The sequence below is a fragment of the Lysinibacillus sp. KCTC 33748 genome (assembly GCF_002237755.1).
Lineage (GTDB): Bacteria > Bacillota > Bacilli > Bacillales_A > Planococcaceae > Lysinibacillus.
The window spans coordinates 1-57,671 of record NZ_MWSJ01000029.1 but is presented as its reverse complement, the minus strand read 5'-3'; the positions used below and the strand labels follow the sequence as shown (position 1 = coordinate 57,671).

Annotated in this window: 54 protein-coding genes, 1 tRNA gene, 1 rRNA gene and 2 riboswitches (1 of these 58 running past the window's edge); of the genes, 13 read left to right on the top strand and 43 right to left on the bottom strand. The window is 37.4% G+C overall.

What is annotated here, in order from left to right:
• Positions 1 to 223, top strand: partial view of a P-II family nitrogen regulator gene (locus B1B04_RS22870; protein ID WP_079563650.1) — the 3' portion only. The gene continues 119 nt to the left of window position 1, outside the view; the window shows 223 of its 342 coding nt (coding positions 120-342); its start codon lies off the left edge, out of view; the stop codon is at positions 221 to 223.
• A gap of 13 nt (positions 224 to 236) precedes the next feature.
• Positions 237 to 1,532, top strand: coding sequence for an ammonium transporter (locus B1B04_RS22865; protein ID WP_079563649.1), 1,296 nt, complete (start codon positions 237 to 239; stop codon positions 1,530 to 1,532).
• 93 nt (positions 1,533 to 1,625) lie between these two features.
• On the opposite strand, the gene B1B04_RS22860 is transcribed toward B1B04_RS22865, so the two are convergent.
• Complete coding sequence (locus B1B04_RS22860) at positions 1,626 to 2,126, bottom strand: methylated-DNA--[protein]-cysteine S-methyltransferase (protein WP_079563648.1); 501 nt, start codon at positions 2,124 to 2,126, stop codon at positions 1,626 to 1,628.
• A 104-nt stretch (positions 2,127 to 2,230) separates the two neighbouring features.
• Between B1B04_RS22860 and B1B04_RS22855 the strand changes: the two genes are divergently transcribed.
• The 3 genes from B1B04_RS22855 (at position 2,231) to B1B04_RS22845 (ending at position 4,764) form a co-directional block, all read left to right on the top strand.
• A complete protein-coding gene (locus B1B04_RS22855; RefSeq protein ID WP_079563647.1) occupies positions 2,231 to 2,962 on the top strand; it encodes an ABC transporter ATP-binding protein in 732 nt (243 codons plus the stop codon).
• Complete coding sequence (locus tag B1B04_RS22850; protein WP_079563646.1) at positions 2,959 to 3,711, top strand: ABC transporter permease; 753 nt, start codon at positions 2,959 to 2,961, stop codon at positions 3,709 to 3,711. The genes B1B04_RS22855 and B1B04_RS22850 overlap by 4 nt, the downstream gene beginning before the upstream one ends.
• A gap of 78 nt (positions 3,712 to 3,789) precedes the next feature.
• Positions 3,790 to 4,764, top strand: a complete 975-nt coding sequence (locus B1B04_RS22845) for a proline dehydrogenase family protein (RefSeq protein WP_079563645.1) — start codon at positions 3,790 to 3,792, stop codon at positions 4,762 to 4,764.
• 237 nt (positions 4,765 to 5,001) lie between these two features.
• On the opposite strand, the gene B1B04_RS22840 is transcribed toward B1B04_RS22845, so the two are convergent.
• The 11 genes from B1B04_RS22840 to B1B04_RS22790 form a co-directional block, all read right to left on the bottom strand.
• A complete protein-coding gene (locus B1B04_RS22840) occupies positions 5,002 to 5,544 on the bottom strand; it encodes a hypothetical protein (protein ID WP_079563660.1) in 543 nt (180 codons plus the stop codon).
• 172 nt (positions 5,545 to 5,716) lie between these two features.
• Positions 5,717 to 6,328, bottom strand: coding sequence for a response regulator transcription factor (locus B1B04_RS22835; RefSeq protein ID WP_079563644.1), 612 nt, complete (start codon positions 6,326 to 6,328; stop codon positions 5,717 to 5,719).
• A 16-nt stretch (positions 6,329 to 6,344) separates the two neighbouring features.
• The gene (locus tag B1B04_RS22830; RefSeq protein ID WP_481817196.1) at positions 6,345 to 7,493 is read right to left on the bottom strand and encodes a sensor histidine kinase; all 1,149 of its coding nucleotides are present in this window, start codon (positions 7,491 to 7,493) and stop codon (positions 6,345 to 6,347) included.
• 138 nt (positions 7,494 to 7,631) lie between these two features.
• Positions 7,632 to 8,663 (bottom strand): Delta(5) desaturase DesA, encoded by a 1,032-nt coding sequence (gene desA / locus B1B04_RS22825; RefSeq protein ID WP_079563643.1) that lies wholly within the window; start codon positions 8,661 to 8,663, stop codon positions 7,632 to 7,634.
• A 443-nt stretch (positions 8,664 to 9,106) separates the two neighbouring features.
• Positions 9,107 to 9,607 carry a GNAT family N-acetyltransferase gene (locus tag B1B04_RS22820; protein WP_079563658.1) on the bottom strand — a complete coding sequence of 167 codons (501 nt, stop codon included), beginning with the start codon at positions 9,605 to 9,607 and terminating at the stop codon, positions 9,107 to 9,109.
• A 73-nt stretch (positions 9,608 to 9,680) separates the two neighbouring features.
• Entirely contained in the window at positions 9,681 to 13,112 is a 3,432-nt protein-coding gene (gene metH / locus B1B04_RS22815; RefSeq protein WP_079563642.1) for a methionine synthase, read from the bottom strand.
• Positions 13,105 to 14,952 (bottom strand): bifunctional homocysteine S-methyltransferase/methylenetetrahydrofolate reductase, encoded by a 1,848-nt coding sequence (locus tag B1B04_RS22810; protein WP_079563641.1) that lies wholly within the window; start codon positions 14,950 to 14,952, stop codon positions 13,105 to 13,107. The genes metH and B1B04_RS22810 overlap by 8 nt, the downstream gene beginning before the upstream one ends.
• Positions 14,953 to 15,293: 341 nt before the next feature.
• Positions 15,294 to 15,393, bottom strand: a riboswitch (SAM riboswitch).
• Between the two features lie 125 nt (positions 15,394 to 15,518).
• Entirely contained in the window at positions 15,519 to 16,907 is a 1,389-nt protein-coding gene (locus B1B04_RS22805; RefSeq protein WP_079563640.1) for a protoporphyrinogen oxidase, read from the bottom strand.
• A gap of 243 nt (positions 16,908 to 17,150) precedes the next feature.
• Positions 17,151 to 18,440, bottom strand: coding sequence for a globin-coupled sensor protein (locus B1B04_RS22800; protein WP_079563657.1), 1,290 nt, complete (start codon positions 18,438 to 18,440; stop codon positions 17,151 to 17,153).
• A gap of 617 nt (positions 18,441 to 19,057) precedes the next feature.
• Positions 19,058 to 20,344 carry an SEL1-like repeat protein gene (locus B1B04_RS22795; protein ID WP_079563639.1) on the bottom strand — a complete coding sequence of 429 codons (1,287 nt, stop codon included), beginning with the start codon at positions 20,342 to 20,344 and terminating at the stop codon, positions 19,058 to 19,060.
• A 308-nt stretch (positions 20,345 to 20,652) separates the two neighbouring features.
• Positions 20,653 to 21,666, bottom strand: a complete 1,014-nt coding sequence (locus B1B04_RS22790) for a YdcF family protein (RefSeq protein ID WP_079563638.1) — start codon at positions 21,664 to 21,666, stop codon at positions 20,653 to 20,655.
• 281 nt (positions 21,667 to 21,947) lie between these two features.
• Here B1B04_RS22790 and B1B04_RS22785 point away from each other — a divergent pair, with 281 nt between their 5' ends.
• Positions 21,948 to 22,409, top strand: coding sequence for a hypothetical protein (locus B1B04_RS22785; RefSeq protein ID WP_079563637.1), 462 nt, complete (start codon positions 21,948 to 21,950; stop codon positions 22,407 to 22,409).
• Positions 22,397 to 22,684 carry a DUF2653 family protein gene (locus B1B04_RS22780; RefSeq protein ID WP_079563636.1) on the top strand — a complete coding sequence of 96 codons (288 nt, stop codon included), beginning with the start codon at positions 22,397 to 22,399 and terminating at the stop codon, positions 22,682 to 22,684. The genes B1B04_RS22785 and B1B04_RS22780 overlap by 13 nt, the downstream gene beginning before the upstream one ends.
• Before the next feature lie 53 nt (positions 22,685 to 22,737).
• On the opposite strand, the gene B1B04_RS22775 is transcribed toward B1B04_RS22780, so the two are convergent.
• The 4 genes from B1B04_RS22775 to B1B04_RS25835 all read right to left on the bottom strand — a co-directional run bounded on the left by B1B04_RS22775 (position 22,738) and on the right by B1B04_RS25835 (position 26,833).
• Positions 22,738 to 23,106, bottom strand: a complete 369-nt coding sequence (locus B1B04_RS22775; protein WP_079563635.1) for an ion channel — start codon at positions 23,104 to 23,106, stop codon at positions 22,738 to 22,740.
• A 494-nt stretch (positions 23,107 to 23,600) separates the two neighbouring features.
• Entirely contained in the window at positions 23,601 to 25,223 is a 1,623-nt protein-coding gene (locus tag B1B04_RS22770) for an S-layer homology domain-containing protein (RefSeq protein ID WP_079563634.1), read from the bottom strand.
• A gap of 195 nt (positions 25,224 to 25,418) precedes the next feature.
• Entirely contained in the window at positions 25,419 to 26,585 is a 1,167-nt protein-coding gene (locus B1B04_RS22765; RefSeq protein ID WP_079563656.1) for an endonuclease Q family protein, read from the bottom strand.
• A 77-nt stretch (positions 26,586 to 26,662) separates the two neighbouring features.
• Positions 26,663 to 26,833, bottom strand: coding sequence for a hypothetical protein (locus tag B1B04_RS25835; RefSeq protein WP_170939060.1), 171 nt, complete (start codon positions 26,831 to 26,833; stop codon positions 26,663 to 26,665).
• Positions 26,834 to 26,980: 147 nt separating this feature from the next.
• On the opposite strand from B1B04_RS25835, the gene B1B04_RS22760 reads away from it, so the two are divergent.
• From B1B04_RS22760 to B1B04_RS22750, 3 genes are all read left to right on the top strand, one after another.
• The gene (locus B1B04_RS22760; protein WP_079563633.1) at positions 26,981 to 27,559 is read left to right on the top strand and encodes a TetR/AcrR family transcriptional regulator; all 579 of its coding nucleotides are present in this window, start codon (positions 26,981 to 26,983) and stop codon (positions 27,557 to 27,559) included.
• A gap of 70 nt (positions 27,560 to 27,629) precedes the next feature.
• The gene (locus B1B04_RS22755; protein ID WP_079563632.1) at positions 27,630 to 27,983 is read left to right on the top strand and encodes a DMT family transporter; all 354 of its coding nucleotides are present in this window, start codon (positions 27,630 to 27,632) and stop codon (positions 27,981 to 27,983) included.
• On the top strand, positions 27,983 to 28,297 hold the full coding sequence (locus tag B1B04_RS22750; protein WP_079563631.1) for a DMT family transporter: 315 nt from the start codon (positions 27,983 to 27,985) through the stop codon (positions 28,295 to 28,297). The genes B1B04_RS22755 and B1B04_RS22750 overlap by 1 nt, the downstream gene beginning before the upstream one ends.
• A gap of 494 nt (positions 28,298 to 28,791) precedes the next feature.
• Here the strand turns inward: B1B04_RS22750 and B1B04_RS22745 are convergent, their stop codons facing one another.
• Both B1B04_RS22745 and B1B04_RS22740 read right to left on the bottom strand, forming a co-directional pair.
• Entirely contained in the window at positions 28,792 to 29,586 is a 795-nt protein-coding gene (locus B1B04_RS22745; protein ID WP_079563630.1) for a heme ABC transporter ATP-binding protein, read from the bottom strand.
• A 6-nt stretch (positions 29,587 to 29,592) separates the two neighbouring features.
• A complete protein-coding gene (locus B1B04_RS22740; RefSeq protein ID WP_079563629.1) occupies positions 29,593 to 30,639 on the bottom strand; it encodes a FecCD family ABC transporter permease in 1,047 nt (348 codons plus the stop codon).
• A 263-nt stretch (positions 30,640 to 30,902) separates the two neighbouring features.
• A riboswitch (cobalamin riboswitch) is annotated at positions 30,903 to 31,094 on the bottom strand.
• A gap of 166 nt (positions 31,095 to 31,260) precedes the next feature.
• Between B1B04_RS22740 and B1B04_RS22735 the strand changes: the two genes are divergently transcribed.
• Positions 31,261 to 31,857, top strand: a complete 597-nt coding sequence (locus tag B1B04_RS22735) for a biotin transporter BioY (RefSeq protein WP_079563628.1) — start codon at positions 31,261 to 31,263, stop codon at positions 31,855 to 31,857.
• Between the two features lie 350 nt (positions 31,858 to 32,207).
• On the opposite strand, the gene B1B04_RS22730 is transcribed toward B1B04_RS22735, so the two are convergent.
• The 15 genes from B1B04_RS22730 to groES all read right to left on the bottom strand — a co-directional run bounded on the left by B1B04_RS22730 (position 32,208) and on the right by groES (position 47,307).
• Positions 32,208 to 32,750, bottom strand: coding sequence for an NADPH-dependent FMN reductase (locus B1B04_RS22730; RefSeq protein WP_079563627.1), 543 nt, complete (start codon positions 32,748 to 32,750; stop codon positions 32,208 to 32,210).
• Positions 32,751 to 32,813: 63 nt separating this feature from the next.
• Positions 32,814 to 33,431 (bottom strand): nitroreductase family protein, encoded by a 618-nt coding sequence (locus tag B1B04_RS22725; RefSeq protein WP_079563626.1) that lies wholly within the window; start codon positions 33,429 to 33,431, stop codon positions 32,814 to 32,816.
• Positions 33,432 to 33,525: 94 nt separating this feature from the next.
• The gene (locus B1B04_RS22720; protein WP_079563625.1) at positions 33,526 to 34,503 is read right to left on the bottom strand and encodes a ring-cleaving dioxygenase; all 978 of its coding nucleotides are present in this window, start codon (positions 34,501 to 34,503) and stop codon (positions 33,526 to 33,528) included.
• 50 nt (positions 34,504 to 34,553) lie between these two features.
• Complete coding sequence (locus B1B04_RS22715) at positions 34,554 to 34,988, bottom strand: MarR family winged helix-turn-helix transcriptional regulator (protein WP_079563624.1); 435 nt, start codon at positions 34,986 to 34,988, stop codon at positions 34,554 to 34,556.
• Positions 34,989 to 35,214: 226 nt separating this feature from the next.
• Entirely contained in the window at positions 35,215 to 37,449 is a 2,235-nt protein-coding gene (locus tag B1B04_RS22710) for a YcdB/YcdC domain-containing protein (RefSeq protein WP_079563623.1), read from the bottom strand.
• Positions 37,450 to 37,588: 139 nt separating this feature from the next.
• Positions 37,589 to 38,878 (bottom strand): glycoside hydrolase family 18 protein, encoded by a 1,290-nt coding sequence (locus B1B04_RS22705; protein ID WP_079563655.1) that lies wholly within the window; start codon positions 38,876 to 38,878, stop codon positions 37,589 to 37,591.
• Between the two features lie 121 nt (positions 38,879 to 38,999).
• The gene (locus B1B04_RS22700; protein WP_079563622.1) at positions 39,000 to 39,554 is read right to left on the bottom strand and encodes a hypothetical protein; all 555 of its coding nucleotides are present in this window, start codon (positions 39,552 to 39,554) and stop codon (positions 39,000 to 39,002) included.
• Positions 39,554 to 40,099: a hypothetical protein gene (locus tag B1B04_RS22695; protein ID WP_079563621.1), complete on the bottom strand. Its 546-nt coding sequence runs from the start codon at positions 40,097 to 40,099 to the stop codon at positions 39,554 to 39,556. The genes B1B04_RS22700 and B1B04_RS22695 overlap by 1 nt, the downstream gene beginning before the upstream one ends.
• The gene (locus B1B04_RS22690; protein ID WP_170939059.1) at positions 40,099 to 40,608 is read right to left on the bottom strand and encodes an RNA polymerase sigma factor; all 510 of its coding nucleotides are present in this window, start codon (positions 40,606 to 40,608) and stop codon (positions 40,099 to 40,101) included. Before B1B04_RS22690 ends, B1B04_RS22695 begins: the two co-directional genes overlap by 1 nt.
• 394 nt (positions 40,609 to 41,002) lie before the next feature.
• Complete coding sequence (locus B1B04_RS22685; protein WP_079563619.1) at positions 41,003 to 41,734, bottom strand: hypothetical protein; 732 nt, start codon at positions 41,732 to 41,734, stop codon at positions 41,003 to 41,005.
• Entirely contained in the window at positions 41,727 to 43,064 is a 1,338-nt protein-coding gene (locus tag B1B04_RS22680; RefSeq protein WP_079563618.1) for an AAA family ATPase, read from the bottom strand. The genes B1B04_RS22685 and B1B04_RS22680 overlap by 8 nt, the downstream gene beginning before the upstream one ends.
• 535 nt (positions 43,065 to 43,599) lie before the next feature.
• A complete protein-coding gene (locus B1B04_RS22675; RefSeq protein ID WP_079563617.1) occupies positions 43,600 to 44,142 on the bottom strand; it encodes a DUF6241 domain-containing protein in 543 nt (180 codons plus the stop codon).
• A gap of 200 nt (positions 44,143 to 44,342) precedes the next feature.
• A complete protein-coding gene (locus B1B04_RS22670) occupies positions 44,343 to 44,666 on the bottom strand; it encodes a site-specific integrase (protein ID WP_240518376.1) in 324 nt (107 codons plus the stop codon).
• 377 nt (positions 44,667 to 45,043) lie between these two features.
• Positions 45,044 to 46,675, bottom strand: a complete 1,632-nt coding sequence (gene groL / locus B1B04_RS22665) for a chaperonin GroEL (protein ID WP_079563615.1) — start codon at positions 46,673 to 46,675, stop codon at positions 45,044 to 45,046.
• Between the two features lie 347 nt (positions 46,676 to 47,022).
• Positions 47,023 to 47,307 carry a co-chaperone GroES gene (gene groES, locus B1B04_RS22660; protein WP_079563614.1) on the bottom strand — a complete coding sequence of 95 codons (285 nt, stop codon included), beginning with the start codon at positions 47,305 to 47,307 and terminating at the stop codon, positions 47,023 to 47,025.
• A gap of 172 nt (positions 47,308 to 47,479) precedes the next feature.
• Between groES and B1B04_RS22655 the strand changes: the two genes are divergently transcribed.
• Entirely contained in the window at positions 47,480 to 48,244 is a 765-nt protein-coding gene (locus tag B1B04_RS22655) for a CPBP family intramembrane glutamic endopeptidase (RefSeq protein WP_079563613.1), read from the top strand.
• A 102-nt stretch (positions 48,245 to 48,346) separates the two neighbouring features.
• Here the strand turns inward: B1B04_RS22655 and tatC are convergent, their stop codons facing one another.
• From tatC to B1B04_RS22640, 3 genes are all read right to left on the bottom strand, one after another.
• Positions 48,347 to 49,168 (bottom strand): twin-arginine translocase subunit TatC, encoded by an 822-nt coding sequence (tatC, locus tag B1B04_RS22650; protein ID WP_079563612.1) that lies wholly within the window; start codon positions 49,166 to 49,168, stop codon positions 48,347 to 48,349.
• A 17-nt stretch (positions 49,169 to 49,185) separates the two neighbouring features.
• Positions 49,186 to 49,371: a twin-arginine translocase TatA/TatE family subunit gene (locus B1B04_RS22645; protein ID WP_010857065.1), complete on the bottom strand. Its 186-nt coding sequence runs from the start codon at positions 49,369 to 49,371 to the stop codon at positions 49,186 to 49,188.
• A gap of 231 nt (positions 49,372 to 49,602) precedes the next feature.
• Positions 49,603 to 50,238: a redox-sensing transcriptional repressor Rex gene (locus B1B04_RS22640; RefSeq protein ID WP_079563611.1), complete on the bottom strand. Its 636-nt coding sequence runs from the start codon at positions 50,236 to 50,238 to the stop codon at positions 49,603 to 49,605.
• A 225-nt stretch (positions 50,239 to 50,463) separates the two neighbouring features.
• Here B1B04_RS22640 and B1B04_RS22635 point away from each other — a divergent pair, with 225 nt between their 5' ends.
• Positions 50,464 to 52,407 carry an ABC-F family ATP-binding cassette domain-containing protein gene (locus B1B04_RS22635; RefSeq protein ID WP_079563610.1) on the top strand — a complete coding sequence of 648 codons (1,944 nt, stop codon included), beginning with the start codon at positions 50,464 to 50,466 and terminating at the stop codon, positions 52,405 to 52,407.
• 472 nt (positions 52,408 to 52,879) lie between these two features.
• Here the strand turns inward: B1B04_RS22635 and tsaD are convergent, their stop codons facing one another.
• The 7 genes from tsaD to rrf all read right to left on the bottom strand — a co-directional run bounded on the left by tsaD (position 52,880) and on the right by rrf (position 57,420).
• Positions 52,880 to 53,899, bottom strand: coding sequence for a tRNA (adenosine(37)-N6)-threonylcarbamoyltransferase complex transferase subunit TsaD (gene tsaD / locus B1B04_RS22630; protein WP_079563609.1), 1,020 nt, complete (start codon positions 53,897 to 53,899; stop codon positions 52,880 to 52,882).
• Entirely contained in the window at positions 53,896 to 54,348 is a 453-nt protein-coding gene (gene rimI, locus B1B04_RS22625; RefSeq protein ID WP_079563608.1) for a ribosomal protein S18-alanine N-acetyltransferase, read from the bottom strand. Before rimI ends, tsaD begins: the two co-directional genes overlap by 4 nt.
• A complete protein-coding gene (tsaB, locus tag B1B04_RS22620) occupies positions 54,341 to 55,048 on the bottom strand; it encodes a tRNA (adenosine(37)-N6)-threonylcarbamoyltransferase complex dimerization subunit type 1 TsaB (protein WP_079563607.1) in 708 nt (235 codons plus the stop codon). Before tsaB ends, rimI begins: the two co-directional genes overlap by 8 nt.
• Positions 55,045 to 55,494: a tRNA (adenosine(37)-N6)-threonylcarbamoyltransferase complex ATPase subunit type 1 TsaE gene (tsaE, locus tag B1B04_RS22615; protein ID WP_079563654.1), complete on the bottom strand. Its 450-nt coding sequence runs from the start codon at positions 55,492 to 55,494 to the stop codon at positions 55,045 to 55,047. Before tsaE ends, tsaB begins: the two co-directional genes overlap by 4 nt.
• Before the next feature lie 469 nt (positions 55,495 to 55,963).
• The gene (locus tag B1B04_RS22610) at positions 55,964 to 56,299 is read right to left on the bottom strand and encodes a hypothetical protein (RefSeq protein WP_079563606.1); all 336 of its coding nucleotides are present in this window, start codon (positions 56,297 to 56,299) and stop codon (positions 55,964 to 55,966) included.
• A 378-nt stretch (positions 56,300 to 56,677) separates the two neighbouring features.
• Positions 56,678 to 56,753: transfer RNA gene (locus B1B04_RS22605), tRNA-Asp, on the bottom strand.
• Between the two features lie 551 nt (positions 56,754 to 57,304).
• Positions 57,305 to 57,420: ribosomal RNA gene (gene rrf, locus B1B04_RS22600) — 5S ribosomal RNA — on the bottom strand.
• Between the last annotated feature and the right edge of the window lie 251 nt (positions 57,421 to 57,671).

The following is a 57,671-nucleotide window of genomic DNA, read 5'->3' as shown; positions in this document are numbered from 1 at the left end:
AGGGCGTACAGGGTTATTTCGTGGAAATACCTACGAAATTGAATTTTTGTCGAAGTTGAAATTAGAAATGATTGTTGATGATGAAAAAGTAGATTCCATTGTTGAAGTTTTATTACGTAAGGCAGCAACTGGCAAGGTTGGAGATGGCAAAATCTTCATTTTTCCAATAGAACAAGCAATTCGTATCCGTACAAAAGAAGTCGGATCAATTGCAGTAGAATAAGGGGGCGATATATATGGATGAGATAACAATATCTATAAATTTAGTTTGGATGATGCTCGGTACAATTTTAGTATTCTTTATGCATGCAGGATTTGCAATGGTTGAAGCAGGCTTTACACGCTCAAAAAACGCAGTCAATATTATTATGAAAAACTTCCTAACTATATCACTTGGCGGCATTGTCTATTTTCTCTGTGGTTACGCTATTATGTTTGGTGATTCAGTTGGCGGTATCTTCGGTACAAGTGGCTTTGCCTTAAATGGTGTAGATGATCTTTCCCTCTTTATTTTCCAAACGATGTTTGCAGCAACTGGAGCAACAATTTTATCTGGAGCAGTGGCAGAACGTACTAATATTTTTGCTTATATTTGCGTAATTATTCTCATGTCGTTACTTGTTTATCCTGTTGTTGGTCATTGGGTTTGGAGCGGTCATGGATGGTTAACAAATCTTGGTTTTATCGACTTTGCTGGATCAACCGTTGTACATTTAACAGGTGCAGTTGCGGCATTTGTAGCTGCGGTAATGGTCGGTCCTCGTCTCGGTAAATATGAAAATGGTCGTGTTAACGTTATTACAGGACATAGTATTCCATTAGGAGCTTTAGGCGTATTTTTACTTTGGTTTGGTTGGTTTGGCTTCAATGGTGCCTCAACATTAGCTGCTGATCCTAAACTTGTTCCTAGCGTAATTGCAAATACATTTTTCGCTGCCGCTACTGGTGTTGTGGTTACAGCCCTTTATACGAAATTTCGATATGGTCATATCGATGGGTCACTCACATTAAACGGTGCTTTAGCAGGGCTTGTAAGTATTACCGCTGGTGCAGCTAATGTTAGTATTGTCGGTTCACTCATTATCGGATTAATTGCTGCTCCATTATTGGTCGAGGGCGTCCGCTTCATTGAATGGAAATTAAAAGTCGATGATCCTGTTGGTGCCATCGCCGTCCATGGTATCTGTGGTATTTGGGGTACTCTAGCAGTTGGCTTGTTTGATATTGGTGGTCAAGGATTATTTTATGGAGGAGGTTTCGGCCAATTAGGAGTGCAAGCGATTGGGGTTATTGCTACCATTGCTTGGGTTAGCGTTTCAGTAGCTGCTGGTTTACTTATTATAAAAGCATTTGTCCCATTACGAGTTTCTGCTGAAGATGAAGTCACTGGCCTAGATGTCATCGAACACGGTGCTCCGGCTTATGAGTTTCAGGATATTTTCAAGGGCTCTGCAATGCGAGGAGAAACATTTGCTCATCGTTTAACTCATTTCGGTAAAGCAAATAACAATGTCCAAGAAGAACATGTATAGTATTTATTGAACTCCATCTTCTTTAATACAAAAAACAAGAATCTGCAATCTCTTCGGCCAACTGTTTCCCCAAAGGTTATGCAGATTCTTGTTTTATGCTCTCTCTAGCTCCAGTAAAAATTCTTTCATAGCAAGCCCACTACGGAAGCCGGTTAGTTTACCATCTTTGCCAATCACACGATGACAAGGAATAATCGCTAATATTGGATTGGCGCCGATTGCACTACCTACAGCTCTTACTGCTTTCGGATTGCCGATACGGTGTGCAATATCTGAGTATGTTGTAGTTGTACCATACGGTAGTTCCTTCAAAGCATCCCATACTGCTAGTTGAAATGGCGTCCCTTTAACATGTATTGGTAAATCAAACTCAGTAAGTTCCTTATTGAAATAAGCCGATAATTGCTTAACATATTGCTGTAACTTTTCTTTATTTTCTTCAAAACGAAAGCCTTTAAATGGCTTTTTCGCCCACACTTCCACCTCTTCGAATGGCGCATTTGGTGTTCCGATATATACTAGTCCATCATCTGAGGCAATGATATACATTGTGCCTTGTGCATATGTTAAAGTATCTACATATAATATATCCATTCTCTATCCCCCTTAACTTTATTACCCAATGTTAAATAACTTTAGCTTCCCTTTGTTTCATGCTACAGTTATTTTACCTATTAGTATAAAGGAGTTTTAACTTTATGAATACGTCATATGAGCCTGCCATTCACTTTCAACAGGTTAGCTTTTCAGCGAATGACAAGACAATCTTACGATCAATTACTGGGTCATTCCCTAAAGGAAAAATCACTACATTAGTCGGCCCTTCAGGTGCTGGTAAAACAACTCTACTTAAATTGTGCAATGGACTATTATCACCTACTGATGGTCAAATATTAATTGATAATCAAAACATTTCTACATATGAACCAACCGCTTTAAGAAGACATGTGAGTATGGCTCTTCAAGCGGCCCCTATGATAGAAGGTTCTGTATTTGATAATCTTGCACTTCCTCGCTCGTTACAAGGAGAAAAGCTTACAGAGCAGGAAGCGATCCAATATTTACATGATGTCGGACTTGATCAAAGCTTTTTACAACGCCCTACGAATAAATTATCAGGTGGACAACGACAAAAAGTTTCTATTGCTAGAACACTTATTAATCAATCCTCCATTTTATTGCTAGATGAAATTACATCTGCACTAGACCGTCAATCCGTGCAAGAAATTGAGACGCTTATTGCTACAATCAATAAAAAGTTTAATGTCACAATAATTTGGATTACTCATAATTTACAGCAAGCACTAACAATCGGCCACTTTACATGGGTCATGATGGATGGGGAACTAATTGAAACTGGACAAAGCTCCTTACTTCACGCACCTAAAAATCCACGTGTCGCTGAATTTGTACAGGGGGTGAATGAATGACGTATACTTCGCTTTCCTTAACGTTAATTTTTGTGTTAATTCCACTTCTACTGTCAAAAACCTTAAAGCTAGGACTTGAAAAAGATACTCTCATCGCTACTATTCGTTCTATTATTCAATTACTTGCCGTCGGTTACATTTTAAAATTTGTCTTCGATGCTCAAAGCTATATTTATATCTTCCTCATGATTGCATTAATGATTTTAGCAGCAACACTCAATGCTCGTAAAAAAGGGAAAGGCATTAAAGGCATTACATGGAAAATAGCAGTAACTCTCATTACCGTTGAATGTGTTACACAAGGGGTATTGCTTGGTTTTGATATTGTACCATCAACAGCGCAATATATTATTCCAATTAGCGGCATGATGATTGGTAATTCAATGGTATTATCAGTACTGTTTTTAAATCGTTTTACATCAGAAATTGCAAGTCATCAGAACGAAATTGAGTTAATATTATCGCTTGGCGGCACACCAAAACAGGCTATTCATCGACAGCTAATGCAGGCGATAAAAGCAAGTATGATTCCTACGATTGAAAGCCAAAAAACAATTGGTCTTGTTCAATTACCAGGTATGATGAGTGGCCAAATAATCGGTGGAGCAGACCCTATTCATGCGGTGCAATTCCAACTATTAATCATTTTCGCCCTGCTAACAGCAGCGACATTATCAAGCATAATGATTGGTTTTTTAAGTTATCCTGCACTTTTTAATGAACGCATGCAAGTTCTTGAAACGAAATAATCGTTATATTAAAAACAATATATATTTTCTAAATTATGTTATAATAAAAAGAAAAATGCAGCAGTGAGGAGAATGACCATGTTATTACGCGATTTTTTCATCCATTTATCTGAAAACCAACTATTAAATAGTACTGCAAAAAAATATGGCCTAAAATTAGGAGCACAAAGTGTAGTAGCTGGTACAAATATTGAAGAAACGATTGCTAGTATCAAAGAGCTAAACGCGCATAATATCTCTTGTACAGTAGATAATTTAGGGGAATTTGTTTCAACCGAAGAAGAAGCAACAAAAGCTAAAGAACAAATCCTTGCTGTTATCGAGGCTATTCACGAAAATAGCGTTGATGCGCATATTTCGTTAAAGCCATCTCAATTAGGTTTAGATATTGATGTTGATTTTTGCTACGACAACTTATATGAAATTGTAGAAAAAGCAGCAGCATATGATATATTCGTAAACTTTGACATGGAAGACTATGATCGTTTACAAACTTCTTTCGATATGGTTGAAGAGCTTTCCAAAACGTTTAATAATGTGGGTACTGTTATCCAATCTTATTTTTACCGTGCAAAAGACGATATTGAAAAATTCCAGGACTATCGCCTTCGTATCGTAAAAGGTGCTTATAAGGAGCCTGTAGAGGTTGCTTTCCAAGATAAATTAGATATTGATTTAAATTTCATTGAGTTAATTGAATATCATTTACTACATGGTAAATTTACGTCCATCGCAACACATGACCATAATGTTATTGCACACGTAAAACGCTTTGTAGAGGACAATAATATTCCACTAGATAAATTCGAATTCCAAATGCTTTACGGCTTCCGTACAGATTTGCAAAAAGAGCTTGCAAAAGAAGGCTATAACTTCTGTGTATATGTACCATTCGGCGAAGATTGGTACGGCTACTTTATGCGCCGTTTAGCGGAGCGTCCTCAAAATCTTAATCTTGTTACAAAACAAGTATTTACGAAAAAAACGAACACAGTCCTCGCTGTAGCAGCAGGTGCATTCGTTCTTGGACGTTTAACAAAACGTAAAAAATAAGGTCTAACATAATGAAGCCAGAAGCTTAATTGATTAAGCTTCTGGCTTTATTCTTTCAAGAACGTACTTTCCACAGGCAAACACTAAACCGCTTCCCTCACTTACTGATTTATTTCAGATTCTCAGTTTATCTGTTGTTCTCGCAAGTAAAATTCCATTTATCGGAAATATATTGAAAACGTGTAATAAAAATAATCAGTGAGGGTGATGAAAAGCCCCACTGATTAAAGTTTTATATTATTCAACATGTAAAGCAATGGTAGAAACAATGGCTTCTGCTGCATACTCCCATTTACCATCAATAAGACTACCTAATTTTTGCCCAAGCTCTTGGATCATTTCTAGCGTAATCGGGATATCATTTTTTTGCGCTAATGTAGCAATAAACGGAGCAGATAAACTTGTCCATCCGCCTCGATCAATTTTGATCTCCACTTGTTTTACTTCTCCGTTTTCTTTTTCAATGCGATAGTATAGCTGATCATCTGGACGCCAGCTTAAGTGATGGGATATTTGCCCATTTACAACTGTTAGATGATCCATTTTCGAAATAGAAACAGGTTTTACATTAAATTCATGACCTAGTACATTTAGTTTTTTGATTTCAGGTCCAACTAATGCTGCCTGAACAGCTTGATCCATACTACTTTCTAATGGGATAGATGAATCTGTCTCAACTATATCGTTGCTTGCAGCCAAAACGGCTGAAGGATTTGCGCTTGTCACGACAAATGTTGTTGCTAAAAAAGCTATTGAAGTAATTTTTGAAATTTTTTTCATAATCATTTCCATCCTTCCCATTAAAACGTTTTACTTTTACTAAATATTATCATTAGTAGTTAAAATATACAATATCAATTATTCTTTTATAATGACAAAAGGCACTGAATTTTAATTATTCAATGCCTTTTGTCTATTTTTTTCTTATTTTTTTCTTAGTATAAGTGTATTACTACTTATTCCACCCTTTTTCCTTAAAACGAGCGATGGCTTCAATACGATTTCCAACATTTAATTTTTCTAAAATAGTGGAGATATAGTTGCGGACAGTTCCTGCTGATAAAAACAATTCTGCAGCAATTTCTTTTGTCGTCTTGCCCTCTGCAACAAGTGTCAGTACCTGGCTCTCGCGGTCAGTTAAAGGATTTTCACTATCATCCTCATAGACAAAATCAACGAGTTCAGGCGCATATATTCTTCTGCCGTCCATAATTGTCCGAATGGCACTGGCCAATTCTTCTATCGGACTATCCTTTAGTAAATAGCCACGAACGCTGGCTTTTCTTGCACGCTCAAAATAACCTGGCCTTGCAAATGTCGTTAATATAATCACTTTACAATTAGAACCTGAGGCATGCAGTTCCTCGGCAGCATCCAATCCAGTTTTTACTGGCATTTCAATATCCATAATACAAATATCAGGCTGATGCTCTTCAACAAGCGCCAATGCTTCCTCACCATTTTTTGCTAAGCCGACGACCTCCATATCATCCTCCATACTAAGTAATGAACGGAGTGCGCCTAATAGCATACCCTGATCTTCAGCAATTACAATTCGTATCATGTCACAGTCCTCATTTCTATATGTTCTTCAGATTTTCTTTGACCTTCTGATGCGTAATCGCCACTGGAATCGACACTGTTAATGTAGTGCCCTCTTCACTTTCGATTTTAAAAGAACCGTTTATAAACTCTAACCGTTCTCGCATTCCCTTTAATCCGTTACCCGTTTTCCATGCTTGTTTTTTGGTGATTCCTTGCCCATTATCACGAACAACTAAATATACTTCCTTAAAATTTTGATGGAAGGCAATTTCGCATTTTGTAGCACCACTATGTTTAACGACATTATTGACTGCCTCTTTTAAGCACATGGATAATACATTTTCTACAAGCGGTGGAACTTGTAATGCATCTTTATCACCATCAAATACAAATTCCATTTCAGCAGCCTTTAATATTTGGGCAATACGCAAAAGTTCGTCCTCAAACCTAGCCGTTCGCATACCCGATACTAATTCACGTACTTCTTTTAATGCGATACTCGCCGTTTGACGAATATCCTTAATCTCTGTTAGAGCCTGCTGTGGATCACGTTCAATTAATCTTGAAGCTAAGTCGCTTTTTAAGCCTATCATCGACAACTTTTGACCGAGCGTATCATGTAAATCCCGAGCAATACGTTGGCGTTCTTCAAAAACAATTAACTCAGCTATTCGTTCATTAGCAGTCTCAAGCTGACCTTCTAAATTTTCGCGTTTATTTTTTGAATAAATCGTTAGTGGGAGAAGCACAACCGCTAAAATTGTTAAAACAACAAATGGTAGTTGTGATAAAAATAACTGTAGCTCAACAAAAAAGCCAACACCTGTAGAAATAACCGTAAAGCCAATATGTAGACCGTATATAATAAAGAAGCCAACCGGTTTACGAAGATTTCCAATAAAGAAAGCTGTGAAAATTGATAAATACACATAACCATACAATATCGTCATAACGATATTAATAACCATTTCAAAGCTAATCCACATATAAACAAGACCGTTTTTCGAATTCATGGAAAATCGGTAGAAAATAAAATATAGCATTAAAAATGTAATGCCAATTGATATTTCTAGATAAGATGATTTTCTAAAAATGAAGAAAAACGGTAGGAAACAGAAAATAATCCATAAATATATACTGAGCATTGGACTATTCGGAATAATACTTTGCCATTTCCTCAACATAATCTCACGCTCTTTCCTACTTTTCCCTCATTATAACAAGAAAATTTATTTTATGCCTCCACATGATGTTTACTGAGCCTGTTGTACAATGTTTACGTAAAACAGCCATCCCTTAGAAGAGATGGCTGAAAAATTTTACTAAGCAGCTAAACTGCCTCTTTCTTTTCGCTTAATTATTTCATTAACGTCTTTAAAGGTTACAAACTTGCCTTGCTCTTCATCATACAACTTGTAGCGTAATGATTCTAAGCTTGTACGTAACGTAATTGTCGTTGCAGTGTGTAATGGCGGTATGTCATTATGCGCCTTTTCAAGATTATAGTTCGGTACACGAGGAGCTAAATGGTGTACATGGTGGAAACCAATATTGCCTGTAACCCATTGTAATAGCTTTGGTAATTTATAATACGAGCTACCTTCAACAGCAGCCTTTACATAATCCCACTCTGAGTCATGCTCAAAATAAGAATCTTCATACGTATGTTGGATAAAAAATAACCAAATGCCAAGAGAAGCAGCCACAAACAATGTTACTACATGCACTAATAAAAATGCTTGCCATCCCATAAAGAAAATTAAGGCTGCACAGATTCCTACGATGGCTACATTTGTTAAATACGTATTAATACGTTCTTTCTGTTTAGCATCATTTCGATTACGACGGTTTAAAATTAACACCATAAACAGTGGACCTAAGCCAAACATTACGAATGGATTACGGTAAAAACGATACCATAAACGTTGCCCTTTAGATGCTTGTATAAATTCTTCCACTGTCATCATATCAATATCACCGATACCACGCTTATCTAAGTTCGAGCTAGTTGCGTGGTGAATTGTATGCTCACGTTTCCATTTTTCATATGGGAATGATGTTAACACCCCAGTTACAAAACCAACCCAGTCGTTTGCTTTTTTACTTTTGAAAAATGAGCCGTGTGTACAATCATGGAAAATAATAAAAGTTCGTACGACAAATCCAGCAGAAATTACACTTAACCCAACTGTTAACCATGGTGAAACATCCACTAACATATAGCCAGCTACCCAAAGGGCAATTAAAGGTATAATCGTATTAACCATTTGAAAGATACTTTTAGCCGTATCAGATTTCGCAAATGGTGCTACATCTTGGCGCAGTTTTTTTGTTTTTTCTTTATCTGTTGCCATTATATTTACTCCCTCGTTTCCTTTTTTTCTTATGACCTCATCATAAAACAAGAGTACAATCATGCAACAGAAGCAAACATCATAAAAAGGATATGACATTTGTCATATCCTTTTATAATGTGTACAAAGGAATAAATATAAATTAATATGGCTCATCACTATAAAGTGGAGTTGATTTCCGTTCCGGCTGGGCGCTTTGTTGCTGTCGCTACGCTTTCGCACAGTTAAAACATTTGTTGTTGCTGTCGCTACGCTTTCGCACAGTTAAAACATTTGTTGTTGCTGTCGCTACGCTTTCGCACAGAGCAAAGCTTCCTGGGCGCCCAGCCTACACTCAAATCAACCTATTATACAACGCGTATTTCATCTTCAACTTTTGGTGATAAGAATGTGGCATTGATATGAGTAGGCAAGCTGAAAAGATATGTCATGTCGAATACTTTCTACACTTTTGGTCCAGTTAACTGTAGCTGATAAAATACAAGATCTAGCCACTGTCCAAATTTGTAGCCTGCGTTTTTTATTGTCCCCGCATATTCGAAACCTAGTTTTTCATGTACTTTTATGCTCCCGATATTTTCACCATCAATGCCCGCTACGAGTGTTTTCACATCTTGCTCTTTAGCAATTCGAATAAGCTCATACATTAATTGGATAGCTATTCCCTTTTGATAATGATCTTTATGCACATATACAGAGTGCTCCATTGTGTGCTTATAGCCTGGATATGGACGGAACTGACTATATGTTGCAAAGCCGGCTACTGTGCCATTGACGTCAAAGACTAGCAGTGGATTACCGATTGCTTGCTGGTCCTTGAACCATCGTCTTTTTTCTTCTAACGATTGAGTTTCATATCGATAAACGGCTTTGCTCGTTAAAATAATGTCATTGTAAATATCTAAAACACCAGGTAAATCTTTCTCTTCCATTAATCGAATCATCATGCTCACGTCCTACTTCAATTATGCCGCGGCTTTAACCTCTTTACATAAAGTTATAACACTTTTCCTAGCATTACACATTAAAATACCGAGCATCTGGATGTGCAAAGACTATTGCTGAAACAGAAGCTTCAGGCTCCATCATAAAGCCTTCCGTTAAATGCACACCAATGTCTTCTGGTTTTAATAAGCCAAACAATTTCTCTTGATCCTCCAAGTTCGGACATGCAGGATAGCCAAATGAAAAACGCTGCCCTTGATATTTTGCGGCGAAACGATCACGCATTGTAAAATCTGTCTTATCCGAGAAGCCCCATTGATCACGAATTTCTTGGTGCATACGCTCCGCAAAGCCTTCCGCAAGCTCAAGTGCTGTAGATTGTAATGCATGACTTTCAAGGAATTTCCCTTCCTCTTTTAGCTGACGAGCTTTCGTCATAACCCCTTGTCCAGCTGTTACTACCATTAAGGAAATATAGTCCATTTCACCGCTTTCAACTGTTTTCAGGAAATCTGCAAGACATAAAAACGGTTCAACTTGCTGACGCGGGAAGGTAAATCGTTCAATTTCTGTTTTGCTATCTGCTGGATCATAAACAACTACATCATCCCCATCGGCTTGTGCAGGGAAAAACTGATACACACCCGAAGGCTTCAATAAATCACTTTGTAAATAATCGTCGACTAAATCTTTTAACTCTGTTGCCCTTGCATCGCCAGCATCAAGCAATTGCTGTACTTGACCTTTTAAGCCTAGGTGATGTCCAAGTAATGTCCGCATATTAACATATGGATATAAATGCGAAACCGCATAATCTCTCTTTACATGGCGTCGCAAATCAGCCGGAAGAAAGACAGAAGCTCCCTTTACCGTGCGTACAGGCTTAACAGTTACTTCTTTAGCCGGGCGAGCTGCTCTTTTTTCGTCTGCCTCTAAGCGTTTTTTGCGAGATTCCTCAATTTCAACTAAGAAATCCGCACGTGTACCTTTCCCCATTAACCGATTTACTTGCTCTAATCCTTGCATCGCATCCTTTGAATAAATGACAGGACCATTATATTCGCCGGCGATTTTTGTTTCAGTAAAGCGACGAGATAATGCCGCTCCCCCTACTAAAATAGGAACATCAATACCCGCTTCCTTGAAATCTTGAGCTGTAATAACCATTTGCTGTGCTGATTTTACAAGTAAGCCTGAAAGCCCGACGAAATCTGGCTTCTCCTTACGAATCGTTTCTATTAACTGAGCAGGTGTTACTTTAATGCCAAGATCAATTACCTTATAGCCATTATTACTTAAAATAATATCGACAAGGTTTTTCCCAATATCATGCACATCGCCTTTTACAGTAGCAAGTACCATTTTCCCCTTGCCAGCACTCTCTTCATTTTTCTCCATGAATTGCTCTAAATGTGCCACTGCTGCCTTCATAACCCCTGCTGATTGTAATACCTCCGCTACGATGAGCTGATTATCGTTAAATAAACGGCCAACCTCTGCCATTCCGTCCATTAATGGTCCATTAATAATATCAAGCGGTGTTTCAAAAATTTCACGAGCAGCATCTAGATCCTCAATAAGCCCTTCCTTTGTACCTTCTAAAATATAGTAAGCTAAACGACCTTCTACTGTTTTTGGAATATCTGCCTCTGTTTTTTCCTTCTTTTTATCACGATAGAAATCCGTGAAAACAGCTAATGTTTCATCATTTGTATGGAAGAGTAAATCATTGGCTAGCTTAATTTCCTCCTCAGGAATGGATGCATAACGTTCTAGCTTCTCCGTATTCACAATTGCATAATCTAATCCAGCCTGTGTACAGTGATATAAATATACGGCATTTAATACTTCACGACCTACTGGTGGCAATCCGAACGAAATATTACTAACACCAAGTACCGTTAATGTACGTGGCATTTTTTCTTTAATCAGGCGAATTCCTTCTACCGTTTCAAGTGCTGAACCAATATACTGCTCATCTCCCGTTCCTACTGGGAACATTAATGGGTCAAAGATAATATCTTCAGGAGCAATACCCCACTTTTCTGTTAACAATTTATAGGAACGTTCAGCAATCTCAAGCTTACGCTGTCGATCAACCGCCATGCCTTGCTCATCAATTGTCCCCACTACTAAAGAAGCACCATATTTTTTCACTAGCGGTAAAACTGCGTCAAAGCGCTCCTCGCCATCCTCTAGGTTTATAGAGTTAATAATCGCTTTCCCTTGAGAAAACTTAAGTGCTTCCTCAATTACTTTTTCATCTGTCGAGTCAATTACAAGAGGTACTTTTACTTTTTTTACAACCTCCTGCATAAAGCCACGCATATCTTCTAGTTCATCGCGGTCAGGGTTTGCTAAACAAATATCGATAACATGTGCTCCATTTTTCACCTGGGCACGCGCGATTTCTGCAGCTTCCTCAAACTTCCCGTCAATAATTAAATTTTTAAACTTACGAGAACCGATTACATTTGTCCGTTCACCAATAAATAACGGACGCATAGAATCGTCATACACCAATGGCTCGATACCAGAAACTACATGACCATGTGTGGCATCTGGTAATTGACGAGGCTTTTGGTCCTTTAGCACTTCTCGAATAGCAGCAATATGTGCTGGGGTTGTACCACAGCAGCCTCCGATAATATTTAGCCACCCCTTTTCTGCAAAGCCTTTTAGCTTTTGTGACAGCGATTCAGGTGACTCATGGTAGCAACCTTCCTCGTCAGGTAAGCCTGCATTCGGGTAACAGCTAATATAGCCTGTTGAAAGCTCTGCTAGTGAACGGATATGATCCGTCATAAACTCTGGTCCAGTTGCACAGTTTAAGCCAACTGATAATGGCTTAATATGCTCGATGGAAATATAAAAAGCATCAATTGTTTGACCGGCCAATGTTGTTCCCATCGGTTCAATTGTTCCCGATATCATCACAGGCAGCTCTTTTTCAGTTGCCTTAAAAGCACGAGATACCCCCAATGTTCCTGCCTTAACATTCAACATATCCTGACTAGTTTCTAGCAACAGAACGTCGGCTCCGGCTTCGATTAATGCCTTGGCCTGAACATAGAAGTTTTCCTCTAACTCATCAAATGTAATACCACCTGTAACTGACAAGGTTTTTGTAGTTGGTCCCATAGCCCCCGCTACAAAACGTGGCCAATCGGATGTAGAAAACTCATCTACTACTTTGCGTGCAATTTCCACAGCACGTGTATTGATTTCTTCTGCCTTCGCACCAAGATCATATTCATTTAATACAAGTGGTGTACTTCCAAATGTATTTGTACAAATAATATCTGCTCCAGCTTCTAAATATTTTCTATGAATTTTTTCAAGCACATCTGGTCTAGTTAGCACGAGATTTTCATTACAGCCATCATATTCCTCGCCGCCAAAATCCTCTGCTGATAAATTTTCATTTTGTAGCATTGTACCCATTGCGCCATCAAGAATTAAAATTCGTTTCTCTAGTTGTTCTTCAATCAAGTGCTTAGCCATTTATACTTACCCCTTTTTTCTGTTCATCCAATTGCTCAATAAATTTCATCAATTCTAGTGTCATGTCATAGCGTAAAAATGGTGTGATGAGGTAAATACCATTGAAATATTCCGCTGCTACTTCTACTAATTCCTTAGCAATTGCAATTCCTTCTAGTGTTGCGCGTTCTTTATCATCGCCACATTCCTTCATACGGGTTAACACATCATCGGATAGTTTGATACCTGGCACTTCATGATGTAAAAACTCCGCACTTTTATAGCTCGTTACTGGCATAATGCCTATATAAATTGGTGTTTCTAAATGCTTTGTCGCGTCGTAAATTTCCACGATTTTTTCCTTTGTATAAACAGGCTGCGAAATAAAATAATCTGCGCCATATTCAATTTTCTTCTCTAATCGAGATACCGCGCGATCTAGTACACGTACATTAGGATTAAAGGCTGCCGCTACAGAGAAATTCGCCTTTTTACGAAGTGGTTTCCCCGAGAAAGATACACCTTCATTTAACTGTTTTATTAATTGGATTAGCTCCATTGAAGATACGTCATAAACGCTTGTGGCCCCTGGAAAATCGCCCACCTTCGTCGGATCTCCAGTCACTGCTAAAATATCGTGAATGCCTAGTGCATTTAATCCCATTAAATGTGATTGAAGTCCAATTAAATTACGATCCCGGCATGTTATATGAGTTAACGGTCGTACCCCGTGTGTTTCTTTCAGTAAGGCACCCATTGCGACATTACTAATCCTTGGGGAAGCAAGTGAATTATCTGCCATCATGACTACATCTGCGCCCGCCTCATATATTTTTCTTGCTCCTGCAATAAAGCCTTCAATTTCTAAATGTCTTGGTGTATCTAACTCCACTATAACGGAGCGTTCACGTTTTACTTTTACATGTAATGGTTCGTAATTTGCTGGCTCAGCCTCACGGACAATCTCTACTTTTTCTGGCTTTGCATACTTTTCTTCGACTGGGGATAACTCCTCTAAGTACTTTTTCGCTGCAGCAATATGCTTTGGTGTCGTACCACAACAACCACCAATTAAACGTACCCCCTGATCACGAAGCTCTACAGCTGCTCGACCAAAATAATCTGCCTCCGACTCATAAACGACACGGCCATCCTCTACATCAAGAAGAGACGCATTCGGATACGCTGACATAAATGCTTTCTTAGGAAGCTCTACAACTTCAAATGCTTGTATTGTATGGTGGGGACCTAAGCGACAGTTAACACCTACGAGATCAGCACCTAGCGCTTCAAGTTCATGTAAAGCGTTATTTAAGCTCATTCCATTTTGTAAAATCCCTGGTTCGTGCATAGAAATTTGAGCAATAATCGGTAATTTCGTTTTAGCTCGTAGCATTCCTAAAGTCGCTGTTAACTCTTCAAAATCATAATATGTCTCCAGTAAAAGACCATCTGGATTTCCTGCAAGTAAAACGGTTGCCTGCTCATCAACTGTTGCTAAGATTTCCTCTAACGTTGCATCGCTTTTTCGAATACCACGGATTCCCCCAATAGTACCTAAGACAAATTGTCCACCATCTGCCGCTGCTCGTTTTGCAATCGTTATAGCAGCTTCGTTAAACTGCTGCACACGAGATTCTAATCCATAGCGGGCTAATTTTATGGCATTAGCTCCGTAAGTGTTCGTTTGAATAATATCGGCACCTGCCGCTATATACTCTCTATGAATCTTTTCAATTAATTCAGGTCTTTGTATATTCATTTCCTCGTGGCAATACTCCAAGCCATAGCCGTATAAAACTGTACCAATTGCACCATCTGCTGTAAGAACATGCGTTTTTAACCTTTCAAGCAATCCCATAAAACTAGCCTCTCTTCCTTTATTTATCAATTATGCCTCGGCATAATTGCATCCGGAATCGGCTTTGTGCTTAGGCCTGCACGAGGGCCGACACGATGTCGGTCATTTCGGTAATGCCACAGGAGGTGGCGTTTTTACCGATGCAGGTCAGTTAGCCATTATCGCATGGGTGCGATGGTTTTAGGCTAACATCCCCAAAGCACTCCTTTCCGATTCCGTGACAACCGCCGGAGGCTTTAACTTCTTTCAGTGGATATTTGGTACCCGCTGAAAGAAGTTAAAATAAAAAAGCCTTCTTTTACAAAAAAAGAAGGCTTTAACGTTTCGTCATTGTTTTTTCCTTCTCATCTTCGACACTATGGTCCTCTGGATTTAGCACCTGACAATAAGTTGGTTGCTGAAGCTTCATAGGGCCAGTCCCTCAGCTTCTCTTGATAAGAATGTTGTATGAATTTTTTAAATAATTAAAAGAATCATATCGTTTACGAACGATTGAGTCAAGACTATTTCACAGAACAGAGGTAAAACTTCACGAAAAATACCAGATTTTGATTTAAATCAAACAATTACGATAGTTTTTCAGCAAGCTCCTCACCAATTTTTTTACCATTTTGAATACACGCACCTATGCCTACTCCGAAATAAGAGCACCCCGCTATTGATAAATTCGGATAGTTTTTCTCAAGCTCTTGTACGAGACCTTGCAACGCTTCACGATGTGCCAAATCATATTTTGGCATTTGGTCGATCCATTTTGTCACATCCACAATTGTTGGTGTTTCCTCAATACCCAAGCTTTTTCTTACATCCTCTAGAGCAACCGCTGCTAACTCTTCATCTGACATCAAACGCAATCTCTCATACTCAGGGTTAATGCTCTTATAAAAAAGTCGAACTAGTAATTTTCCTTCTGCTGACGTGTGTTTCCACTTGCGACTTGTCCACGTTGCTGCATTACAAATAACATCTGAATTATGTGACGCAATATAGCCTGTTCCATCCGCCGGTAATCTATTATCGGGTACATCAAACCCTAAGTAAATCGTAATGGCGGATGCAGTATTGAATTGTTCAAAATAGCCGTTCAAAGATTCATCCTGCACTAAGCTTTGTACCGCTTCATTTGGCAGTGCCATGACAACATGATTTGCTTCAATTATTTTACCGCTTGCTAATGTAACGGAGTACTGATTCTCCTGCTTTTTAACACTTGTAGTGGCAATCCCTTTTATAATTTCTACATCCGTTAATGTTTCTTCAAGTCGATCAATTAGTGATGATAAACCATTTTTAAATGAAATAAATTTTTTATTAGCGGCTTTCAAAAATTGTTCCCTGTTTGCATCAAAGCCTTTAATAATACTACCGTAATCGTTTTTGTAATCGATTAAATACGGTAAAGTGGAAGCAATTGAAAGTTGATTTAAATCTCCCGAATATACACCTGCAAGTACGGGCGCTATTTGGTTTTGAACAAGCTCCTCACCTAAATAGTACGTTAGAAATTCCCCAATCGAACTTTCCTTAGTAAACCCTTCATTTGGCATGGTTAAATCCGTTAATGCTTCTTTTTTACCTTGCTCTGATACAAGCGTGCTTTCCTCAAGAGATTGTAAGCTCATAGGAATACCAAACGTTGAATCCGCTGGGATAGCATGTAGCTCATTATTTGTGTAAATATACGAAACACCCGTTTCGTTATACACAAGATTTTGTTCAAAATTAAGTTCTTCTACTAATTCCATAACACCTTTATGACGCGCTACTATAGAATCAGCACCTGTTTCCAAGATAAAGCCTTGTTCATATGCAGAATGAAGCTTGCCACCAAGGTATGTATTTTTTTCAACGAGTACAAGCTTTACATGTAAGTTTTTCTCCTGAACTTGGCGTTGTAAATAATGCATCGTACACAAACCCGTAATTCCGCCACCTAATACAACAACTGTTTTCATATTAACCGCCCCTATTTTTAGTTCTTAATTTCAGTATAAACTTTTTTTATCGAAAATTACGTTAAACCCTTTACAAATTTAGCAAAAATGGAGCTATCCAGCACATGGGATAGCTCCATTTTTTTCTATGTTCAATTAGTATATATTGAATTTAACAGCATATTTTCACCGGTATCTTTTATCTACCTAGCGGATCGTATATATTAATAGTTGATATAGTGTTATTTATAGCTTTTCACTTCATTAATTTAAATTTTGTGCAAAACTAGCTAGTTCTTCAGCGGAATTTTTCACTTCATTAAAAGCAATACCTAATTGACTTAGTACTTCTACTATTGCTTGTACTTCTTTTTCCATCTGTCCATTTTGTTCTTTGGCTTCGGTCATAGCGTCCAATATGTTAGTAAATTGACCTTCCGTTTGAACCATATTTTCCTCACCAGAAGTTACCTCTTCTTGAATATTACTAAGCGAGTGAACAAGTTTATCAGTCCGCTCATTCGTTTTATGTAGTAAAGTCGCAACCGATGTGACAGATTCCTTTGTTTGAATCGATAGCTTTCTCACTTCATCTGCAACAACACTAAAGCCTTTACCCGCTTCTCCAGCGCGAGCCGCTTCTATTGCCGCATTTAAAGCCAACAAGTTTGTTTGATTAGCAATATTTGTCACAACATTCATAATCGATTCCATTTCCCTTGACATATCTGCCAACTGTGTAATATTTTCCGCTATACCATCAAGCGAGTTAATAATATTACTCATATTTTGCGATTGATTCTTTAATCGTTCACGACCCTCTAATGCCTGACTCTCAGCCATAGTCGACACTTGAAGTGATTTTTTTGCCAGTTGTTTAATTTCATCCGATTGTTCGCTTAAGCGATAAAACGAGTTGTTTGTTTCCAATGATATTGTGGCAAGACCTTCCGAAGACGCTACGATCTTTTTCTCTATTACTTCTTTTCTACGTTCTATTTTTTCATGAAGTTGCTCAATGGTATGCTCAAAAGCCTCTAAAACTAACTGTTGCTCAAAATTAGATATTTTCGAGATAGCCCTAATTGTATTAAGTTGATCCATTGGATGATGAACATGTTCTTCAACTAAGTCAATAAATGATGCCGTTAAATCTTGAAAAGCACAAATATACCATTGTGTTTTAAGCCCGATATGTACATGTACTTTAGCAATTTTAACTCTTCTTTGATAAAAATCATCATCAATCGTACCATTAAACATTTCAATAATATGACGTCTTAAAGTAATTTTCAGCTTCTCTACAGAACTATGTTTATTAATAATATCTACTAGAGTACGTTCAGTTACAATCATTTCATAAAATCGATTAACAATGTTATCAATATTGCCTTCTACAAAAGGTTGAAAGGCTTTTAAATATTGTAAATCCCGCTTCGTCAATTTAAGCAAATCAATTTGCTTTTTTATTGAATGGCGATTCGCTATATCCATTTTTACAATGTATTGCTCTAAATCTAACGCCGTTGTCTTTCTCTGTTTTTGAAAAATCACACATTTACCCTCTTTCATGCCGTGTACTTTTAAAAGCTGAGAAAAATTTAATTCCATTCACTAAAAAATAAAAAAACATCACCATAAAGTAGAATTGATTTCCATTCGGGCTAGGCGCCTTCCTGTGGAATTGTCATCCCTAACTTTTAGTGAGAACACCCTCAGGATATTTATATATATATTACCTGTGACTCTGTCTTTTGTTACGGGCTACAATCAACTAAAAATGGTAACTTTATAATTAGCTATCGCTACTAACTACCTTTCAAAATCCCTCATATACCTTATACATTTTATAAATAGCTGTCAATTTTCAAATATACATTTTTTACCATTAATTGAACAAAAAGTACCTGTTGTCTTACTTATTATCTAAAACAGAAAAAAAGCTACCACAATACTTTTGGGTAGCCAATTGACATCATCTCTGTTTTTTTTATGCTTATTTTTCCTTTGTTTTAGTTCGAGGTAATACCACTTTATTATATTGATATTTTTACCACCAATCACAACTGATAATATATACCTATCTATCGCACCTGAATTGAAACTTATTATCCATTCAACAAATAGCGATAATTAATTCTAAAAACCTATTACTTTTTAATAAAAAATACTTACTTTCCTTTCAATTCTTGCAGTAAAATTGCCGCCTCCGCACTTCCTGCATCTGCTGCAAGTCCATACCATTTTATAGCCTCTTTAATATTTCTAGCTATTCCTTCTCCTTTATTGTATATGTGCCCTAGTTGTAATTTTGCTTCCGAATCACCTTGAAGGGCGGCCTGTTTAAACCAATGAATACCTTTTTCAATATTCCGTATACCTGTTAACCCTTTGCTCCAAATAAAGCCCAAATCATAAAAGGCATCGACATGATATTGCTTTGCTGCTCTTTCATACCAATATAATCCACGGTTCACATCTTTCGGTTGCCCTAACCGACCCTCTAGATAGATACCTCCAAGCCTATATTGTGCCTCAACATAGCCTACTTCAGCAGATTTTTTATAATAGCTACAAGCTTGCGCCTCGTCTTTGTCGACTCCTAATCCCTGCTCGTATATAATTCCGAGTGTAAACATGGCCTCTGCCACACCTTGTTGTGCGGCAAATTCGAACCACTTCTTCGCAAGTACCAAATTTTCTGGCACTCCCTCACCGTTAAAATACATATCCGCTAAATTATTCGCGGCATCTGGATGCCCTTGCTTTGCTGCAGCCTCGTACAGCGAAAAAGCCATGTTATAGTTTTCTTCTACACCTATACCTTCAAAGTGAAAATTACCTAGTGCATATTGTGCATCAGCATTATCTTGTGATGCTGCTAACTCGAACCACTTCACGGACTTTTCTGGTTGGAAATATGTCCCGTCGATTGCACTATAATATTCACCAAGTTGAAACTGTACATCCGCATCCTGTTCCTCGATGGCATCTTTGTATAAGTCAATGATTACTTCATGATCAAGATCTTCTTCGTCAAATGCTTCAACTTGCTCATTTTGATGAATAAAATACCATTCCAATATATCAAGTACATCATCAACAACCTCAACGCAATTAGCTAACTTCTCCAATGAAGAAATTTGCCAAATGAAAATATAAATAGGGAGTGGAATTGCTTCACGCAGTAAATCATCATATTCAGCTAAAAGCGTTAGCACATTCTCCTGTACTGACTGTGTCTGTTCTGGATGAATAATTTGTAAATGTCGTTGTTGTTTTTTTTTCAATAGCCCCTGCACAACTTGATATACAATTTTGTGCAAGGCTGCTAACTGTACTTCTTTGACTGCTATCAAATCAATGTTTTGCGCAAAACACGTATCTTGTGTTTGCGCGAGCTTTTGTAGGGACCCTATTCGCTCTTTATTTTTTTTTGCTAAAAATTGCCCATACATTCGTTTCCCCCCTCGCACACTACTATCAATTTCACCTTGGCATAATTGTTGCTGTCGCTACTTTGCACTGCGCTTTCGCACAGAAAACATTTGTTGCTGTCGCTACGTTAACACTTCGCTTTCGCACAGATTAATTGCCACAGGAAGTGGCACTCTTAGACTGAGTCCCCCTATTTCAGCAGGTATTTAGACACACTCTGAAAAAGGAGCCCCATCCGCATTCATTTCACCACCTTGAAGTGGGAGTCTTCTACTGAATGAAAAAAATGCACCTTGCCACTATTATATGGAAGACAGCTCTATATTGGTTACACATATGCTCTCAATATTAAGCCAATAAACAATGTAATAAACAAAAAGACAGTTACATGAATCCATTTATACATTTCTAATAAACCAATAAATTCACGAGTAAATGCATTAGGTACATAATAAAAGGCTGTCTTTGAACCAACACCTTGTGCATCAAGCTTCGCCTTTTTAGCATAAATACTTGCACGGAAAACATGAAAATTATTCGTTACGAATAAGGATCGATATTTTTTCCCCTGAGCATGTTTATCCATAATTTCTTTAGAGAATGCCATATTCTGCTCAGTATTTGTCGATTGATCTTCCATAAATACTTTTTGAGACAGTATTTGATGTTCGTCAACTATATATTTTTTCATAGCATATGCTTCTGATACTTTTTCATCACTTCCCTGTCCACCTGAGACGATAATGTAAGGTCGTTCATCATATTTTTTAAACTGCTTTACTGCCTCGTCTAAACGGCTAGCTAAAAGCGGCGGTACTTTATCTCCTATTAGCCCTGACCCTAACACAATAATATAGTTAGGCTCATAAAAGATAGGCGTAAAATGATATAGAGTAGCGTAGGCCATTATGCTTGTATATAAAAACATTGTATAACCGAAAACCAAGAACCCATAGAAGAAAAGAATATGCCAAAGATCATTTTCGATATTCATAAAAATCACAAATACATACCAAATCATCATAATAAAAAAACTCAAACCAAAAACAGCTAACAATAGATTTCGTACTTTACGTCCTTCTTTTTCAAGTAAAACTCTACTATTAAAAAACGTAGCTATCGATAAAATAAACATAATACTCGGGAAACTTCCAAGTATTACGACTATACCCATCTTCGACACAATCCCCTGCTCATTCGGGAGAAATACAGGATGACTAAGTACATTGCCTAAAATAAACAACCCTACAAGGCCCAGAACTACTGCATTGAAAAACCGTCTTCTTTCCGTTATATAAAAAATTAAAAAAATTGAAATTAATAGTAATAATGTTGAGATCATCGTTTCACTCCTTTCTTTCCATATACCCTTTTTAAGGCTTATCCTCTTAACTCGAGGTTGATTTCCGTTCCTACTAGTGGCGGACGTCCAACCTCACTACAATTAACGATATACGTAATGCATGTCCAATATTTGGATTAGCATTGTCACTACTTGTTCAAATTTGTGCATATACATAAATTGATGAAAGCGTTTATTTTATTTTTTGAGATGGTTCATGTAAAATTACTATTAGATTAGTTTATGACAAAACTAAAAATTATATTGGAGGAATGTAAGTAATGAAAAAAATTCTTGCCGCTCTTTTTGCAGCGACACTTATGTTTGCAACTGTAGGTGCAACATTGTTCATCTCAGATACACCAACTGCAGAAGCTAAATCCTATAAGTCAGGTAAAAAAGGCTTCTCAAACAATAATAATAACAATAGCTCAAATTTCCAAAAATCTCAGGATAAATCTAAAGATCAAAATAATGCAACAACAAATAAAAGCACAAACAAAACGGATTCAACAGCTAAGAAAGGCGGCTTCTTCTCAGGCGGTCTTATGAAAGGCTTAATGCTTGGTGGCTTAGCTGGCTTACTATTCGGAAGTCTTTTCAGTGGTATGGGTATGCTTGGTAATATTTTAGGCTTATTAATTAACGTTGCAGCCATCATGGTTATCATAATGCTAGTTGTAAAAATTGTTAATATGTTTAAAGATAAAAAGCGTAAAGAGGAAGCACAATGGCACAAATAATTAATGAGCAAGATATAATTAATGCAATTTGCTTATCTCAGGCTTACTATAAAAACATTCGCCCTGAGGATGTATTTGTAGAACTAACATACGATGATGACGCGGGCTTCGGTGCAGAAGTTGAAACGAATGGTCAAGTCGAGATGTTCAATACATCAGCAATGATTGGCGCACTACGTGTATGGATTAAAGACGTCCTACATGGTGATCCATTTTCAACAGGAATCGAATTAGTCTTAGACGATGAAGAAGGCATTATTGCTAGACTATCGTAAATAAGTAAAGAATAGCAGTTCAGTAAATCTTATAGATTTATTGAACTGCTTTTTTATTTTTTCAGACGTTGTATTGCTTGTTCTTTCTTTTCTTCCTCAATTGTAAAATCGACTATTGATCTGCCGAGCATTAATAGCGTAATAAACATGACGCCTGTTCCAACGATTAAATAAATCATCGTAAATATCTTTAAAAAATTTCTAGTAGGATACAATCCCGTCTCAACACCGGTTGGAATTAAACTCACTACTGCAAAATACATGGCATCAATCCAATACCATCCTTCCGTTCCTTTATAAAACATTGTCCCTGAAAGAATGATAAAAAATAACGTTGTAAACAAAGATAGAAACTGCGGACGCTTGAATGACTTCCACATGCCTACTAACAATCTTTTCGCAGATAAAATAAATGACAGCATCGCATTCTCCTTTGATCCATTTTCACTCCAGCGTTATTACAACTCTAAATTCGTTTCTCGCCATAACGGTTGATTTCCGTTTCGACTGGGCGCTTTGTTGCTGACGCTTCGCTTTCGCACAGTTAAAACATTTGTTGCTGACGCTTCGCTTTCGCACAGTTAAAACATTTGTTGTTGCTGACGCTTCGCTTTCGTACAGAGCAGAGCTTCCTGGGGGCGTCCGATGAGCCGCTTTTGTTGTTGCTGTTGGTCACGGAGGCGTTACCACAAAACGTGATGCTTTTAGCCTTCGTTCCTCTAAATCGCTAATCCCCAAGGAGTCCCCAGCCGTAACGAAGATCAACTGATCCATATGGTAAACTTTCCAACAAACATCATCCCAAACTTTGAATGAGGAACTCCTAAATTGTACTAGATATCCATCGCAATAAAAATAACATATGCAAACGCCTAAAGGTAGAGGTTTCTATTCACAACCTCTACCTTGAATGATTTCATTTCTTTAATAGACTATTAAAGTTCACAAATATTTTCGCTGCATGGCCACGTTTTGTAGGAGCCTCGGGTGAAAATCCCCCTTCACTACCTATAATAATACCTTGTTCATACAACATAGTGATTGCATGTTTTGTTTCTTCATCATAAGAGGCAATATCTGAGAATGGAGCTTTCCCTTTCACCACATAAGGTTTCTTTTGCTGATATACGTAAGCACGATTAATCATTACTGCTAGTTGAGCGCGAGTAACTGGCAGCCCTGCGTTAAACGTCCCATCCATCCCCTTAGTTAGCCCATATGCATAAGCTGCTGCAATTTCTGACTGAGTTCCGACATCATAGCTTGCAATGTCTGTAAATGGTGCCTGTTCCTTCGTCGTTAAACCGAGACTTCTAACAAGCATCGAAACGGCCTCTGCACGAGTTAAAAATTGCTCAGGCTTAAACGTACCATCTGGATAACCGTTCATAATACCCGCTTCAGCTGCATTCAATATAAACCCCTCTGCCCAATGCTTTTCTATATCAGGAAAGCTTAAAGTTCTTCCAGTAGTAAAAGTAACTGTTGGACTTTGAACACTTTCATTCCCAGCCGCATCAACCGCTTTAATTGCTACTGTATATGCTGTATTCGCTATTAAATTATTCAAAGTTATAGCGTTTATTGCAGCATCTTGTGTAAATGTCAGCTTACCGTTTACATATACTTTGTAACTAGTGACACCTACATTATCCTTTGCTTCCTGCCAGCTTATTTTTACCGTTGTACTATCCATCATGTTTGCTTGGATCGTTTTTGATACATCCCATAACGTACTTGTTTTAATCGCTGGTAAAAACGCCTCGTTCGCTACTGCTAAATAGCCTGCTTCACTTAAATGAATATTATCAGGGTTTGGTAAATAGCTTGGAACATCTTTTGCTACAATATTGTATGTCGGTACAAAAATGGCACCCGCTTTTTCAGCAGTTGTTTTTATCGTTGCATTCATAACTTTTAATAGCATTTTAAATTGTTGCTGTACATCCTCACTATAGTACGGAAAAGAATTATAATAGCCCATCACATAAATTTGAGCATTCGGATTAAGCTTCTTTATTTCTTCTAAAATAGCAGCAATATTTTTTATTGCTCCCTGGGAAGCTTTTAGCATCATTGCTGCATTAATGCCTGTTGTCTGAGACTCTTCTAAAATAGGTATTAAATCATTGGCACCAACGGTTAGTGTAATAATTTCAGCCTCTTTAATAGATGTGCGAACCTTTGCCTTCTCGCTTGGATAACCGAATCCTACCACTGACTTTTCCACATTATTTTGTATATCCTTTAATATATCACTCGTTGTATAGCCTGAATTGGCAAAACCCTTATTATAAGACGTAATTAAACCATCTTGCTGTAAAGCTTGTGCAACAAAATCCGTGTAACCTAACCCAATCATACCAACCTCATTCATACCATGTGCTAAGGAATCACCCAGTGCCACATAATCTGCTTGAACTACCCAACTTGGCGCTATGTAGTCTCTTTGTTCCTCAGCATTTACACCTATTGGTACTACTAATTGACATGCCAGAATGCTAGCCGCTAAAAACCGAAATTTCTTTGATGATTGCACACCCTCACTCCTCCAAATTTTACTAATTACTATTTTAATATACAGGAGATGGAAATAGGCTAAAAAAGCGTAATTATTTTTTCGTGGTCATCACCAAAAGTTGTGATGACGTTTGCTAAAATGTACGCCAAGTCTTCGTTCCGGCTGGGCGACTCCTTGGGGATCAGTGAACTGCGCTTATGTGATGAACTTTTTTTATTCCAGCTGAACCTTCCCATAAATGCCGCCACCACCAACTTCGATTGTCAATTGCCCCGTTCTTGCTAATTCAATCATCTTGGCAATTTTATGTGGCACGATTTGTTCGAGTTGTTCTAGCGTAACTCGATGCAAGATGTTCATCTCTGTACCAAATGCTTGTACTAATCGTTCCATCATTTTCGGCCCTAATCCTGGAATAAAGTCTAGTGGTACTTGGTGAATATATGGTGGTCGTGCACGTTTATCAGTTCCTTGCTCTGAAAGCTCCTTTATGCGTGTTGCAACCCCTTTTATAATTTGCGTGCTTTCGCAGTTTGTACAAATTATTGTCGAGTTGCTGAGTTGCTCACCACATTTTGCACAGACGGTTTGATGATATTTACCAAGCAAAGGATTTAAACCATAATTGGCTGTTACTGCTCGACCTTGTTGCTCATGAAGCGCCATCCTTAATTCTGTAAAATTTGCATTAGAAAGTCTCAATTTTTGATACTCACGTGCAATTTTCCCAAGTGAATGTGCATCAGAATTGCTGACAAATGTATATGCTTGCAGTTCTCTAATGTTACTCACCATATCAGTATTGGAGCTTAGCCCAAGCTCTATCGCATCTATAAGCTGAGGGTCAAAAACTTCTGTTAAACTACGATGTACACCTTTACCGAACAAACTTTTAAATGGTGTGAAGACATGGGCAGGAATAAAAAGACCGCCTAATTCATGAACCTTTTGCTGCAATGTGCGCCCATCGCAATAAATTCGCTGAGAGCTTAAATGGATATTTTTCATATGATTAGACATCCAGTCTGAAAATTCCCTCATAAGCGAAAGTGTTGGAAAATAAGCAAGCACATGGATGGGTCCAAGGCAATGCTGATCATAAATCTCAATTTCAGAACCTGGAATAAGTGTAGTTTCTTGAAAACGAAGTCCTCCCTGTTCCAGCTCCTTCAATTCGCCCTGTTCTATCATCTTTGCCATTTCATCCATTACTTCTGGTGAATGACAATCAATAATCCCGATAATCTCTAGTCCCTTTCTTGCGCTTGAATTCTCTAAAATTCTTGCTAATGTTAACGTTTTACTGCCAGTTATTTTAACAGCACGCCCACTTGAAGTGCGTCCAATATGAATATGTAAATCTGCATAGAAATCCTGCATCATTGTAACCAACCCCTATCCACTCTTTAAAGTGAAACAAAAAAACCTCACATTGCTGCAAGGCATTTTATTCGTAATTATGATGGATGATTGCTGTGAGTACTATTATTTGACTCAAAGGCACCCGAGCCCTGTGATGACATTGTTGAAGAATCATAGGCTACTAAGGTCACCCCAATGTTCTTTTCTAGCTCATTAATTCTTTCAAGCTGTTGCTGATTTAGTTGCGCAATTTTTATCTCTTCCATTTTCATCAAATCCTTTCACGAATAAAGTTCCCTAAACAAGAAACATATATACACGAAATAAATGACTGACTGTCAGTCATTTTTCATTGACTTTATTTCAGCTATTTTGTAACATAATAAATAAGCAGGCTAAAAGCGAGGGATTCCATGTCAAAAGAAGAGAAAATTATTCAAGCTGCAATTGAAGTTTTTCGTGAAAAAGGAATTGAAAAGACAAAGGTTTCAGATATCGTAAAAGCTGCAGGTATTGCGCAAGGGACATTTTATCTTTATTTCCCATCACGGCTTTCAGTTATGCCTGCCATCGCAAAAGTTATGGTTGAGAAAATTATTGCTGATATAAAAGATGGTATTTCAACACAGGAGCCTTTTGCAAAGCGGCTTGAAAAGTTAGTAGATATTGTTTTTTCTCTAACAGAGGAATATCGAGATGTATTTGCACTTATCTATGCTGGTATTACACAAACCGAGCATATGAAAGAATGGGAAAATATATATGCTCCCTATTACGAATGGATGAATAATTTCTTATACGAAGCTCAACAAGAAGGAACGATACGTGAATCTCTAAACACTACACGTTCTTCTAAACTTATCATCGGTCTAGTAGAATCTGCTGCTGAACAAATTTACTTGTATGATGACAGTGAAGAAGAAACAATTAGACTTCAAAAGCTTGAGCTCCTCGACTTTTTACATCATGCACTCGGTTTACGTCACGCCTAAGTGACGTTCTCTTTTACACTAAAAATGACTGAATGTCAGTCATAATCATGGATAAATGAAAGGAATAACTATGCAAAAAGATTGGATTTATGTTGGATTAACTAGTTTGTTTGAATTGTTTTGGATATTTGGTTTTAATGTTGCCGGTGCTTGGTGGCATTGGATTATTATTGTGTCCTTAATTGCATTGGATTTTCATTTCTTATCGAAGGCTTGTGAAAACCTACCTACTGGCACAGTTTATGCGACTTTCGCAGGGGTCGGTGCGATTGGTACTACATTAATGGACATTTTTATTTTCGATGGTGAGTTTAATACGATTAAAGGAATTTTCATGTTCATTTTAGTATTGGGTGTTATCGGTCTTAATTTAGCTGATAACCCTTCGAAAGATTATGATGAAAAGAAAGGAGCTAATGCATAATGGGCTGGTTACTTGTTTTATTAGCCGCAATTTCAGAAATTATCGGTGTTGTAGGTTTACGCTTTTATAGTCAGAACAAAACTATACGTAATTTATTAATATATGTTGGCGGCTTTGGTATGTCCTTTGTGCTTTTATATACCTCCTTTAACTATCTACAGTTAAGCATTGCCTATGTAGTGTGGATTGGTATTGGTACAGTTGGGGCTGTTCTCGTGAATATTATATTCTTCGGTGAATCTAAAAACCTGACGCGAATTATTAGTATCATCGCCATTATCATTGGTGTGGCAGGCTTAAAAGCAGTATCTTAATTTGACTTCAATTCTTTAATACTGTGAATAAGCCTTTTGAAATAAACTTTTTCGTTGAAACTTTATTTTATAACTATGTAAATAGTGTATCTTGAGGATTTTATCACTATTAATTAGAGTGACAGGCCAGAAGATATATACTATATACAGTGGTTGATCTTCGTTACGACTGGGCGACTCCTTGGGGCTCATCGGACGCCCCCAGGAAGCTCTGCTCTGTGCGAAAGCGAAGCGTCAGCAACAACAAATGTTTTAACTGTGCGAAAGCGAAGCGGCAGCAACAAATGTTTTAACTGTGCGAAAGCGAAGCGGCAGCAACAAATGTTTTAACTGTGCGAAAGCGAAGCGTCAGCAACAAATGTTTTAACTGTGCGAAAGCGAAGCGGCAGCAACAAAGCGCCCGGTCGGAACGGAAATCAACCCCTCGCTTTGCCAAAAACCATAATTACAACCTTAATTTTTTTGACATAATAGGCTTTGATATATCAATCACTTTATGTAGTTTCTAAAGCTTCCTTCGTGAATTGCTCTGGGATATACGTTAAATATGGCTTACCTGTCAGTGAATGTGTTTGAATATCGGCATAAACCCCAAATACATCTTGTAATAATGCCGGTGTAAGTACTTCTTCTGGCGTGCCAAAACAAACAATTCGACCTTGCTGTAAAACATAAATTTGATCGCAATACATAGCCGCAATGTTTAAATCGTGGATTGCAGCAACAACTGTTAATTGTAAGGTTTGGATTAGATCCATAAGCTGCAATTGATGCTGAATATCTAGATGATTTGTTGGCTCATCTAAAATAAGCACTTGTGCTTGCTGAGCAAGGGCACGTGCAACCATCACACGCTTTTTTTCGCCACCTGAAAGAGAGCTATAGCTACGTTTCTCTAAATGAACGATACCCGTTTGCTTCAGTGCATCCTTTACGATTTGAAAATCTTGCTCTTGATCAAGCTCCAATAGTTTTTTATGGGGTGTTCTTCCCATACTCACTAAATCATGCACTGTAAAATCGAATAAGACCGGTGTTTCTTGACTCACAACTGCTAGATTTTTAGCTATATTTTTACTCGATTGCTTTAGAATATCTTGTTCATTTAATAACACTGTTCCACTTTCTGGTTTTAACAAACGATACATATTCTTTAATAGCGTTGACTTCCCACTACCATTAGGACCGATCAACCCAACAAATTGCTTGTCCTTTATTTGAACATTTACTTCATGTAATATGCGTTCATCAGAAATGGAGAATGATATTTGTTTCGCTTCTAATGTCATATATTTTTAATCTCCTTCACCGAAAGAATAATTGTTACGACGTAGCAGCCAAATGAAAAATGGACCTCCGCAAAAAGCCGTGATAATTCCTATCGGCATTTCCTCAGGGGCAATTAATATTCGAGCAAGTGCATCAGCCCAAACTAAGAAGATCCCCCCTAATAATGCGCTAATCGGTATGACATACTTATGATTTGAACCTACAATTAGCCGTACAATATGTGGAATGATTAAACCAACAAACCCAATTGAGCCACTTACAGCAACCAGCACACCCGTTAATAATGATACTAATAAAATAAGCTGTATTCGAAATTGTTGTAAGTTAACCCCTAATGTAACTGCTGCTTCTTCTCCAAGAAGTAATAAATTTAAGCTGCGATAGTTGAGCCATAACAAGGCAAATACTACAATAAAAATGACTGCAGGAATTACAAGAATACTCCATTTCGCACCTGCTAGGCTTCCTAGCATCCAAAACATGACTGCCTTCATTCCCCCCTCTTGCTTCGACAGCATTAAGATAAAATTTGAAATAGCAGATAAAATAAATGACACCGCCATCCCTGAAAGTAAAAGTCGAAAGACGGACACTCTACCGCCAACATGTGATAAGAAGAAAACTAACCCCATTGCTGTGAGAGAGCCTAAAAAAGCTGATACGGACAGAGCATAAACGCCCAGAAATGAAAAGGCACCTAAAATGATGACAGCTGTGGCACCAACCGTCGCTCCAGAAGAAATCCCTAAAATATATGGTTCTGCAATTGAATTACGAACGAGTGCCTGAATAGCTGCTCCTGCAATTGCCAAGCCTGCTCCGACGATAGCAGCGAGTAATACACGTGGAGCCCTTATTTGCCAAATGATAATTTCCTGTGAGCGACTCCAATCTTGTACGATTGAGCTTTGTATAATAGGGATTTTAGAAAGGATAACCTTCCATACATAAAGTGGTGTAACGGAAACCGATCCAACCATAATTGCAATTGTCATTGAAATTATAAGTACTAGAAAAAGGGTCATTGAAAGTAACATAAATTTTCTATTCATCTGTTTATTAACTCCTAATCATTAAACATCAATTTCACCAAGCCGTAATTGTAGCTGATGCTTCGCTAACATTAGCAGAACGAAGATAAATGAAAGAAAAAAGGGTATTCCATACACATGCGCATGGAAATACCCTAGAATCAATTAAACCTCGGCATAATCGCGTCTTTCAGCGTGTGTTTGGACACCCGCTTAAAGAAGTTAAACATAGTTAGATTATCTTCTACTATTGTCCGTAATCGCTTTCATCCTCGTGGGCATTACAGGAATATAACTAAATGGCAGGTCTCCTGACTTCGAATCAATGCACCTATGATTGCCTTCCCATCCTAGAACAGTGGCTAAGTCATCATAGAACTCCTCGTTACAGTTGCGGGACAGTGTCGGATTTGCACCGACTTCCCTTTTAAGTGACACTTTGTAAAAGATGTCACACCATTAGCATCGAATAATTTAAAATTATGACAATTCTATCATATATTTCAATAGTTAGTCTATACTATCAATCATTTATCAAGTTAAAAAACACCCTTACGTTAACCAGAAATAATAATCAAGTTGACACAAAAACTTTATTTTTTTACACTATTATTATCAACTTTACTTTCTAGGGGTGAAATAATGACAACCGTTGTGGAACATACACATCAAAAATTAAGAACAGTAGATATTGCATACATTGGACTATTTTCAACATTAATGATGATAGGAGCTAATATTACGTCCATTGTACCTTTCATGGTTGTAGGCGGAGTACCGATCACATTGCAAACATTTTTCGCTATTTTAGCGGGACTTATTCTCGGTAGTAGAAAAGGGGCTCTCGCTTGTACTGTTTATATGTGCATCGGTTTAGCAGGCGCACCTGTATTTGCACGATTCAGCGGTGGCTTTGGACAAATTTTAAGTCCTACATTTGGTTTCATTGTCTCTTTTATATTAGCTGCATTTGTCGCAGGGCTTATTGTAGAACGCAGTGGAACGAAGAAAAGCTATATAGTTGCTGCATTAGTTGCAACTGCTATTAATTATTTACTAGGGACAAATTGGATGTACTTTGCCTATAAGCTATGGGCTAGTGCGCCTGATGCTTTCACTTATAAAATAGCATGGCTTTGGATGATGCCTCCTTTGCCAAAGGATATTATTTTAGCTATATTCGCGGGTATTTTTGCATACCGTCTTCAAAAGGTATTAAAAATAATTCCAATTAAATAAAGAGATAAAAAAACTGTCCAAAAGTATATAACATACTTAATTGGACAGTTTTTGGTTCATCACCAAAAGTTGTAAATGACTTTTGTTAAAACGTTTATAGTTGATTGTAGTGTAGACTGGGCGACTCCTCGGGGATCAGCGATAGGGGAACGAAGGCTAAAAGCATCACATCCTGTGATAACGCTTTCGTGACCAACATCGTGTTGGCCCGAGACCCTGCAGCGAAGCGAAGCGGCTCATCGAACGCCCCCAGGAAGCTTTACTCTGTGCGAAAGCAGCGTCAGCAACAAAGCGCCCAGTCGGAACGGAAATCATCCACACGTTTCGGTGCTGATTCCAGTTTTTTATTTTTAAACGTATGTTTTCATCCAGTTTAAGAAGTTAGCAATAACTACATCTAGGAATTTAATAGTACCCTCATCTGTTAAATTGCCTTCAGCATCAAATTTAGTGTGTACTGCGCCGATATAAACATCATTACCACTAAGCAATGGTGAATTTACTCCAGGTGAGAATAAAATATCTCTTAAGTGTAATTGTGCTTTAACAGTACCTAAATTACCCATTGATGCGCCCATCATGAATGATGGCTTGCCAATCATTACTTTATCAACGCGAGATAACCAATCGATGGCGTTAACCATAACACCTGGCACTGTACCATTATATTCTGGAGTCAGCCAAAGAACGGCATCCGCCTCTTTTACTTTTGCTTTAAAATCTAATACTGTTTGCGGTGCTTCATTTTCAATATCTTGGTTATACATTGGTAGGTCATTTAAGCTTAATACTTCAAGATCCAATTTCTCCGCATAACGCTTTTGAATAAATTTCGCTAACTGCAGATTATAAGATTCTTTACGGATACTACCTACGATTGCTACTACTTTCACAATACTTCCTCCTAAATGTGCATTAAATTTATTTTTTGTAAAGCACCTTTATTTTATACCGACCTAATAATAGGTTGCAAATTCTTCAACTGGTTTACGATAACCACGCAAGCGACGACTACTTTCTTTTTCCTTACCAATTGTAATCATTAGCGCAATTTCTTGTGTTTCCGGAACATTAAAAAGGGCTCTCATTTGTTGCTGATCAAAGCCAATCATTGGACATGTATCCCATCCACGATTTTTGGCTGCCAACATAAATAACATAGCTGAAAGTGAAGCGTTACGAATGGCTTCCGCTTTCTTAAACTCCTCGCCGCGCTCTTCATAAAATTTTGTATTTTCTTCGACAAGATTTTCTAACTCACAAGCATTAATAATGCCTAAGTCTACCATCCCTTGACTAAGGTTAGCAGTATTTTTATAGGCTTCTTTATCTCCTAAAACAAGTATAACCGCTGAGGCTGAGTGCACTTTATACTGCCCATATGCCGCTTCTCTTACTTTTTCTTTTTTTTCTTCATCTAAAACAACGATGTAATTAGTATGCTGTAAATTAAAGGCAGATGGAGCAAGTTTGACATCCTCCAAAATGGGACGTATATCTTCTTCGCTCATTTTAATGCCCTCTATAAAATTATTCACAGAACGACGCTTATCTATTACCTTTGCAAATTCCATCCAATTGACCTCCAATCATTTTCTTTTAAAAATATGTAATTTCCATTCAGCGAGGCTTGTGTTTCTCTACTGAATGGAATTAAAAATATTACTCTTATTCTTTATCGAACGTAATCGTACTTCTTACAGTGTCTATAGGACGAACAAGCTCTTCAATTTGTGCACGCTTTGGCTCTAAAAACGGTGGCAACGATAATTTTTCACCTAATGTTTCATAAGGCTCATCCCCCATAAATCCTGGACCATCAGTAGCTAGCTCAAATAAAATTTGTGGTGCAACTCGCGCATAAAGTGATTCAAAGAAGTGACGGTCTACATAACCCGAAGTATTGAAGCCAAAGCTTTCAAATCGTTCAGTCCATTCATCTAATACAGCGCGATCCTCTACGCGGAATGCAGCATGATGTACTGTACCGAAGCCTTGACGAGCTACTGGTAAAACTGCGTTAAACTCTACAACGATTTGTGCACCGTTTCCGCCTTCACCAACCTCAAATAAATGGAAATCCTCTTCCTCTGCAATTTCTGTAAAGAGCATCACTTTTTCTAGCATTTCTTTGAAATATTTAAAATTAGCAACTCTTATAATAACCGGACCTAAGCCTGTAATTGCATACTCAAGAGGAATCGGTCCATCTTGCCATGGAGTACCTGATGCAACGCCTGTATTGTTTTCATCAGAAATAAGTTGATATTGCTGATCATCAAAATCTACGAATGATAAAGTTTTCTTGCCAAATTGCTCTTGTATACCTGTATGTTTAACATTTAATCGATCAAAACGTTTTACCCAATAGTCCAATGCCGCATCTGTAGGCACGCGGAATGAAGTTTTGGAAATTTCATTAGCTCCATGCACACCTTTTGGGATGTTTGGGAAATCGAAAAATGTCATATCAGTACCAGCACTACCTTTATCATCTGCAAAGAATAAATGATATGTTTGGATATCATCCTGATTTACTGTTTTTTTCACTAATCGCATCCCTAATACATAAGTAAAGAATTTATAATTCTCTTCCGCACTACTTGTAATAGCTGTAACGTGGTGAATTCCTTTTAAATGATTCATTTTATGTTCCTCCTATTTATCTCGAATTCGAGATATATACGTAAAATTTTTTATTTTTCAACTGCGTTTAAACCAACCTTTTTTAAAGACAGGATCATTGTGTCCATCTCCTGTTGATCTAATACTTCAAAAATCTCATTAATTTTTTGTTCATGCTTTGGAAATATTTCTTCCATCAACGTTTGTCCTTCATATGTTAATAAAACATATGTGACACGACGATCCTTTGGGCAAGCTCGTCGATACACAAAACTTTTTTGTTCGAGCTTATCAATAACATACGTAATACTACTGCTTGCAATTAAAATTTTCTTTCCAATCACTTGAATTGGTTGCTCACCATGGTGATATAAAAACTCAAGTACTGAAAATTCGGTTTGATTTAAATCGTATTGAAGTAAATCTCTCTTTGTTGCATCCTGAATCGTTTGATACGCCCGGAACAAGACCGTAAAAGCTTTTAAATTACGATTGTTTTCCTTCATACGACTCCCTCTTCTCATTTACTTCGAATTAATTTATCTTTAATTCGAGATAATAATAACATATAAAATTATTAACGGCAATCCTTTTGTTTTACTGTAATCATCAATTATGCCTCGTCATATTTGTAACTGCCGTTTCACTTTCGGTACAGAAAACAACTGCTGAAAGAAGTTAAAAAGGGCATCCCCTAAAATAGGAGATGCCCCTTCATATATCGATTACTGATTAATAGTAGTAATGGCGGCCGTTGTCTTCCTCATTTATAGCCTTTGCTAGACGAACTGTAGAAATCGCCAAATCTGCATACGTCACTTTCCCAGTAGCATTGAATTTATTTTGCTGTCCATCAATTAGACCCATCGCACTTGCTAAAGCAATATAACCTGCGTATTCCTGTTTAATTGAGCTTGCATCAGCGAAGTTTAATTTGTAAATGTCACTATGCTTAGCAGCACTCTCTAAATTTAATATACGTACTAACCATTCTGCAAGCTCTTGACGAGTCAATTCTTTATCTACTGCAAATTGATCCGCCGGTTGTATAATATTCATGCCTACAGCTTGTTCAACGACTCCATATAATGGATGCTTTTTGTCAATGTTATTAAAGGATTGCTTCTCGTCACCTCTTCCATAAGGACCAAAATCATAATATCCGTATGTTAATGATTTAACTAAAATTTTCAAAGCTTCTCCCTTGTTTACAGCTGTATCAGCGTTAAAGTTCGCTGGGTCTTTAACTTCTAATACATTTTGTTGTAGTAAATAATTTAATTCTCCTCCAGCTGTTGGATGTGAAATAGCTGGTTTTTCTTTGGCATCATCAACATCTTGAAGCCATTTACCAGTTGTTGCATCAATACTATTGAATAAGCTTCCATCATAAACTGGAGAGTATACTAAATCATAGTGATGTTTATCCTCGCCATCCTGTTTTGCATACTGAAGCTCCAAGCCTAGCCCCTTATTGAACGTTTCTTTTGCTTTATCAGCAGGAATAGCTTTATTCACAGCTGGCCAATTATCAATCTTGTGATTACTAATATTTAATGAACTTAATTTCCCATCTGCACTAATACCTACAGAAATTTCATCCCCTACTACAGCAATACCATTGACAATACGTGGGAAGGAGAAGTAATAACGTTTACTATCTTTATCATATATTGTTTCTTCTATTGGTTTTGAATAGTTATGAAGATAGGACGGAGCCCACTCTTTTAAGTAGTCTATCGCTTTTGCTAAAGCAGCTTCTTTTGCGATCGGTTCAACTTTCTGATCTGTTTCCATGAAATCTCTACGTATATCCCAGTAGTCTGTAATCTCACCCGTTGCCTTGTTCACTTCGAATGATGCGCCATATCCACTATTTGCTAAATGATACATATAATTCACTGAATAAATTGTCTCACCATTGTCATTTTCTCTTTCATTAACCGACTCAATTTGTAGCTTCACTTTGTCTGAATCGACTTTCAAGAAAGACTTAGCTAACTCTTCAACTTCTGCTACTGTAACGTCCTTCTTTCTAGGTTCAAGTGGTTGCGATGCCAGTTTTTCTACACCTTTTGCCGTTGGTACTTGAGAAGTAAAACCATTTAATGTATGCCACTGCCCATTTAATGCATGCACACCCGTGAAGTTTGTTGGTGGCATATACACAAGCTTCGCAATAGATTCGCCTGTTTGGTAGTTATAATCCACTATATAGCGTAAATCTACTGACAAATTTTCGCGAACTTGTGCAAGTATATCTGATTCATTCTTTTTCTGATCTACATTATCAAATGTTGCCTTACTAGTTGACTCAGTATTACGATACATACTTACAACTTCACCATTTGCTAGAACAGTAATATTGAGATTCTCATTACTTAATGGTACACCATTATGTGTTGGCGAATAATTGAATGAATACGTAATTGGTTCAGATAAAGGTCGACTAAAACTAAAACCAAAATCACCAAACCAATCGTCTTCACGAAGCTTGTAATTTGCAGTATTCGGCAATTTCTTTAAGAAGTCTTGGGCAATTTTCTTTGCCTCAGCCTCTGAATACTTCACTGGATACAATGCATCCGCTATATTGGCAGGTTGATAGTGGAAATATTCTAATTCTAAATTTTCGCCTTTAAACGTAAAATCACCAAAAACATCTTTGCCATTGATTGTCTTTTGGAAGCTTAAGTCATAGCGTATTGTAGCATCATCATTAAAGTAATGCGCTTCCCCCATTGAGAAATCTTTCTCTGATACAAATTTGAACTTGCCTGGGAATAATGTATTCAATTGCTTAATAAGCTCACTTTTTGTAACCTTTGTTTCTGTTGAAGCTACTTGGATTGCAACTCTCTCTTGTGATTCTTTTACATTTGCTGAAGCTTGTGCCATTGGCGAAATTACACCCACTGAAAATGCAGTAGACGCTAGTATGATACCTAACTTTTTGAATTTATCCAAAATATACCTCCTAAAATATCATTTACCATTATTATAATATATATTTCCATAAATGGAAATGTCATTTCCAGATAATTAATATTTATTAGAAAAGGGAATGAGCTCCTTTTGCAGAGAAAGTATTTACTCCTTAAGATTCTCATTTCTTTACTACATCAAAATTTGATCCAATCAATAGCCAATTTTGCGGGAACGGTAGACCTAATTTCCAGTAGCCCACTCCTCTAAGGTTGTACCTTTTGATTAAATTGAACTTCGCTTGAATAGATCTTGCATCCTCGAACCACACCACATGTGCTCTACCTTGCTCATCATAGTATTCAAAGAACGGAGCTTGAGATCTCAAATCAAACTGAATAGCGGCATTATATTTTTTAGCAATCTCAATTGCTTTTTGTGGACTAATTGCTTCTGCATTCGGGCCCCCTTGTACAAAAGGCAATGTCCAGTTATATCCATATAAATTCTGTCCAAGTATAATTTTGTTACGAGGTATCTCGCTTACTGCATATTTTACAACCGCCTCTACCTCGGGAAGTGGCGATACGGCCATAGGTGGCCCTGCAGAATACCCCCATTCATAAGTCATTAACATAACAAAATCCACTATTTCTCCATGTGCTTTATAGTCATGCCCCTCCGTCCATGGACCACGCTCACTAGCACTTGTTTTTGGGGCTAGTGCTGTCGATACGGTATAGCCTTGTGGGTGGAATCGACTCACCGCTCTCCTTAAAAAATTGTTATACGCTTCTCGTTGATCGCCCGGCAAATTCTCAAAATCGAAATGAATATCTTTAACGCTTCCTAAACGCTTTGCCTCTTCAAGAATATTACTAAAAAGCAAATCCTGTACTGCTGTACTTTGAAAAATATCTCGCGCTAAATCACCGCTAAAACTAAAATTCTCCAAATTTGAGACAACCATCGCTAGAGAAGCTCCTGTATCATTAGCAATCTGCGTCACCCCTTGACTCGGGGGACTCTTAAGCGTTCCATCCCGCCTTGCCTCATAGCTAAATAAAGCTAGATACGTTAAAAACGGACCCGCTTCTCTTGCTTGGCTCAATAATGCCTCACTAACGAATGTCCCTCTCGGCTCTAAATACGCCAATGTTTCAGCTTTTGTTTTTGGTTGAGGTGGAATATAAAGTCGCATACCAATCGATAAAGGCTGACTCGGACTAATATTATTGACTTGAGCAAGTGTTAAATAATTAATGCCAAAGCGTTGGCCGATTGAATATAAACTATCCCCTGACTGAACATAATAAAAATTTCCGACAATCGGTATTACAAGCGCTTGCCCGACAACTAATCGATTCGGTTCAGGAATTTGATTGGCATCTACAATACTTTGAACTGTTGTCCCATACGCCTGCGAAATACCCCATATGGACTCCCCTGCCCGTACAACATGTATTTGAATGACAGTGCCTCCTTCTTGCTTGATAAAATTACACCTATAAAGCTTATGAATTAGAAAAGGAAAAGATGTCATTACTCAGTAAGCACAGATTCCCTAAAACAAAAAAAAGATCCATCGCTTGTTACAGCGACTGAACCTTATTACCATTAATTTTTTTATAGTATTTATGACACGCTCGATAATAGAATATGAATAGAAAATAAGCAAACAACTGAAGTATAGAACCTATAAAATGAACATTTTCTCGCATACTTGTATCAACATTTATTGAAAATGCCTGTATGACAAAACCACAAAGCATAAATGCCATGAATTTCTGGTATGTTTTAAATGTTTTAACTTCAATAGGTTTATTATTATGAATGTGTAATAATAATTGAAAAACCCAATACATGAAGATGATGAATAAAAATTGCATAAACTGTACACCAATTTCACCTAGTATACTATGTCCTAGCCATTGACCTAGCTCTAAGAAAAATGTCATTACCGCCAAAATAATAGCGAAGTTTTTCGACCAACGCTTTAAATTATGGAACGTTGGCAGTAAGTGAATACCATATGCAAAAAATATATAGCCAATAAAATCTGGGAACATATCCGGTAATCCGAAAAAACTTGAATCTACAAAAACAAAGCACACCCCGTTAAATAAATGATCGTAAGGATTTTTCATTATTTCATACCCCTCTCATTTGTTTTCATCAAATAGTTACCATGTTCCTGTTGAATTTCATCTAAATAGTACTGCTTACTCGTATAATCGTAGGATTCGCTATAGCTTGGTTGTACAATAGGTTCATCCATATTTTGATGCTCTGCATAAACTAGGTTCCCTACCCATGCCAAGAAAGACAAAGAAAATGTCATGTAGACAAGTCTTCCCTTCGTAAGTCCTTTGTAATAAACGAACAAAATAAACAATGAGAGCGTAAGCATGAGGAACATACACACTATATTAGTAAGATCTTTTTCCGGATTGATAGTTAACTGTGCTGCATTTTTCAAATGGAACGATTGTCCTGTACCAATGCTGAATACAAATAGAAGAACAACTAGCGTCACTGGAACGGTTAGTATGGTTGCGATAGTAAATCTTTTTGTCTTTTTTATATGAGTCATTTCGAGTTCTTGACGTAATTGATTTGAGAAATCTATATCTGGATCTTTATCAGGGCGTTTTTTTAGTGCGTCAACTAAATCGTAATCACGTTCTTCCATCAATCATCCCTCCCAACCTTTTTTCGAAGCCTTGCCATTGCTCGGTGAAAATCAACACGTACCTTGACTTCCGAGATACCTATTATCGCTGCTGTTTCTTGTATCGTGTAGTCTTTTAGCATTCTGCAAATAATGATTGTCCGATCATGTGATTTTAATGTCATTAATGCTTCTTGTACTGCCTGCCATTGCTCATTTTTCTCCACAATCTCTAAAGGCTTTGGTACTTCCTTCAAGACGGGCTGCCAGCTAAGTTTTTCTGTTAATAAACGCTTTATTTTCTGCCTTCTATGTATATCTACTGCTGTATTCCGTGCGATTGATAAGAGCCAAATTTTCACTTTATCTTTATCCTTCAAATTATGTAACTGCTTCATCGCCTTAAAAAACGTTTCTTGTGTAATATCCTCTGCCTCTTGTTTGCTATTTGTATAATAAAGCGCAAAATGATACACATCACGATGATAACAATCGTACAAATGTTCAATTTTTAATATATCCTGACGCAAAACTTCACCCCACTTTCTACACTTACAAATAAGTCGTCGCAACTAATTATTTGTTACACTTTTTCAAATTATTTTCACAACTAGCGTAAAACACCTCGTTGTAAATATTAATCAGGTTGGTAGTGTCAATTCCGAGGCAAGCCATTCTAAAATGGATATGCGTAGTGTTATTGTGGAGGAATTAGCGAAGTTATTCCCGTCTGGGCGATGTCCAGTCTCCACTACAATCAACTATGTATCTTCTGGCATGTTGCTCTTTTTATATTTTGTCTTTTAAACAATAAAATGCCCTCCAACGATTATGGAGGGCATAGGCATAAACTACCCATTAAAGCCTTATTGGTGAAACAAAAAATCAGTGGAAGATGTGGACCCCACTGATTAAAGTTACACTTTATTGTACATCTGATTTAATCATCTCAAATAATAACGGCACGTTCGTTCCGCGTTGTAACGAATTACAGCCCTCCATTAAAAATGACCAGCTCATTTTCATTTTTTCTTTATACGAAAGCTCTGCATTAACTGGAAGATAGTCTTTTAAAAACTCTTCTATAGAACTCGATAAATTGTCCATAAATTCATCTGCCTTTTGCACCTTTTCCGTTGCTATTTCATTGCGCTCATTCCATAGTACATGCTCTAAGTTTGTAGAAAAATAAAATAGCTGGTACGGTATTCTTAATCGCTGAATGCTAAAATGATCATTCGCCACAAGGATTTTGGCATTATTCGCCTTCATTTCATTGCGTTGCTCGATTTGTTCCTTACGCTTCTCAGTTTTCACCAATATTGCATCTTCTGTATAGTATAGTTTTTGCTCAATATCTTCCTTTACTTTGACAAATTCGGGGTCAATAAAACAACCGTCTGCATCGGTAATATGAACAACAGCAGTTAAATCCTTCGCTAAAAACTTATACTTTTGCAAATAGTTCTGAATCACTCGCGTAACGCTATTTTTAATATTAGGTATCCGTTTATTGGCATCCCACTTCGTTAAAATATCTTCCCGTTGTACATCAAAGCGAATCGTAGAATTTGCAAAATGTTCATCTAGATAATCCTCTAAAACAATTTGCTCCGTCTGCCCCTCTACAATAATTAAAAGAACTTTTTTAGTCATGCTGGACACCCGCTTTTCTAAAGGCACGCTTAATTTTAAATATCTTCGTTTCTTTATAAACCTCTTCATCCTGTCCGCCCAACTGGATTGCACGTAAATAAACATCTCGAGCATTATTCACCTCTTTAATACCTTTTAGCTGCATATAACGACGTTCCTCGTTCGTTGTCGTAAACCATAAGTTTTTAATAGCAAGCACCTCTAACACGCGTAAATTATGAGACGTAAAAATAAGCTGGCCTTTTCCGTCCTCATCAATCACTGTTAACAACTCGCCTAATAAATATTCAAAAACACCAGAATCTAACTCATCAATTACTACACAAGCATTCGGGTTATTATAAACGGCAATGAGCACACTGAGTACAGAAATAATTTTCAAAATCCCTTCTGACTCTGTTCTTAGTGGTAATTCGCGCTCCCCTCGCTGTGATAAAAATTCAAAACGGACTCCTTTTTCTCCATTATCCATCGTTTGTTTTGTAATGACATTAATCTTAATAGTTAGACCCGGAATAATCGCTGATAATACACGATTACTTTGTTCTATTACTTCACATAACACATTAAACGTATCCTCTGGCAATAACGCTGGTCCTTTCAAATTGTAAGGGATAGAACCACGAGTTTTTTCTAGATGGATACTAAATGGCATGCTGCGCTCCTCAAATAATGGTGCGATATTTTGATTATTAACAACATGTAGATCTCGATTAAAATCTATTGCTAAATTATGAAGTAATTGCATTTCTAGCTCTGACAATCTGTCTTGTAATAATGGCTTTAAATCTTTGTGAAAGATAAAGGACGTATATTGTTTTTTAGATAGTTGATGAATGACTAGTAATTGGATACGCGTTTTTTCATTCATATCAGAAAGAGTAGCTTTACGTAGTTGTATGTCTTCCTCTGTAACATTAATTAGAATTTTTGAACGCTTACCTTTCTCATTCTCTCTGTAAGCTATACGTTCTTCCGTTGTGTACAGTCTGTTTTGATCTTCTTGTAACTCTACGTAATAATTAAGAAAAAAAGTGCCAAATGGATTTTCTACAAGAAACTCAAACTCAATACTTGCCGTATCCTCTCCTGCCATAATTAATCTCTTTTCTTGAGACGGTAATTTTATTTCAGTAATCCAGCCGGAGATCAGTGCCTTTAACAAGCCAAATGCATCAACAATAGTTGTTTTCCCTGAACCGTTTTGTCCGTATAAACCTACAACGTTAGCCTTAAAAAATGTCTCAAAATTCACCGTTAAAACAATTTCGCCATGTCGTACATTTCGTAAATTTTGTATCTTAATTTTCTTGATTTTTATAATGGCCATTTATCTAAACATCCTTTAAATGATATTTTCTTCTATTATAATTAATTTTGATATATTTTATAACATTTTCTACTTTAACGAATTATATCTTTATCGAATATGTACCTATTTTAATGCCAACAACGATCATAATAGAAGGCATATGTAGAGAAGAAAAGTGAAGAAAGATGTGTTTCATTAGCCAATCCGTATTTAAATCTCGACGATATTGTTATTAACATTCCGTTTTACCTGGTTCCGAAAAAAGCAAAAAAGCACTTCTCAAATTGAGAAGTGCTTTTATTAGCTAGAGCTGTAGGTTACATCATTCTTGGCATGCCGCCCATACCAGACATAGCTGGCATTGCTGATGCTGGTTCTGGAATATCTGCTACTACTGCTTCTGGTGTTAAGACAGAACATGAAGTAGTGTTATCTATTCTACTGAATCCTCACATTCAACTGCTAGTATATCTACGTAGTAATTTGGTGGATTTTTAGTAATTAATTATGATAACAGACTGGTAAATGGCGTACAAATAGAAAATTTCTCTCATTAATGAGTGCCATCATATAAATCATATTTTAAATTGTGTTCTACATACTGTGCTTCTTCCTCGGGCGATAGCAAACGAATTGCTTTCCCTGAATTTCTTGATTCATCGCCACCTTGAAGTTGCCATATGGAATTGTGTTCGTCAACGGCGTTTGAAAAATCACCTTCCGACCATCTTTCCAATATTGAAATATAAAGTTCTTTATATTTATAATTGCTTTTTTGGGAAATTTCCAACAATCGGTCAACTTTTTCTTGTGTTATTTGTTCATGACCCCATTTTACTTTAGCTTCAACCTTTTGGTGAGACATGCTGTGAATGGCTTCGTTCACTTTGTTTTCTATTAAGTTGTCAGGATAAAGCAACTCTTCTTTTGTAACAGTTTTACTTTCAAGAATTACTCCATTATGTTCAACAGTTGCTTTTTCTTTTTCAGGAACAGGTTTCTCCATTTGTTCAGTGAATTTGATGTAACCAAAAATCCCACCAAAAATGGCCATTATTACAATAATGACGATAACCGATTTTGTTTTTCTCTGCATATTATTAAACCTCACTTATAATTTGTATTCAGTATGAAATTTTGGTTTATTTTATGTAATTTGTTTAATAATAACAGAAGATTGAAACGAGGTACAATAGGTACTTACCGTTTTAGAGAGCACCTGTTCCGAAGTGTTTAATAAACACATCAAGCCAAAATCGTGGGTGGCTAGCATTTTGCTAGGTACATAACGTTTCGTTAGAATTTCGCCAACTTGTCCGTAATCGGCATCGTTTCTTTCCTTCTTGTTTTCCCAAAGATTGATATTGACCTATTTGCGAAATCAACATCGCTCCATTGCAAATTACAAATTTCACCTCTCCTAATAACTGTGCCAAGAATCAACACAATGATTAAGTAGTCACGATATGCCATGTATGTTTTCTCACGTCTTTTGATACGTCTATAGAAATTGAGCATTTGTTTAATCTGTTCGTCCGTAAAAACTTCAACTTTAGTATCCTGTTTTTGCATTTTGACCTTATGTGCAGGATTTTTCGCAATGACTTCACATTCAATCATGTAATTCAAGAACGCTCGTATTCTCAAAATTTTGGTATTAATTGTGCTTGGTTTATCACCTTTTTCTTGGCAAACCATCAAATGTTGTCGGACATGATTATAAGTAATATCCTCAACATTTATTACTTGGTTCTAAGTGCAATAATCAATGAATTTGCCTAAAAGCGTTTTGTAGTTTTGAATATTTGCTTTGCTCGTGTTTTTAAATTTCCTATCATCTAAAAAGTCTTGATATGCAAATTTAAGCAACAAAAAAACCACTCCTCTTGTTTACCGAGAAGTGGTTTTTGTTATTGAAATTAATTATTTACATAACTGCTTCACAAATTGGTTGAAAAATAGTAGTAACTATTTCACAAGATGAAGGAGAAAAACCCTTACATCATTCCTGGCATGCCGCCCATACCAGACATATCTGGCATTGCTGATGCTGGTTCTGGAATATCTGCTACTACTGCTTCTGTTGTTAAGAATAGAGCCGCTACAGATGCTGCGTTTTGTAGAGCTGAGCGAGTTACTTTCGCTGGGTCTACTACGCCCGCTTCGATCATGTTTACCCATTCGCCTGTCGCAGCGTTGAAACCTACACCAATTGCTTCACGTTTTAGACGATCCACAATAATTGAGCCTTCAAGACCTGCGTTGTTTGCGATTTGACGTACTGGCTCTTCTAAAGCACGTAGAACAATTTTCACACCTGTTGCTACGTCGCCTTCTTCTGCATCCGCAACTTTTTCAACTGCTGCATATACGTTAAGAAGTGCAGTACCACCACCTGATACAATACCTTCTTCAACTGCTGCACGAGTTGAGTTTAGAGCGTCTTCAATGCGAAGTTTGCGTTCTTTTAGTTCTGTTTCTGTTGCAGCACCAACTTTGATTACTGCTACACCACCTGCTAATTTTGCAAGGCGTTCTTGTAATTTTTCTTTATCGAATTCTGAAGTTGTTTCAGCAAGCTGAGCACGGATTTGACCAATACGGCCTTCGATTGCATCTGCACCGCCAACACCTTCTACGATTGTTGTATTATCTTTTGTCACAACCACTTTTGCGGCGCGACCAAGTGATGTAATATCAGCTGATTTAAGGTCTAAGCCTAATTCTTCTGTAATTACTTGACCACCTGTTAAAATTGCGATATCTTCAAGCATTGCTTTACGACGGTCACCGAATCCTGGAGCTTTAACCGCTACAGCATTGAATGTACCACGAAGCTTGTTCACTACAAGTGTTGCAAGAGCTTCACCTTCAACATCTTCAGCAATGATTAACAGTGGACGACCTTGTTGTACCACTTGTTCTAATAATGGTAATACTTCTTGGATGTTTGTAATTTTTTTATCAGTAATTAAAATGTATGGATTATCCAATACAGCTTCCATTTTATCTGTATCTGTTACCATGTAGTGTGATGCATATCCACGGTCGAATTGCATACCTTCTACTACATCAAGCTCAGTTGTGAAGCCTTTAGATTCTTCAATTGTAATAACACCGTCGTTACCCACACGTTCCATTGCTTCTGCAATTAATTGCCCTACTTCATCATCAGCAGCAGAGATGGCCGCAACTTGTGCGATTTCCTCTTTGTTGCTTACTGGACGAGAAATAGCGTTTAATTCTGTAAGTGCTGCTGCAACTGCTTTGTCAATCCCTTTACGAATGCCTACAGGATTTGCACCAGCTGTTACGTTTTTTAAGCCTTCACGAATAATTGCTTGAGCTAATACTGTTGCAGTTGTTGTACCGTCACCAGCGATTTCGTTCGTTTTAGAAGCAACTTCCGCTACTAATTTTGCACCCATGTTTTCGTATGGATTTTCTAGCTCGATTTCTTTTGCAATTGTTACACCATCATTTGTAATAAGTGGTGAACCGAATTTTTTTTCTAAAACTACGTTACGACCTTTTGGCCCTAGAGTAATTTTTACTGCGTTTGCTAATTTATCTACACCTTGTAGCATTAATGCACGTGCTTCTTCTGAGAATTTAATATCTTTTGCCATTTGAATTTACCCTCCTGGAATGGAATATTCGTTAAGCTTCATCAATATATTTATAAAAATTTCGCCATACTGTCATTGTCACTAATATGTTTTTTGTGACAATCACTAGCGGTATTTACTTTAAAAGGAATTCTCACCAAAACGTGTGGTTGATTTCCGTTCCGACTGGGCGCTTTGTTGCTGACGCTTCGCTTTCGCACAGAGTAAAGCTTCCTGGGGGCGTCCGATGAGTCATTGATCCCCAAGGAGTCGCCCAGCCTCCACTCCAATCAACCTATTTATACATAGTAGACGTTTTAAAAAATGTCATCCACAACTTTTGGTGATGAATCTTTAAAAGTATTAATTTATTCAATAATCGCAAGAATATCGCTTTCGCGTAAAATTAGGTATTCATTACCTTCATATTTAACTTCTGTACCAGAGTATTTAGAGAAAATAATGCGGTCGTCAACTTTAACGTCAAGCTCTACACGTTGTCCGTTCTCTAATATACGACCTGTCCCAACTGCTACAATTTTACCTTCTTGTGGCTTTTCTTTTGCAGAGTCTGGCAGTACAATACCGAATGCAGATTTTTCTTCTACCTCGATTAGTTCGATTACAATACGATCTCCTAGTGGTCTTAACAAGTGAAACAACCTCCTATTAATTAATTATAAGATTAACTCTATTAGCACTCTACCCATACGAGTGCTAACACAATTATTATGATAATCAATCACACTTTTTTTTGCAAGTCAGAACTTCGAAAAATTTTGTTTTCTTTCCATATTCCTCTACAATAGAAAGGTAACATAATGAATGGAAAGGATTTTGACTGTGAACAATTCTACAAAAATAAGTAAGCATAAAAAAACAGCCCTTTATGTTTTAGTGATTTATATCGTCATGCATCTATCAGGGATATTGCTAGCAAAGCCGTTTCACAAGCTTATTATGAGTACAACTGGTTTGCCTAGCGAGCAAGCTGCTCCTCTTACGCAAGGTTGGTATATTGCACTTAGCTTTGCCACTGCGTTAATTCTAAGCTTAATCCTAACATCTCGCGATAAAGCGTTTTGGGATATTTATAAAGGGAAGAAAGAAACGATACCACTGTCAATTATGTGGGGAATTATTGGTTTCTTCTTAGTTTTCTTTGGCCAAATGATTGGCGCAGCGATCGAAATGGCCATATTCGGTATCCAAGGTGGATCGCAAAACACAGCTGATATTGTAGCTATTGCAAAAGGTGCTCCTATTGCGATATTAGCGATAGTTGTTTTTGGACCAATATTAGAAGAGTTCGTCTTCCGTCGTGTTATTTTTGGATCGCTTGTCCAAACAACTAATTTCTGGATAGCCGGTATAGTAAGCGCCATTTTCTTTGCCCTTATTCATATGGACTTCTCACATATCTTGCTTTATACAATTTGCGGATTGATCTTTGCCTTCTTATATCACAAAACAAAACGCATTTGGACGTCCATTATCGCCCATGTCATGCTGAACGGTTTTGTGACACTTGTACAATTGTATGCAGAACCATTGCAAAAGTTTCTTCAAGAACTAGAAAAAATGCAATAAAAATCAGCGGGTGTTTGGACACCCGCTGAAAGAAGTTAAATTTAACTGTATCTATCACGACGAAAAAGCTCGATGCTACTAATTAGCATCGAGCTTCTATTATTATTGATTCAATTCTTCGATTTGACGTCTCTGCTGTTCAAGTGCCTCTTCTATCTGACGTTTTTGCTCAGCTTCTTGTTCTTCCTTCATTCGCATTTCCTCTGATTTTAAGTATTTCTTATAACCAATACGAGAAATCATAATGCTAATTTCATAAAGAACAAACAACGGTACTGAAACCATTAAGTGCGAAGCTAATTCAGGTGGCGCGATTAGTGCAGCACATACAAATAAACCAAAGTATGAATACTTACGAATACGAATTAGTAACTCAGGAGATAAAATCCCAATACGTGAAAAGAACAAGACTACAATCGGTAATTGGAAAAGGAAACCAAAAGGTATTGTAAGCTTAAATAAAAACGAAAAATATTCATGTATACCAATTGTTTGTTGAATTTCTAAATCGTTTGATAAATTCATCATAAACTTTATGACATAAGGAAATAGTAAAAAATACGAAAAAGACAGCCCTGCTAAAAACAATAAAAATGAATACGGTATATAGCTTAAAGTTGCTTTTCGTTCTACGTCCCTTAATCCCGGGCTAATAAAAGCCCACAATTGATACATCAATACCGGTGAGGATAGGATAAATGCTATTAAAAAAACTACTTGGATATAAATTGCAAGTGGTGTTACTACATCAAATGCATGGAGCTCTATATTGTAATTCGCTCCAGTACTTTGAAGGTATTTAACAAGTGGCTTTGCAACAAAGAAGCCGCCAGCCATAGCTAGAACAAAGAAAACGGCAACAATGAAAAGCCGTTTTCTTAATTCTTCTATATGTTCAATGACAGTTAGATCTCTTGGATTCATTCCACAAACATCCTAACTTACTTATCTAATTCTTTCTTTTTCTTGTCATCATCATCTTCGTCGGCTAAACCTTTAGTAGCATTTTTGAATTCACGTAATGTTGAACCAAATGCTTTACCAAGCTCTGGTAACTTCTTAGGACCAAAAATTAGTAATGCGACAATTCCGATAATAATGAGGCTCATAGGACCAATACCACCCATTAAAGCCACCTCCTCTTTATATCCATCATTTTAACGCATATTTAGCCATTTTGCTAACTAATTATATGTGAAAGTTTTTCGTCATTCTCTCAATTTTATACATACTTCTATTGAACAGAAACTGTGAGCTATGCTATCAATTATACCTCGGTCTAATTACGCCCTAAGGCTTTAACTTCTTTCAATGGGCGTTTGTACACCCGCTGAAAGAAGTTAAATTATGTACAATGATCACTCTTCCTGATTACGAATTAAATAAATAAGCGCCTGCAACTCTACCGACAAATCGATTGTTAAAAGTTGCATTTTATCTGGTACTGTAATACGCTCTGGCGTAAAGTTCAAAATTCCTTTTGCGTTCATCACTGCTAATCTATCAGCCATTTTCTGTGCAGAGCGTGGTGAAACTGTTAAAATTGCAAGCTCCGCTCCATATTCCGCATATTTTTCTTCCAATAAGTCAGGGTGAAAAACAGGAATATTGCTAATCATTTTCCCTTCTTTTGGGGCCTTCGAGTCAAATGCAACAACGATATGAGTATTGTGGTTTTTTTGAAAATTATATTTTAATAAAGCACTACCTAAATTCCCTACACCAATTAACGCAACTTTAGTCGCTTCATGTTGATCGAGCGTTTGGCTAAAAAATTGTAAGAGATGCTGCACATCATAGCCATATCCCTTTTTCCCAAGAGCACCAAAATAAGAAAAATCTCGGCGAATAGTTGCAGAATCAATTTTCATCGCTTCACTTAGTTCCTTCGACGAAATGCGTTCCATGCCTTCTTGTGCAAAGTTTTGGATAAAACGATAGTAAAGAGGAAGTCTTTTCGTAGTGGCTTGTGGAATTTTCAATTCTTGTTTCAAACTTTTTCCTCCTTAAAATGTATCAAATTCTATTTATGATACAGGCTTTATATTTCTAAATTTATAATATTCACTGGAGGATTTTCCTTTAGTTAATGGCGCTTTTACGCCACTAAATAAAGGGAAATCGTTTCAATCTTACATGACAGCTTGGAATAAGTAAAGCATCGACATTGCAAGCCAATCGCTCATCCATTACACTAAGGAAGAATTGAGGTGTCATGAATGATTGTTTTACAGGTCAATCAACTATATAAATCCTTCCTTGCAGATGAAATTTTAAGTGGCGTAAAATTAGAAGTTCAACATCGTGACCGAGTTGCATTAGTAGGTCGTAACGGTGCTGGTAAATCCACTTTACTTAAAATTATTGCTGGTCAAATGTCATATGACTCTGGCGATATTATTATCCCGAAAGGTATACAAATTGGATACTTAGAGCAGCATGCTGGTTTAAACTCAACATTGTCGATTTGGGATGAAATGATGACAATTTTTGAGCCGCTTATTGCCCAAGAACAAACGCTACGATCATTAGAACAACAAATGGCCGACCCAGCTGTTTATGAAAATCCTACTTTATATGCAAAAATAATGTCTGAATACGATCATTTACAACATAATTTTAAGGATGCGGGTGGCTATCAATATGAATCGGATACACGTTCTGTGCTTCATGGTATGCAGTTTTATCCTGAGGATTACCAAAAGTCAATTAGCTCACTATCAGGGGGACAACGGACGCGGTTAGCACTTGCTAAGCTTCTTTTAAGTAAACCTGACCTATTAATCCTTGATGAACCTACTAACCATTTAGATATTGAAACCCTCTCTTGGTTAGAATCATATTTAAAGGGTTATGAAGGGGCTATTCTAATTGTTTCCCATGACCGCTACTTCTTAGACCAGGTTGTTTCCATTGTCTACGAAGTATCTCGTCATCGCGTCACAAAATATACAGGCAATTATAGTGCCTATTTAGATGAGAAAGCGAAAAATTATGAGCGTGATTTGAAGCTATATGAACGTCAGCAAGATGAAAAGGCCAAGCTAGAGGAATTTATTCAAAAAAATATTGCTCGTGCTTCTACTACTAAAATGGCACAAAGTCGTCGTAAAATGCTCGAACGAACAGAATGGATGGACTCTCCCGAAGGTGATGAAAAGTCAGCAAGCTTCGGTTTTACAATTGAACGCCAAAGTGGTAACGATGTATTATCTATCGATGACTTAACGATAGGTTATGGTGATAAGAAAATATCAAGCGGCATCACACTACGCACTTTCCGAGAAGACCGCATTGCACTTGTTGGACCCAATGGTGTTGGTAAATCCACTTTATTAAAAACCATTGTCAAAGATTTGCTACCATTCACTGGAGAGATTCGCTATGGTACAAATGTTCAGATTGGTTATTATGATCAAGAGCAGGCAAAGCTATCGAGCAATAAAAGTGTTCTAAAAGAGCTATGGGATGAATGGCCTTTAATGAATGAAAAAGATATTCGCACAGCGCTAGGCCGCTTCTTATTCAGTGGAGTTGATGTAGATAAAACCGTGTCGTCTTTATCTGGTGGAGAAAAAGCCAGACTTGCATTAGCTAAGTTGATGATGCAAAAGGCAAATTTCTTAATTCTTGATGAGCCTACCAATCACTTAGACTTAGATAGTAAAGAGATACTGGAAAACGCACTTATTGATTATCCTGGAACGCTCTTATTCGTATCGCATGACCGATATTTTATCAATCGAATCGCTACTAAAGTAATCGAACTGTCTGGTGATGGTTCCTTTGAGTACTTAGGTGACTATGATTATTATCTTGAGAAAAAACAAGAGCTACTAGAAATCGCCCAAATGAAGGCTGCTGCTCAGCCGCAAGCGCAAGCTGATGTACCTGAGAAGATCTCTACTTCTAAAATTGATAAAGAGGCTAAAAAACGAGAGCGTCAAATTAGACGCACGCTTGAGGAACTAGAAGAGAAAATGCAACAAGAAAATCTTGAAATAGCTCGCTTAGAGGAAGCTCTTTGCGATCCTGAGATTTTCACAGACCACGAAAAAATTCCACAACTCCAGGATGAATTATCCACTTCTAAAGAACAGTACGAATTATTTGAAATGGAATGGCTGGAGCTAAGTGAAGAACTTGAAAATATTACCTTATAACATCCCCTACCGAACTTCTTTCTTTACATTGGGAGTATTGTAAAGCCATGTGCCTTGTCGCATGGCTTTTTACTTTACTCGTCTTCATTTTTCATATATATTGGTCAAGTGCTATTTTTCGACAAAAAATGCCCACAACTTTATACACACTATAAATCTAGTAATACCAACATATCAACAGACTTTTCCACATTGTCCACAATTCAAAAATATTTTATTCACATGATTCTGTGCAAAACAGGCTACTATATATTGAATAATCACAAGTTATGCACAAGTTATCAACATTTTGTGCATAAGTACGGATGTTCGCTCTTTTATTTTCGCCTTGCCTGTGGATAATTTTCTGAAAAATTTGTCAACTAATCAGATTTATATTTTCTTATGTCCACTGTTTTCTCAACATTTTTTTCACAAAAGCAAAAAAGAGGTGTTTTAGAATTAAATCTAAAACACCTCTTTCTGAAAGAATTTATACCCAGGATTTTAACTCCAATCCAGGACGACCGTTCATTGATAAATTGCCTCGAATATTCATTTCAAACATAGGTGTTGCTGCTGCCCCTATCATAGCAGCATTATCTGTACACAGCTTTAATGGCGGTACATACAACGGGATACCTTCTTCCGCAAATACTGACTCAAGTGATGTACGTAAGCCTTTATTTGCCGCTACACCTCCAGCTGCAATAACTTGTTTCACTTTATATTCACGTGCTGCCCGTAATGTTTTAGCTGTTAACACTTCAACTACGCTATCCTGAAATCCTTTGGCTACGGCAGTCGGAGAAATCTCTTCTCCACGCTGATCCATATTATGCTTATAATTAATAACTGCTGACTTTAAACCGCTAAAGCTAAAATCATAAGAACCTTCCTCTAACCACACTCGTGGGAAGGTTACAGCCTCATCTCCCTCGTGTGCTAGTTTGTCAATACGTGGACCACCTGGGTATGGTAAGCCTAAAACACGTGCAACCTTATCATAAGCTTCACCAGCTGCATCATCTCTCGTCTCACCAATGACTTCAAAAGAGCCATGTTCTTTCATATAAACTAGCTCTGTATGGCCACCTGATACAACTAGTGCTAATAATGGGAATTCCATCGGCTGTATAAGTGCGTTAGCATATATATGTCCAGCTATATGATGCACACCGATTATCGGTAAATCATTGGCAAATGCAAAAGCCTTCGCGGCATTAATCCCAATTAACAATGCACCTACAAGACCAGGACCTTCAGTAACTGCCACAGCGTCTAAATCAGTTGGCTTCATATTTGCCTGCGCTAATGCTTCTTCAATAACCACTGTAATTTGCTCAACATGATGACGAGATGCAATTTCAGGTACAACCCCACCAAATCGTTTATGACTTTCTATTTGAGATGCAACCACATTTGAAACAATTTCAGAGCCATTTCGAATAATCGCTGCTGCTGTTTCATCACAGCTCGATTCTATTGCTAATATAATTCGATCTTCCATCATAAATTCACCCACATGACAAGGGCATCCTCCCCGTTATCTGTATAATAGCCTTTACGTATGCCACCGTCTTGGAAATCAAGCTTTCGATAAAGATTTTGAGCAACTGTATTTGTCACTCGTACCTCTAAACTCATGACTTCCATACTATGGTCTTTCGCAATACGCATTGCCTCTCGCATTAACCCTTCACCAATTCCGCGACCGCGAGCAGCATCTATAACGGCTACGTTCGTAATTTGCGCTGCGTCTATTACCATCCACATTCCACAAAAACCGATAATGTTATTATATTCATCTATAGCTAGCACATAATGTGCATACTGATTTTCATGCACTTCATAATAAAAAGAGTCTAACGTCCATGGTGTAGTAAATGTAGCAAGCTCAATTTCATACACTACTGGGACATCTTCAGATACCATTTTACGAAATATTACATTACTACTCATGTGCCTTCTCCTTTTGTTCCTTCAGCCAATTCGCCTCCGCCTCTGCAATACGTTTGTATTGCGGGACAAAATGATGAACAGCATCCACACTTGGTAGCTCCACTTTCGTCGCTAATCGAACTGTTTCACTTGCTCTTGGCAAGTCATGACTAAATGGTATACGTTGAGCATAGTCACCTAGCACCTCTACGATTTTATGCCAAAACACATCTACATCTACTCCAACAAATAAAATCGGTGCCTCTAAAGCCTGTAAACGCTCTAACAGGCCATCAATATGATCGTGATAATCATCTATAATTGTTTCAAGCTCACGCCCTTTATAAACGGCCGTATAAACATTGCCTCTTCGCGCATCAAAAATAGGACAAATAAACCCATCATATAGTGCTGCATTTGCGGCTAATGACTTTAAGCTAGATACTCCAACTAAAGGCTTTTTCAATGTCCATGCTAATGTTTTTGCAAGCGTCACGCCTATTCGTACACCTGTATAAGAACCAGGCCCTTCTGATACAGCAATCGCATCCAACTCGCTTGGCTTTATACCAGCGTTTGCTAGCACTTCTTCAATGGCTGGCATAGCACCTGCCGAATGCGTTAATTTTATATTTTGTACAATCTCTGCGACCACTTTACCATCCCGTATTACAGCAATAGAAAGTGGTGCATTCGCTGTTTCAATCCCTAACCAAATCATTTCATTAGCTCCTCACATAATGCCTCATATCGCTTTCCCAGAGGTGTTAATACAAATCGTCGTTGATTTTCTCCCATTCGGTAAATTTCTATTGCAAGGCGCTCCTGTGGTAAATCCTGTTCAATCAAATGAGCCCACTCGACAACTGACACCGCATCACCATAAAATAACTCGTCCCATCCAAGGTCTTCATCGCTTTCTGCTAAACGATAAACATCTAAATGATTAAATGGTAACCGCCCTTCATATTGCTTTACAATCGTAAATGTCGGGCTATTGACTGTTCTCTTCACGCCAAGCCCCTTCGCTAATGCTTTCGTAAATGTCGTCTTGCCAGCGCCCAAATCACCCTCTAATGTAATTGTATCCTGGGCTTCTAGTACGCTTGCTAGCTTCAGCGCAAACTGCTCAGTATCATCAAGTGAATTCATTATTTTTTCATACATCATCTCTTTTTTCCTCTCCTAGCTCCATTACTTCTAGTTTACCGAAACAAGCGTAAATGTTCAAAGCATCCAATGGATTTTAAAAAAAACAATTACACCTTGGCGTAATTGTTGCAGCTTGTCGACAAAAAGAATATAAATTACTGTATATCGAATTAACAAAAGTGATGCTCATCATGGGATGAGTCGATAACTTGAAACTACTAATCAATTATGCCTCGGCATAATTGCGTCCGGAATCAGCTTTGTGCTTTGGCATGAGGGTAGGTTTGCCTAGTTTTTATACAAGGCAAACCTATTCATGTAGATTGCTAGAGAAAAACGAGATCATTTCAACGTCACTACTATACAACTTATGCAAGAAAGCATTCATCAAAAGCCTAAAACAATTATGCCTTGGAGTAATTATCGCTATCGCTACTACAACATGTGCAAAATGAAGAGACAACATCCTTATAAAAAGAAGTGCTTATTTTTTTTTACCCTTTATCTCACTAATCTCTTTTTTAACCAATTTATCATCTTTAAATTGTACATTATAAGCTTTTGTCATAAGTATTTCATCATTCCAGCGGTATTGATCTTTTTTCAATGTTTCTCCTGCTCCCCCTGCAATTTTTACTACCTCCATATATGTCATACCTTCTTTTATTTTTTCAAATTCCGCTTCATTCATATTTTTTTGCCAGTGGTACGCATTGGATTCCTCAATATCTAAGATAGAATCTCCACAGCCTACTAGTATTACAGCAGCACATATGAGCAAGCTTATATTAAGACGTTTTATGTAATAATAATTTCTCATGTAACACCTCCAAATCTTTTTCACACGAGAGAAATCGATAATATCATCGTCTTTTTTATAGTTAATGCCCTATTTGTTAGATTTATTACCTAGCTCTTTATTTCTATCACTCTTCATCAACTGTAGTGAAACGTAATGGTAAGGTCTCTACAAAAGCTACATCCTGTCTACTGACTTGTTTGTTAACACGGGCACTATAGGGTCTTTTCTAGTCTGTTTTATGCAGGGGTTCGAGGTATTCACCTCCATCTTAAATTGGATTGAATAAAAGAAATAATATTTTTAGAAATTATACATATCCACTAATTTCCTTATAATAACAATAAAAAAAGTTCTTATGATTTAAAAGCATCATAAGAACTATATTATCAATTATAATGGCGGTCCCGACCGGGATCGAACCGGCGATCTCCTGCGTGACAGGCAGGCATGTTAACCGCTACACCACGGGACCTCTTTAAGACATTTATAAATATATCATATGTAATTGAAGTATGCAATACTTTTTTATATATTTTTATTTTTATATTCTCTATCTTTTTCGTATCGACTTTGCAAATCTATTATGTCGACGTAAGATTGGATTTGACTTTGGCTTATGCCTGCAGATTTTTGCGTGAAAGCGAAGCGGCAGCACAACATGAAGGTCGACACGATATCGGTCATTTCGGTAATGCCACAGGGCGTGGCGTTTTTAGCCTTAGCTTTTCTATTTCAACGGGCGTTTGGCCCCCCTGAAAAGCAGCTTAACTTCGCATTCCTCACACCGTAGAGGTAGGAAAGTTTTGTATCTGACGCTATGCTTACGATACAAAAGACATTTGTAATTAATGTTTCACTTTCGCTACGAAAACACTCTTGCTGAAAAAAGAAAGAAGGTAAATATAAAAAGAGCAACTACAAAACACTAGTCTTGTAGCTGCTCTTTAATTGTTTTATCGTCAACAGCTTTAGCTTCTTGTCTATAATAAAAAAACAGCCAGCACACAGCTGACTGTTTATATTGCCTAGCGACGTCCTACTCTCACAGGGGGAAGCCCCCAACTACCATCGGCGCTAAAGAGCTTAACTTCCGTGTTCGGTATGGGAACGGGTGTGACCTCTTTGCCATCATCACTAGACTATTGTCGACCTCCAATACACGGCGTATTACTGCGTCAGCTTCTCTCGTTCAATCGGTCACGTACAGAGGTACGCTCCCTCATTCACTCGTTTGCTTCCTTGTACTACTTGTGTCTTGAAGCTCTCTTCGGCTTTCAATATAAGTCGCATTTCTTCGTCAGCTTCAGTCGTTCAGTCAGTCACGTACTTGAGTACGCTCCTTCCCTCTCTCCATCGCTTCCTCGAACTACTCGTATCTTGAAACCCTTGA

Coding starts and splice junctions, on each gene's coding strand:
- B1B04_RS22865 (WP_079563649.1), top strand. CDS start 237: ATGGATGAGATAACAATATCTATAAATTTAGTTTGGATGATGCTCGGT.
- B1B04_RS22860 (WP_079563648.1), bottom strand. CDS start 2,126: ATGGATATATTATATGTAGATACTTTAACATATGCACAAGGCACAATG.
- B1B04_RS22855 (WP_079563647.1), top strand. CDS start 2,231: ATGAATACGTCATATGAGCCTGCCATTCACTTTCAACAGGTTAGCTTT.
- B1B04_RS22850 (WP_079563646.1), top strand. CDS start 2,959: ATGACGTATACTTCGCTTTCCTTAACGTTAATTTTTGTGTTAATTCCA.
- B1B04_RS22845 (WP_079563645.1), top strand. CDS start 3,790: ATGTTATTACGCGATTTTTTCATCCATTTATCTGAAAACCAACTATTA.
- B1B04_RS22840 (WP_079563660.1), bottom strand. CDS start 5,544: ATGAAAAAAATTTCAAAAATTACTTCAATAGCTTTTTTAGCAACAACA.
- B1B04_RS22835 (WP_079563644.1), bottom strand. CDS start 6,328: ATGATACGAATTGTAATTGCTGAAGATCAGGGTATGCTATTAGGCGCA.
- B1B04_RS22830 (WP_481817196.1), bottom strand. CDS start 7,493: ATGTTGAGGAAATGGCAAAGTATTATTCCGAATAGTCCAATGCTCAGT.
- desA (WP_079563643.1), bottom strand. CDS start 8,663: ATGGCAACAGATAAAGAAAAAACAAAAAAACTGCGCCAAGATGTAGCA.
- B1B04_RS22820 (WP_079563658.1), bottom strand. CDS start 9,607: ATGATTCGATTAATGGAAGAGAAAGATTTACCTGGTGTTTTAGATATT.
- metH (WP_079563642.1), bottom strand. CDS start 13,112: ATGGCTAAGCACTTGATTGAAGAACAACTAGAGAAACGAATTTTAATT.
- B1B04_RS22810 (WP_079563641.1), bottom strand. CDS start 14,952: ATGGGATTGCTTGAAAGGTTAAAAACGCATGTTCTTACAGCAGATGGT.
- B1B04_RS22805 (WP_079563640.1), bottom strand. CDS start 16,907: ATGAAAACAGTTGTTGTATTAGGTGGCGGAATTACGGGTTTGTGTACG.
- B1B04_RS22795 (WP_079563639.1), bottom strand. CDS start 20,344: ATGTATGGGCAATTTTTAGCAAAAAAAAATAAAGAGCGAATAGGGTCC.
- B1B04_RS22790 (WP_079563638.1), bottom strand. CDS start 21,666: ATGATCTCAACATTATTACTATTAATTTCAATTTTTTTAATTTTTTAT.
- B1B04_RS22785 (WP_079563637.1), top strand. CDS start 21,948: ATGAAAAAAATTCTTGCCGCTCTTTTTGCAGCGACACTTATGTTTGCA.
- B1B04_RS22780 (WP_079563636.1), top strand. CDS start 22,397: ATGGCACAAATAATTAATGAGCAAGATATAATTAATGCAATTTGCTTA.
- B1B04_RS22775 (WP_079563635.1), bottom strand. CDS start 23,106: ATGCTGTCATTTATTTTATCTGCGAAAAGATTGTTAGTAGGCATGTGG.
- B1B04_RS22765 (WP_079563656.1), bottom strand. CDS start 26,585: ATGCAGGATTTCTATGCAGATTTACATATTCATATTGGACGCACTTCA.
- B1B04_RS25835 (WP_170939060.1), bottom strand. CDS start 26,833: ATGGAAGAGATAAAAATTGCGCAACTAAATCAGCAACAGCTTGAAAGA.
- B1B04_RS22760 (WP_079563633.1), top strand. CDS start 26,981: ATGTCAAAAGAAGAGAAAATTATTCAAGCTGCAATTGAAGTTTTTCGT.
- B1B04_RS22755 (WP_079563632.1), top strand. CDS start 27,630: ATGCAAAAAGATTGGATTTATGTTGGATTAACTAGTTTGTTTGAATTG.
- B1B04_RS22750 (WP_079563631.1), top strand. CDS start 27,983: ATGGGCTGGTTACTTGTTTTATTAGCCGCAATTTCAGAAATTATCGGT.
- B1B04_RS22745 (WP_079563630.1), bottom strand. CDS start 29,586: ATGACATTAGAAGCGAAACAAATATCATTCTCCATTTCTGATGAACGC.
- B1B04_RS22740 (WP_079563629.1), bottom strand. CDS start 30,639: ATGAATAGAAAATTTATGTTACTTTCAATGACCCTTTTTCTAGTACTT.
- B1B04_RS22735 (WP_079563628.1), top strand. CDS start 31,261: ATGACAACCGTTGTGGAACATACACATCAAAAATTAAGAACAGTAGAT.
- B1B04_RS22725 (WP_079563626.1), bottom strand. CDS start 33,431: ATGGAATTTGCAAAGGTAATAGATAAGCGTCGTTCTGTGAATAATTTT.
- B1B04_RS22720 (WP_079563625.1), bottom strand. CDS start 34,503: ATGAATCATTTAAAAGGAATTCACCACGTTACAGCTATTACAAGTAGT.
- B1B04_RS22715 (WP_079563624.1), bottom strand. CDS start 34,988: ATGAAGGAAAACAATCGTAATTTAAAAGCTTTTACGGTCTTGTTCCGG.
- B1B04_RS22700 (WP_079563622.1), bottom strand. CDS start 39,554: ATGAAAAATCCTTACGATCATTTATTTAACGGGGTGTGCTTTGTTTTT.
- B1B04_RS22695 (WP_079563621.1), bottom strand. CDS start 40,099: ATGGAAGAACGTGATTACGATTTAGTTGACGCACTAAAAAAACGCCCT.
- B1B04_RS22685 (WP_079563619.1), bottom strand. CDS start 41,734: ATGACTAAAAAAGTTCTTTTAATTATTGTAGAGGGGCAGACGGAGCAA.
- B1B04_RS22680 (WP_079563618.1), bottom strand. CDS start 43,064: ATGGCCATTATAAAAATCAAGAAAATTAAGATACAAAATTTACGAAAT.
- B1B04_RS22675 (WP_079563617.1), bottom strand. CDS start 44,142: ATGCAGAGAAAAACAAAATCGGTTATCGTCATTATTGTAATAATGGCC.
- B1B04_RS22670 (WP_240518376.1), bottom strand. CDS start 44,666: ATGATTGAATGTGAAGTCATTGCGAAAAATCCTGCACATAAGGTCAAA.
- groL (WP_079563615.1), bottom strand. CDS start 46,675: ATGGCAAAAGATATTAAATTCTCAGAAGAAGCACGTGCATTAATGCTA.
- B1B04_RS22655 (WP_079563613.1), top strand. CDS start 47,480: ATGGAAAGGATTTTGACTGTGAACAATTCTACAAAAATAAGTAAGCAT.
- tatC (WP_079563612.1), bottom strand. CDS start 49,168: ATGAATCCAAGAGATCTAACTGTCATTGAACATATAGAAGAATTAAGA.
- B1B04_RS22645 (WP_010857065.1), bottom strand. CDS start 49,371: ATGGGTGGTATTGGTCCTATGAGCCTCATTATTATCGGAATTGTCGCA.
- B1B04_RS22635 (WP_079563610.1), top strand. CDS start 50,464: ATGATTGTTTTACAGGTCAATCAACTATATAAATCCTTCCTTGCAGAT.
- tsaD (WP_079563609.1), bottom strand. CDS start 53,899: ATGATGGAAGATCGAATTATATTAGCAATAGAATCGAGCTGTGATGAA.
- rimI (WP_079563608.1), bottom strand. CDS start 54,348: ATGAGTAGTAATGTAATATTTCGTAAAATGGTATCTGAAGATGTCCCA.
- tsaB (WP_079563607.1), bottom strand. CDS start 55,048: ATGATTTGGTTAGGGATTGAAACAGCGAATGCACCACTTTCTATTGCT.
- tsaE (WP_079563654.1), bottom strand. CDS start 55,494: ATGTATGAAAAAATAATGAATTCACTTGATGATACTGAGCAGTTTGCG.
- B1B04_RS22610 (WP_079563606.1), bottom strand. CDS start 56,299: ATGAGAAATTATTATTACATAAAACGTCTTAATATAAGCTTGCTCATA.